Source organism: Mesorhizobium sp. B2-6-4, assembly GCF_006441495.1.
GTDB lineage: Bacteria > Pseudomonadota > Alphaproteobacteria > Rhizobiales > Rhizobiaceae > Mesorhizobium.
Genome location: NZ_VFUE01000019.1, coordinates 1 through 57,010 on the forward strand (window position 1 = coordinate 1; position 57,010 = coordinate 57,010).

Genomic DNA, 57,010 nt, shown 5'->3' on the forward strand with positions numbered 1-57,010 from the left:
CCCAGCCTCCATCCGCTGGCGATAAAACCGGACAACTCACGTGCTACCTAATCCGGACAACTCATGTGCTTACGACAAGCCCGATGCCGAGCCTTGGCTTTCCACGCTCTTGCCTCTATGTTTCGGTCGCAGATCGCGCAACTGGTTTTGAAATGCCTCCCGACATCCCAGCTAATGACTTGAATAAATAGGGAAACATCCGGCTGCGGCCAGATATGGATCCCGAAAACTCACAAGCCATTTTTACCAGGGACAGCGCGGCCGATCAGGGCTCGGGCACCTTCGAAACCAGAGGTTGGAAATTGGGCGATGCAATTGCGGACGTTCTGAGCTGGCTTGAGAGCCGAAACGACATCCAGAGCCTGAGGGCCGCGGTGTGCGACCTCAACGGCATCATGCGGGGAAAGCGCATCCCCGTCGAGCAGGCGCGCAAGGCACTGGAGGGCAAGCTGCGCATGCCCTATTCGCTGATCGGGCTGGACATCTGGGGCGAGGATATCGAAGGCAACGCGCTGGTGTTCTCGACCGGCGACGCAGACGGATTGTGCCAATGGACCGGCCGCGGCATCCTTCCGGTGAACTGGACGGCGCATCCGACCGCCCTCATCCCGCTCTGGCTCGCCGACGAAGGCGGCGCACCGTATCTCGGGGATCCCCGGCGGGCACTGGCCCGTATCCTCGACCGCTACAAGGCTTTGGGCCTGACGCCTGTGGCCGCCACCGAGCTCGAATTCTATCTTGTCGACCCGCAATCGCAGCGACCGGTCGGGCCTGTCTCGCCGGTCACCGGGCGGCGTCTGGATTCCGACGCGGCACTGTCAATCGACGAGATCGACGACTTCGAGGCCTTCATCCACGACATCTACGAAGCCTGCCGAGCACAAGGCATTCCCGTCGATACCGCCATTGCCGAGAACGGCGTCGGCCAGTTCGAGATCAATTTGAACCATGTCGCGGACGCGCTGCGGGCGGCCGACGACGCCGTCCTGTTCAAGCGCACGGTGAAGGGCATTGCCCGCAAGCACGGCTTTGCCGCCTGCTTCATGGCCAAGCCTTATGGCGACCGAGCCGGCAACGGCTTCCACGTCCATTTCAGCCTTGTCGACGCCAACGGGCGCAACGTCTTCGACGACGGCACCGACCAGGGCTCCGGCATTATGCGCCACGCTGTCGGCGGACTGCTGGCGGCGATGGCCGAGAGCACGCTGGTGTTCGCGCCGCATTTCAACTCCTACCGCAGGCTCCGGCCGAGATCCTACGCGCCGACCGCCGTCGCCTGGGGTTACGAGAACCGCATGGTCGCGATCCGCATTCCCGGCGGCCCGACCGGTGCGCGCCGGATCGAGCATCGCGTGTCGGGAGCGGACGCCAATCCCTATCTTGTGCTTGCCGCCATACTGGGCGCGGCACTGGTCGGCATCGAAAGGCAGATGTCACCGGGCGACCCAACCGGGAATGATGGGCAAGGCCTTGCCCCGGCCAAGTTGCCGCCGGACTGGGCATCCGCGATCGCGGCCTTTGAAAGCGGGACGCATGTGGCGGAGATCTTCCCGGCGATCCTGCGCCACTCTTTCATCGCCTGCAAACGCCAGGAACTGAATACGTTCGCGCTCAACGTCAGCGACTTCGAGATCGAGACCTATCTCGAAAGCGTCTGAGGCTGCGCTGACCGACAGCAGCGGCGTCGGTTCAGCACGACCTTCGAACGCAAGGGCTTGCGGTGCTGTCGCTGACCGGGCATAACATGATAGTTTCTATCATGTTATGCCCGGGATAAGCAGAATTGACCTTCGTCGCGCGCATGGAGAGCCGGATTCAGGGATTTGCCGTAATTGGCGACCTGAAATGGCACGTCTGGGACGGCGTGGTCGCCGACCTCTGGGACGTCTCATGCGGTGACAATGCCGAGGGTTATTACGTCTCTCCCGACCCCCGGCTGTTCGTCGCTCTCGATATCGACGGCGACGGTGCCTTCGTCGTCGAAGGCGCCCATGGCGAACCGCGCCGCCACAACCAGGCGTTTTCCATGGCCTATATACCGGCCGGGGTGCCGATCCGCGGCCGGGTCGAGGGACTCAAACGGATCAGGCATCTCGACCTTCATTTCGACGCGGCGATACTGACCCGCCGCTTCGGCCGCAGCCTCGATCGCGATGCCTTGCAGATCTCGCGCCTCCAGTTTCGCGATGATCGGATCGCTACGCTTGCCGGCCTTATCGCCGCTGAATGCGGCAGCGAGTGGAACCTGCATGATCTTTATGGCGAGGGTCTGCTCAACGCCTTGTTCGCATGCCTTTTCCGGATAGACCGGCCAAGTGCCGTCAGGCGCCGGTCGCCCCTGCCCCGCCGCAAACTGCGCCTCGTCACGGATTACATCGACGCCCACTGCCTGGACAGGATCCGCCTTGCTGATCTTGCCGCGCTGACCGGCCTGTCCGAAACCGCGATGAGCCATGCCTTCAAGGCAGCAACGGGCGTGCCGCCGCATCGCTGGCAGATGCAGGCGCGGATCGACAGGGCAAAGGCGATGATGGCGCATGAGGCTGCCTCGCTTGGCGACATCGCCCAGGCCACCGGCTTCTTCGACCAGGCGCACCTTACCCGCGTGTTCAAGTCCGTGGTCGGATTGACCCCGGGTGCGTGGATGAAGAGCGCCGGCCGCCGGTGACATTTCCGCAACACGGCACCGCGATATCAGTGGTTTGGACAAGAATGGACAAGCCGCCCAAATCAGTCCAATGACCCGCTGATAAGTTGAGGTAAATCATCAAGTATCTCAACGACGACAGGCGGGGACTTTCCTGATGAGCAGAATTTACCGGATCAAGGCGCTTCTGGCGGCCGGCGTCGCCGCTGCCGCGATGATCCCGCCAGTGCCGGCGTTCGCGCAGACGGCGCAATCCAGCACCCAGCTTGAACCGGTCGTTGTCGAGGGCGAGGCCGGAGACAGCGCGACCGGGCCGGTCGACGGCGTCGTCGCCAAGACGACCAGAACCGGTTCCAAGACGGCGATCGACATCAAGGAGGTCCCGCAATCCGTCTCGGTGGTCGGACGGCAGGAGATCGACGATCAGGGTGCACAGAAGGCTGACGAGGCGCTGCGCTACACCGCCGGCGTCTTTGCCCAACCCTTCGGTCCCGACAGCGACACCAACTGGATGTACATTCGTGGCTTCGATGCAACGGCCACCGGGACCTACATGGATGGCCTCCAGCTGTTCAGTTATGGTTTCGGCGGTTTCTATGTCGACAGCTTCGGCCTTGAGCGCATCGAAGTGCTGAAGGGGCCGGCCTCGGTCCTTTATGGCGGCAGCAATCCGGGCGGCCTGGTCAACTATGTCAGCAAGCGCCCGGACTTCGAACGCACGCGCTATGTCGAAACCGGCATCAACGATGCCGGCAATGTCTATCTCGGCTTCGACATCGGCGATGTCGCCAGCAACGGCACGGTCAGCTACCGGATGACGGGCAAGGTCGCCGGCGGCGATACCTACAGCGACCTGCAGAACGGTTGGCGCGGCTTCATCTCGCCGAGCATTAGCTGGAAGCCGGACGAAGCGACCACGCTAACCATACTGGCCAATTACAGCCACATCGACGAGAACCATAATGGCGGCAGCTTCCTGCCCTACGATGGCACCGTGGTCGATCACATTGTCGGCGGCGTGAACTATGGCCGCATCGATCCCGATGCGAACTTCACGGAGCCGAGCATCGATCTCTACAAGCGCGAACAGGGCTCCCTCGGCTACGAGTTCGAGCACACGTTCGACAATGACTGGACCGTTCGCTCCAGCGCCCGTTTCACCGCCGCCGATATCAACGAGGTCAGCGTCTATCCGAACGGCTGGTCAACGATCGGAGGGCCGACCGAGCTGGCGCGGATCAATTTCGATCATGACACCACGGCCAAGACGTTCCTCGCCGACAACCAGATCGAAGGCAAGGTGGCGACCGGAGCGATTGAACATACGATCCTCGCTGGCGTCGATTTCAAATATTACAACATCGACCAGGTACAGTCTTCCGGCCTCTACGATCCCAATTATGACAATCCGATCGACGCTTTCGATCCGGTGTACGGTTCGCCGCTGACGCCTCGCGTCAGCTATCTCAATCAGGACCTGACGCAGAAGCAGCTTGGCTTCTATGCACAGGATCAAATGCGCTTCGGCGATGGTTGGCTGGTGACACTGAACGGCCGCTACGACCGTGGCTGGCTCGAAGCCGACAACCGCCCGACCTATTACTCGGCGGGCTCCAGCACGCAGAGCAGCACGGTTGGCGACTTCTCCGGCCGCGCCGGCCTGGCCTATGAGTTTGCCAACGGCGTAACCCCCTATGCCAGCATCGCCACCTTCTTCAATCCGATCATCGGCACCGACGCGGTGGGCAATCTGTTCAAGCCGGAAGAGGGCACGCAGTACGAAGTCGGCGTGAAGTACGTGCCGACTTTCGTCGATGGCCTGTTCACCCTGTCGCTGTTCGACCTGACCCGCCAGAACGTGCCGTCGAATGTCACTCCCTTCACCCAGATGCAGACCGGCGAGGTGCGTTCACGCGGCGTCGAGCTCGAAGGCAAGGTGAACGTGACCGAGGATTTCCGGCTTACAGGTACATTCACAGCTTACGACATCGACATCACCAAGGACGCCAACCCGGCGCTCATCGGCAAGACGCCTTTCATCGTGCCGGAAGTGATGGCTTCCGCATCGGTCGATTACACCTTCCGTGGCGACTGGTATGACGGCATCTCGATTGGCGGCGGTTTGCGCTATATCGGCTCCTCATGGGCAGACAATGAGAATACGGCGAAGGTTCCGGCGGTGACGCTGGCCGACCTGAAGCTCGGCTACGAGAAGGAGAACTGGGGCGTCGACCTCAACATCACCAACCTTTTCGACAAGACGTATGTGTCGAGCTGCCAGACAACGCTCACCTGCTCCTACGGCGAAGGCCGCTCCTTCAAGCTGAAGGCGCACACGAGTTGGTAATCATGGACCGAACCCGCCGGCGATGATCCATCCGCCCAACAGACGGCAGGTGCTTGCGCTAACGGCCGCGGCCTTGCTGCCGCCGGTTGCCGGCAGGACTACGACGACAAATGTTGCCGCGATCGATTGGGGCATGCTGGAAACGCTTCTGGCGCTCGGCATCGAGCCGGCGGCGGCGGCCGAACTGATCCAGTTCCGCAGGATTGCGCTCGAGCTTGCAATTCCCCAATCCGTGACCGATCTCGGACTGCGCGGCACGCCCAACTACGAGCTGTTGCGCATCGTCGCGCCGGACCTGATCGTCATCTCCAATTTCTACGAGTACCAACGCCCGATTCTGGAGCGCATCGCGCCGGTGTTCGCGCAAACCGTCTACGAGGCCGGAGTGCCGCCCTACGCACTCGCCGAGGCAGCGACGCTGGCCCTGGGCGAAAAGCTCGGACGACCGGCCGAAGCGAAGCGTTACGTCGGCGACACCGCCGACGACATCGCGCGGCGTCGCGCCGCCATGCCAACCAGGTCCACACGGCCGGTCTTTGTCATCAGCCTCGGCGACTCCAGGCACTTCCGCGCCTTCGGCCGCGACTCCATGTTCGGTGACGTGCTCACACGGCTCGGCCTGGTCAATGCCTGGTCCGAAGAGACAAGTTACAGCGCGGCAGCACCCGTTGGCCTGGAGGCGCTGGCGCGGGTGCCCGAGGCCTCCATCCTGATCGTCTCGCCCTTGCCGGCGGATGTCGGGCGCTCGCTTCCCACCAATGCGTTGTGGAACGCGCTGCCGGCCGTGAGCAAAGGCCGCGTCGCGGTGCTCGAAGCGATCAACCATTTCGGCTGCCTGCCGTCGGCGCGCCGCTTCGCGCGGCTGGCGACGGCGGCGCTTGCGGGTCATGCTTCGTGACGGAGCGCGCCATGGCCCGGAGCGAGATGCCTCACCGCACCATCGGCGGCGCGCGGTCGCCCATCATCCTGTGGGGCCTGCTCGCGGGGCTGGCCACACTCTTGTTCGCATGGCGCGTCGGCATGCAGCAGCCGGCATCGGTGCCGGGCGATCTCCAGCATGTCATCCTGTTCTACAGCTCGCTGCCGCGCGCCGTCGTAGCGGTGCTGGCGGGCGCCGTGCTCGGCCTGTCCGGCCTGCTGTTGCAGCATGTGCTGCGCAATCCGCTGGCGGAACCATCGACGCTCGGCATTTCGGGCGGCGCGCAACTGGCGATGACGCTCGCCTCGCTTTACGCGCCGTTGCTGATGGAGCGATCGCAAGGGCTGGTGGCCTTTGCCGGCGGCACCGCCGCTGTGCTGCTGGTGCTGGCGTTGACCTGGCGGCGCGGGCTGGAGCCGGTGTCGGTCGTGCTCGCCGGAATGATGGTGGCGCTGACCGCGAGTTCCGTCAGCGCCGCGCTGATCCTCGCCAATGGCGACTACCTGTTCTCGCTGTTCATCTGGGGCGGCGGGTCGCTGGTGCAGCAGGATTGGCAACCGGCTATCGCCCTGACGATCAGGCTGGCGGCCGGCGCCGCCGCGGCGCTGATGCTGCTGCGGCCGCTGACCATCCTTGGCCTCGACGACGCCTCGGCGCGCGGCCTTGGCGTTGCCCGCCACACCAGCCGCTTTCTCATCATCGCTCTTGCGGTATGGATGGCAACGACGGTCGCGGCGCAGATCGGCGTCATTGGTTTCGTCGGCCTTGCCGCGCCGGCGCTCGCCATGCTTTCGGGCGCGCGCACCCTGCGGCAGAAGCTGATCGCCGCGCCGCTGATCGGCGCGGTACTGCTGTGGCTGACGGACGGGCTGGTCCAGCTGGCCGCCGGCTCCGGCGGCGAGCGTATTCCGACCGGCGCGGGAACCGCGCTTCTGGGCGGCCCACTGCTGCTGTGGCTGCTGCCGCGGTTGCGCATGTTCGAATGGCCGCATCTCGGTTCCAATGGCGCGGCACCGCGCAAGGCTCGCCGGCCATGGCTCATCATCTTCGTCCTGCTTGCGCTCACTTTTGCCGCCGCCGCCTTGGCTCTCGTCGTCGGGCGTGGACCGGCAGGGTGGTCGATCGCCGGCTGCGACCTGCTGGCCGATCTCGTCTCCTGGCGCGCGCCGCGTGTCGGCGTGGCCGCGGCCGCCGGCGCGATGCTCGCGGCGGCGGGCGTGGTCATCCAGCGCGTTACCGGCAACCCTCTGGCGAGCCCCGAAGTGCTTGGCGTCGGCACCGGCGCGGGCGCCGGCCTGACCGCCGTGCTGACGGTCAGCGCAACGGCCGGGCTTGGCTGGCAGCTCGCCGGCTCGGCCGCGGGCTCACTGGCGGCACTGGCCGCCATGCTGGCCATCGCCGCCAAGGCAAAGTTCGGCGCCGACCGATTGCTGCTTGCCGGCATTGCCATGAGCGCGCTGTGTAGCGCGCTGATCACCGCGACGATCGCGATGGGCAATGCACAGTCCTATATGCTGTTGCGCTGGCTGAGCGGCTCGACCGGCCAGGCGACTGCCCTGGACGCATCCGTTGCACTGGCCTGCCTGTTGCCACTGACGCTGCCGCTTTTTCTTGCCGCGCGCTGGCTGGACATCCTGCCGCTCGGGGCCGACAGTGCGCGCGGACTTGGCGTGCCCGTAGCCGGCGGGCGGCTGATGCTGGTCGTCGTCAGCGCGCTCCTGACCGCGCTGGCCGCTTTGATCGTCGGCCCGTTGAGCTTCGTCGGCCTGATCGCGCCACACCTTGCCCGGCTCCTCGGCTTTTGGCGCGCACGCATTCATCTTGCCGGGGCGATGCTTCTGGGCGCCTTGCTGATGACCATATCGGACTGGCTGTCGCGCATGGCGGCTTTCCCGTACGAACTGCCTGTCGGCCTGTTCGCCTCATTGCTTGGCGGGCCGTATCTCGTCTACCTGCTTGCCAGGGGCGTGCCGCGCCAGGGCTGACGCGGTCCGGGCATGTTAGGAAGACCGTTCGGCCTTCAGCACCGAGACCGCCGCCTCGCTGTTGTGGACGTAGTCATTGGCGTCCGGCTGCTTTTGCACCATGAGGATGAACAGAAGGTCGGTCAGCGTCAGCTGCGCATCGCGCGCGGTGATGGACGATGAGCGCGCACGCTCCTCGTCGGCGATGGTGTAGAGGCAGATATCGGCAACGCGGCCCAGCGGGTTGTCGTGCAGGCCGGTGACGGCGATCACCATGGCGCCGCGCTTGCGGGCGAGCTCGGCGATGCGCAGAGTTTCGATGCTGGCGCCCGAATGGGAGAGCGCGAACAGCACATCGTCAGGCCCGAGCGTCGAAGCATTGGCCATCTGGATATGGCTGTCGCTGTCATGCAGCACATTGCGGCCAAGCTTCATCAGCTTGTAGGAGAAATCACGCGCCACCAGCGAGGAGGCGCCGACGCCGGCCAGATGTATGCGGCGCGCACCATCCAGCAATTCCAGCGCCCTGGAGATGATCCGCTCGCTGTTGGCGGCGACGGTCCGCTCCATCGACAGAAGCTTGCTGCCGATCAGCTTCTTCAAGATGACCTGATAGCCGTCGCCGACTTCGATCGAACCGTGGATCATACCGGCCGGCACCTGCCATTCCCGCGCCTTGGCTTCGCTGACGGCGAGCTTGAGCTCCTGGTAGCTGGCATAGCCGAGCTTCTGGCTGAATTTGACGACGCTCGACTGGCTGCGCCCGATCTCAGCCGCAAGAGCAGCCGTCGACAGCCGCAGCATCTCCTCGGGATTTTCGACGATGTACTGGCCGATCTCACGATCGCCGGGCGCCATGCCGTCGAGCTTGGCATTGATCCTGTTCAGAACGGACATGATCCCCCTTGCGCTTTGGCGTCCAGCCGCACGGCCAAGGAATAATTTATTCCAATTTCGATTGACAGCCAAGAACGCGGAATTAATTCTCAAGCGGGCCGGATTGAGCTCGGGAACAGCTTTCGAGAGCGCCGCGCCCGGACGCGGCCCGGCGCACAAGGTTTCAGCCATGGACAGACTGCGCATCGTCGGCGGGCAAAGACTGCAAGGCGCGGTCACCATATCGGGCGCCAAGAACGCCGCTCTGCCGCAGATCGCGGCGGCGCTGCTAAGCCCCTACCCGCTCGAACTGACCAACCTGCCCGATGTGACCGACGTCGAGAACATGCTCGGCGTGGTGCGGCTGCACGGCGCCGAGGTGACGCGATCGGCCCATGCCGCGACGATCGACACCCGTGCCGCCGTTTCCAGGGAGACGTCCTACGACACCGTCAGAAAGATGCGCGCGACGGTGCTGGTGCTGGCGCCGCTGCTCGCCCGTTTCGGCCATGCGCGGGTTTCGCTGCCTGGCGGCTGCGCTATCGGCGCGCGGCCGGTCGACATGCATGTCGCCGCACTCGCGGCGCTGGGCGCCCGCATCGCCATCGAGAACGGGCTGATCGTCGCCTCGGCGCCGAACGGGCTCACCGGCACGCGCATCGTCCTGAGCTCGCCGTCGGTCGGGGCGACGGAAACCGCCATGATGGCGGCGACCACGGCCAAGGGCGAAACCGAAATCCTCAACGCGGCGCGCGAGCCCGAAGTGGCCGACCTCGCGGCTTGCCTCAACGCGATGGGCGCGCGTGTCGAAGGTGCCGGCACACATCGCATCCTGATCGCCGGCGACACGGACTGGCGCGCGGCCAGGCACGACATCATTCCGGACCGGATAGAGGCCGGCACCTATGCCATCGCCGCGGCGATCACCGGCGGGCAACTGGAACTGACGCATGCCCGGCTCGAGCACATGGCCTCGGTGGTGCAACTGCTGGAGGCGACCGGCGTCGGCGTCTGGCCGGGCGACCGCGGGCTCATCGTGTCGCGCGAGCGGCCGCTCAAGGCCGCCGACGTCACGACGGAACCCTATCCGGGCTTTCCGACCGATCTCCAGGCGCAGTTCATGGCGCTGATGTGCTGCGCGCAGGGCGCGTCGCTGCTGCGCGAAACCATTTTCGAGAACCGCTTCATGCATGTTCCCGAACTGATGCGGCTCGGCGCCAACATCAAGCTGCAAGGCACCACCGCGCTGGTGCGCGGCGGCGAGAAACTGCATGGCGCGCAAGTCATGGCCACCGATTTGCGCGCCTCGGTGTCGCTGGTGCTGGCGGCCTTGGTCGCCGAGGGCGAGACGACCATCAACCGGGTCTATCATCTCGACCGTGGCTATGAGCAACTGGACCGCAAGCTGCGTCTGTGCGGCGCCGACATCGAGCGGCTGAGCGCATGAACAACGGCCGCTCCGATTATTTTCTCGGCGTCGACGGCGGCGGAACCGGCTGTCGCGCCCGCGTCGAGGATGCCGAGGGAACCGTGCTGGGACAAGGCCTCTCCGGTCCGGCGTCGACGCGGCTCGGCATCGATACGGCCTGGGCGTCGGTTGCCAAGGCCTTTGGCGCGGCGATCGAGGAGGCAGGGTTCGGCGCGGCGGAAAGCGCCCGGATTCACGCCGGCATCGGCCTTGCCGGGATCGGCCGCAAGGGCGCGCTGGAGGCGCTGCGGGCGATCGCGCATCCCTTTGCCAGCATCGATTTCGTCAGCGATGGCGTCGCCGCCTGCCTCGGCGCGCATTCGGGCCAGGACGGCGCCATCGTCATCGCCGGCACCGGTTCGATCGGCCTCGGCTTCGTCGAGGGCCGCGACCTGCGCGCCGGAGGCTATGGCTTTCCGATCTCCGACGAAGGCAGCGGCGCCGATCTCGGGCTGAAGGCCGTGCAGCTGGCGTTGCGCGCCCATGACGGCCGGCATGAGCGCACGGCACTGCTGGCGGAAGTCATGCAGCGTTTCGAGAACGACCCGATGCAAGCCGTGGCCTGGATGGACCGCGCCAGCGCCACCGACTATGCGGCCCTGGCGCCGATGGTGATGCGCCACGCCGACCAGGGCGATCCGGCAGGACGGCGCATCGTGCAAAAGGCCGCCGAACAGATCGACACGCTGGTGCGGGTTCTGTTCGAAAAAGGCGCGCCGCGCGTGGCCCTGCTGGGCGGGCTCGCCAGTCCGCTCGAACCATGGCTCGCACCCGACGTTCGCCGGCGCCTGAAAGCCGCCGATGGCGACGCGGTTTCCGGGGCGATCATTCTTGCCCGCAGGTCACTCGGCAAGCATTAGCGCGGAAGGAATAATTTATTCCATCTTTCCGTTGACGGAACGAATATTGAATTCTAAGACGTTAACGAAACGGGGTAGCATAGCGAAATACGCGTGTGCCGGAACCAAAGAGGAACCACTTCCGAACAGGCTGAGCGGCCTGATTTTTGAAAGCACTGATTTGAAAGCACTGGACTGATTTGAAAGCACTGGGATGAGCGAGCAAGGTTTGATGTCCGAGCTGGACCGGCTGGTTTCCGAAGGCCGGAATCCGCGGACCATGGACATCGACCTGCTGCCGACGATCGATGTGCTGCGCAAGATCAACGACGAGGACCGGGTGGTTCCGGCAGCGGTCGAAAAGGTGCTGCCGGACATCGCGGCCGCGGTCGACCGCATCGTCCTCGCCTTCCAGAAAGGCGCTCGGCTTGTCTATATGGGCGCCGGCACCAGCGGCCGGCTGGGCGTGCTCGACGCCTCGGAATGTCCGCCCACTTTCGGCGTGCCGGAAGGCATGGTCGTTGGCCTGATCGCCGGCGGGCCCGACGCGCTGGTGCGCTCGACCGAAGGGGCCGAGGATGATCCCAAGATGGGCGCCAGGGCCTTGCAGGACGTCAAGCTCACCCCGGACGACGTGGTGGTCGGCATCGCGGTCAGCGGGCGCACGCCCTATGTGATCGGCGGGTTGAATTATGCCAAGCAGGTGGGGGCAACGACGGTCGCCCTGTCCTGCAATCCGGCATCGACCATAGCAGGCATTGCCGACATCGCCATCTCGCCAGTCGTCGGTCCCGAGGTGCTGACCGGCTCGACGCGGCTGAAATCCGGAACGGCGCAGAAGCTGGTGCTCAACATGCTGAGCACGGCCTCGATGATCCGCATCGGCAAGAGCTACCAGAACCTGATGGTGGACCTTAATCCGTCCAACAGGAAACTGGTCGCCAGGGCAACCAGGATCGTGATGCAGACCACAGGCTGCACGGCGGCGCAGGCGCGCCAGGCGCTCGGCCGGACCGGCAACGACGTGAAGCTGGCGATCCTGCTGACCATCACCGGGCTTGAGGTCGAGGAGGCGCGCGCAGCCCTCGCCAAGGCAAGGGGTTTCCTGCGAAAGGCAATCAGCGACGAGACGCATGAAGGCGCTTGAGACCAGACGGCGTGAAGCTGCTTTACACAAGTCGGCGCGAAGCCGCATAGACTGGGCCGATGCTCCAAAGCGCGTGTGCCTTGGAAGCGGTCCGCAGAAACTGCAAGGGCATCGGGTTCAAGCAAAGATGGGAGACGAGAATGGTTCACCTCACAAGAAAGCTGCTGTCGGGCATCACGCTGGCAGCCATGCTCGGCATCGCCACGGTCTCGACGCAGGCGGCGACGCTGCACATGGCCTGGTCGCAGGACGCAACGGGACTTGATCCGCACAAGCAGACGGCCTTTTCCTCGCTGCGGCTCCTGGAGCTGATCTATGAGCCGCTGGTGCGGGTCGATGCCAGCCTGCAGATCGTCCCGGCCATCGCCACCTCCTGGGAATTCTCCAAGGACGGCAAGGAGCTGACCTTCAAGCTCGATCCCAAGGCGAAATTCCAGGACGGCGCTGCCGTGACTCCGGCCGACGTCAAGGCGTCTTTCGAGCGCATCCTGGACGAGAAGACAGGCGCCGCCGCCCGCGCCAACTTCCTGTCGATCGCCAGCATCGACACGCCGGACGTTGGAACCGTCGTGTTCCATTTATCGCAGCCCGACGCGCCGATCCTGACGGCGATGAGCGACATCAACGCGGCCATCGTGCCGGCGGCCGAGGTCAAGGCCGGCTCGATCGGCACCAAAACGGTCGGCTCCGGCCCGTTCAAGCTCGATAAATGGGACCCCAACGCCAAGGAAGTCTTGAGCGCCAACAAGGAATGGGCCGGCGGCGCGACCGGCGTCGACGGTATCGAAATCAGCGTGCTGCCCGATGAAGCGGCGATCCTCGCCGCCATGCGCACCAAGCAGGTCGATTTCGCGCTGCTCAACGATCCGCTCGTCGCCACGCTGGTGCCGAACGAGGCTAGCCTGCAACTGAACCGCGCGCCGGTGCTGGCCTATAACGTGCTGCAGCTCAATCCGTCACGCAAGCCGATGACCGAACTCAAGGTGCGCCAGGCGATCTCCTGCGCCATCGACCGGCAGGAGGTTCTGGACACCGCCGCGCTCGGCGAAGGCAAGGTCACCGGACCGCTGACCATCCCAGCACTTGCGACCGATCCCAGCCAGCTCTTCTGCTACAAGCGTGATGTCGAGAAGGCCAAGAAGTTGATGGCGGAGGCAGGCTTTGCCGACGGCTTTTCGGCGACCGTGATCGGCGCCACCGGCGAGCCGCCGACGGCGGCGGCAGAAGCCCAGGTCATCCAATCGCAGCTCGCCGAGATCGGCGTCAAGCTCGACATCAAGATGATGGAGCTCAACGTCTATGTCGACGCCTGGCTGAAGGGCGATTTCGACATGGCGATCGCGCTCAATGGCGGCCGCGCCGACCCCTACACCATGTACAACCGCTACTGGACCAAATCAGGCAATCTGCAGAAGGTGGCCAACTACATCGACGATACGCTGGACAGCCTGATGCAGAAAGGCCGCGCCGAGACCGATCCGGCCAAGCGCAAGGCGATCTTCACCGAGTTCGAGAAGCACCTCGCCGAAGTCTCGCCCTGGATCTGGCTCTACACGTCCTACAGCTATACCGCCCAGCAGAAGAACGTCGCCGGGTTCGTGCCGACGCCGACGGGCACGCTGTTCAGCCTCAGCAAGGTTACCATCCAGCAGTAGCCGTGGGCGGCCCTGGAGACGGATGATTTCAGGTTGAATCGACCTGAAATTTGAATCCGCCTCTAGATCAAAGGGATAGAGCATGATGTCGTCCGAAAACCGTTTCACACTTTTCGGCATCATGCTCTAGACGAGAGGTCTTCTTCGCGTGAATTATCTGATGCGACGACTTGCGGCGTTTCCTCTCGTCCTGCTTGGCGTGTCGATCCTGGTCTTCGTGGCGATCCGGATGGTGCCGGGCGATTCGATCACCGCGATGCTGGGCACCGAAGCCGGCCTGCTGACGCCGGCACAGCGCGATGCGCTCGCCGCCTATTTCGGCATCGACCAGCCCTGGTTCGTCCAGTACTGGCGCTGGATCGGCGGCATCCTGCACGGCAATTTCGGCATCTCCGTCACCTATGGTAGGCCGGTATTGGACGTCATCCTCGAGCGCTTCCCGCTGACGCTGGAACTGGCCGTGCTGTCGATGATCATCGCACTCGCAGCCGGCATGCCGGCGGGCATCTACGCCGCCACGCATAGTGAGAAACTGTCCGACCTCGGTGTGCGCGTCGTCGCTATGATCGGCCAGTCGACGCCGAGCTTCGTGCTCGGCCTTTTGATCATCTACGCGCTGTCGGCCGGCTTCGGCGTGCTGCCGGCCATGGGCGAATTCACGCCGCTCTGGCAGGATCCCTTGCGTAATCTCAGCCAGCTGATCCTGCCTGCCATCACGCTCGGCTTCGCCTTCGCCGCCTCGGTCACCCGCATCTCGCGCTCGGCCATGCTCGACGTGTTGAGCGACGACTATGTGCGCACCGCCCGCAGCAAGGGCGCCTCGGCGCGCAGCGTCATCTGGCGACATGCGCTCCCCAACGCGCTGATCCCCGTGGTGACGCTGAGCGGCATCGAGTTCGGCTATCTCCTCGGCGGCGCGGTCATCGTCGAGCAGATCTATGCCCTGCCCGGCCTCGGCCGCATGGTGCTCGACGCCATCCTCCAGCGCGACTACGCGCTGGTGCAGGGCAGCGTGCTGTTCATCGCCTTCAACTTCATGATCGTCAATCTCCTGGTCGACCTCGCCTATGTCGCGCTCGATCCGCGCATCCGGCTGGGCGAGCAGTGATGCGCATGCTGCGCGCCATCTTCAGGCACAGCAGCGGCCGTATCGGCGGCGTGATCGTCGGCGTCTATCTCCTGGTCGCCATCCTCGGCCTGTTGGGACTGACCCCGCACAATCCGATCACGCAATACCGGGTCGACCGGCTGCATGCGCCCAGTGCCGCCTACTCGATGGGCACCGACCTGTTCGGCCGCGACGTGGCGAGCCGGCTGATGGCGGGCGTCGGCCAGTCCTTCACAGTGGCCTTCTTTTCGGTCGCCTTCGCCGCGCTTGCCGGCACCGTGCTTGGGCTCGCCGCCGCTTGGCTCGGGCGTCGCTGGGACGGCGTGCTGATGCGGATCATGGATGTGCTGCTGGCTTTTCCTGCCATTCTTCTGGCGCTGCTGATCGTCACCGTTGCCGGACCGGGCACATGGACCAGCGTGGTCGCCATCGGCATCGTCTATATGCCGATTTTCACACGCGTGGTGCGCGGCCCTGCTTTGTCGCTCAAGGCGCGCGAATTCGTCGACGCCGCGCGCACCTTCGGCAGCAGCTCGAGCTACATCATCACGCGGCACCTGCTGCTCAATCTGATCGCGCCCTTAACCGTCCAGGTGACGCTGGCGCTCGCCTGGGCATTGCTGACCGAGGCCGGCCTGAGCTTCCTCGGTCTCGGCACGCAGCCGCCGGCCGCCTCGCTCGGACTGATGCTGAGCGACAGCCGCAATCTGATGGAAACCGCCCCATGGCTGATGATCTTCCCGGGCCTGGCGATCATGATCAGTATTCTGGGCTTCAACCTCTTGGGCGACGCCTTGCGCGACATCCTCGATCCGAAGATGCGGAGAGCGCTCGCATGATCCCGCTTCTGTCGGTCCGCAACCTGGGCGTCGGCTTCGGCCGCGACCCGAGAGCCAATGAGGTGGTGCGCGGCGTCAGCTTCGATCTCGCCGACGGCGAAACGCTGGCCATTGTCGGCGAAAGCGGCTCGGGCAAGTCCGTCACCGCACTGTCGATCAACCGTCTCATCGATTTCGGCGGCGGCCGCATCACCGGCGGCGCCATGACGCTGAAACGGGCCGACGGCAGTCTCTTCGACCTGACGACCGCGACCGAGCCGCAACTGACCGGGATTCGCGGCGCAGAGATCGGCATGATCTTCCAGGAGCCCATGACCTCGCTCAATCCTGTGCTGACGATCGGCACCCAGATCGAGGAATCGTTCCGGCTGCATCGCGGCCTGACCGGCCGGCAGGCCACGGCGGCGGCCAAGGACGCGCTCGACCGGGTGCGCATCCCCGATGCGGCAAGGCGGCTAAAATACACGCCCAACCAGCTGTCGGGCGGCATGCTGCAAAGGGTAATGATCGCCATTGCGCTCGCCTGCAATCCGCGTCTGCTGATCGCCGACGAACCGACCACGGCGCTCGATGTGACGGTACAGGCGCAGATCATGGCGCTGCTTGCGGAGCTCAAGCAGGAAAGCGGCATGTCGATGATCTTCATCACCCACGACATCGGCCTTGTCGCCGGGATCGCCGACACTGTGATGGTGATGCAGAACGGGCAGGCCGTGGAACAGGGCGAACTGAACCAGGTCCTCGACAGGCCGCAGCACGCCTACACGCAGCATCTGTTGCAGGATGTGCCGCATTTCGCCCACGGCCGCGCGACACGCACGGACGGGCAGCGCGACAAGAACGCAAGGACGGACCCGGCCCTTGAGGTCAACGGCCTCGTGGTGCGGTTTCCGCTCAAGAGCAGTTTCTTCAGCCATGCCAGCGGCGCGGTGCACGCCGTGGACGGTGTCGACTTCGACCTGATGCCGGGAGAGACATTGGCCATTGTCGGCGAGAGCGGTTCGGGCAAATCGACCACCGCGAAAGCAGTCCTTGGGCTGGTGCGCTCGACGCGCGGCAGCTTCTCGGTCGGCGCCCCAACGGCCACGGCAAAGCACAGCGCCAAGCCCGTGCAGATGGTTTTCCAGAATCCCTACGCTTCGCTCAACCCGCGGCTGAGCATCGAGAGCATCCTGGCGGAGCCGGTGATCGCCAATGGCGGCCGGGCGGATGCCGAAACGCGAGCCAGGATGGCGAGCCTGCTGGAGCGCGTCGGCCTGCCGCAGAACAGTTTGCAGCGCTATCCGCACGAATTCTCCGGAGGCCAGCGGCAAAGGCTGTGCATTGCCCGCGCGCTGATGCTCAACCCGTCGGTCGTCGTTCTGGATGAAGCGGTTTCCGCCCTCGATGTTTCGGTTCAGGCCAAGGTGCTGGAGCTGCTGGTCGACCTGCAGCGCGAGTTCGGGCTGGCCTATCTGTTCATCTCACACGATATGGCTGTCGTCGAGCGGATCGCTCATCGCATCGCCGTCATCTATGCCGGCCAGATCGTCGAGATCGGAGACGCGGCCTCGGTGCTGTCGGCGCCGAAACATTCCTACACGAAGAAGCTCATATCAGCGGTTCCGGCCATCGACCGGCGGCATGAGCGTTTCGAGGTCGACACACGCCAGGTGCCTTCCCTGGTGCGCCCGCAAGGGTTTGAGCCGGCGCCGGCGAGATGGGAGCGGTTTGGCGGGGATCATGTGGCGAGGGTGGAGGCGTGATGGCCCTCGGATATCTCAGGTTGGCGGGACAGCACCCCCCTCTGCCCTGCCGGGCATCTCCCCCGCAAGGGGGGAGATCGGATGTCGCCTCGGCCTTCGCCAATCTCCAATGGTGGAAGGCTGGCGGGACATCAACTCTGCCAATCTCTCCCCTTGCGGGGGAGATGCCCGGCAGGGCAGAGGGGGGTGTGACGGAACTCGGCCTTTCAGGAGGCCCGCATTGACCAACCTCGCCCAGATCTTCGACCGCGCGTTCCAACCACTCGCAGCGGCAGTTGCCGCCAAGCGCATCCCCGGTGGCGTGCTCGGCATCGTTGACAGGAATGGCGACCGCATCACCAGGGCGATCGGCTCAGCCCAACTCGTGCCTAAGCAGCGACCGATGCGTGAGGAGAGCTGGTTCGACCTGGCATCCCTGACCAAGGTGATCTTCACCACGCCGCGCATTCTGACGCTGGCTCAGGACGGTGCCATCGATCTCGACGCACCACTCGTCTCGGTGCTGCCGGACCTTCGCCAATATGACGCGAGTGCCTGGGAGCGGAAGGTGACGTTTCGCCAGTGCCTCGGGCACCAGACGCCCTTCCCGGCCGTCGAACCGATCTACACTTACGGGCGCGACCCCGACTTGCTGCGCGCCTTCATCCTGCAACGGGAATGGCGGGCCCGCGATCCGGTCTATTCCGACATCAATTTCATCCTGCTCGGCTTTGCGCTCGAACGGCTGTCGGGAAAAAGCATCCGCGACATGGAGCCCGGCCCGGGCTTTGCGTGGTCTGCCGAGCCAGATCTCGCCGCGGCAACAGAAGACTGCACCTGGCGCCATCGCGTTCTGTCCGGCGAGGTTCACGACGACAATTGCGCGGCGTTGCAAGGCGCCGGCCATGCCGGCCTGTTCGGCACGGCCGCCTCGGTGCTCGATTTCGCCCAAGGGCTGCTGACCGGCGCATCCGAACGGTCGATCGCGCCGATGCGCACGCCCTTGTCCGCCACCCGCACCCATGGCTGGGAGCGTCCCTATGACGGCTGGTCCGGCGGCGCTTTGTGCGGCCCCGGAACGATAGGCCATACCGGCTTTACCGGCACGGGGCTGTGGATCGACTTCGACAGAGGCAAGGCCTGGACCTTGCTTACCAACCGGATCCATCCGACACGTCACTTCGACAGCGGAATCGTCGCGCTTCGCCAAGCGGTCGGCGATCTCATCAATGGAGTTCGATAATGGAATCCATCTGGGCCGTCGGCCTGATGACCGGCACCGTGCTGGACGGCAACATCGATGTCGCCCTGATCAAGACAGATGGCGAGCGCATCGACGATTTCGGCACCTACCGGCTGATGCCCTACCCCCCGTCGATCCGCTCGCTGCTGGAAGAGACGCTTAAGCAGGCGCGGGGCTGGAATTTTGCCGGACCGGAGCCGGCGATCTTCCGCGAGGCCGAGGAGGCGCTGACGCGCGCGCAATCGGCGGCGGTCAAGGAGCTCGTAGAAGATTATGGGATGACGATGGCGGATATCGGCGTCGTCGGCTTCCACGGCCAGACCGTACTGCATCGCGCGCCGCAAATCGGCCGGCTCGGCCAGACCCGGCAGCTTGGTGATGGCGAATTGATGCATGCGATCCTCGGCACCAAGGTTGCCTATGATTTCCGCTCTGCCGACATGCGCGCCGGAGGACAGGGCGCACCGTTGGCGGCCGCCTATCACACCGCGCTGATGCGCAGCGCCGGCGCCAGCGGCGAGGTGGCCGTGCTGAACCTCGGCGGCGTCGCCAACATCACCTGGTGGGACGGCGGCGACAATGTCGTTGCCTTCGACACCGGCCCCGCCAACGCGCCGCTCAACGATTTCATCAAGTCGAAGGGGCTCGGCGAAATGGACCGCGACGGCGCGCTTGGCCGGGCGGGAACGGTCGACGAAGCCCGGCTCGCCAAGCTGCTGCAACACCCCTATTTGACCAAACCCTATCCGAAATCGCTGGACCGTTTCGACTTCGGCGCCACCATGGCGGATGGCCTGAGCGCCGAGGACGGCGCCGCGCTTTTGACCGCCTTCACCGCCGCCGCGGTCGGCAAGGCACTCGATCTTCTGCCGAGCCGGCCGAAAAGACTGGTGGTCAGCGGCGGCGGCCGCCACAACCCGACGATGATGGCAATGATCGCCAGCCGCGCCGGTGTGGAGGTGGTGCAGGCCGAAAGCCTCGGCTGGAGCGGCGACGCGGTGGAGGCGGAGTGTTTTGCCTTTTTGGCGGTGCGCGTACTGCGCGGCCTGCCGATCAGTTTTCCCAGCACGACGGGCGCGCCGCAGCCGATGCGCGGCGGACGGCTGGCCGGTTGATCAGCCCGCCGACAGTTTTTTCTGCAGGAAGACGCGGCTGCGGCCGACGGGGAAATCGGCGAGTGTTCCGAAGGGCTGATAGCCCTGGCGCTGATAGACCCTGGCGGCGTTCGGGTTGAAGGTGTCGATCCAGGCGTTCTGGCAGCCACGCGCCATCGCCTCCTTCTCAGCCGCGTCCAGCATCGTGCCGGCCATGCGCCGGCCGCGCAGCCTTTCGTCGACCCACAGCCATTGCACGCAGAGCCAGCCCCAGGCGGTGTAGCCCGAAGTGCCCGCGACAATCGCGCCGGCTTCATCACGCACGAACACCGCAAGGGCCTTCCTTTCGGAAGCGCCGACATCGCCGTCGTTGAACGCCATCAAACGTTCGCCGAGAAAGGCGAGTTCTTCGGGCAACGGGGTTGCCGTCGTTTCAAGTGTCGTGATCATGGCTCATCCGAAATGCGCAACGGGAGACGAACAGAGTTACGAAGGCCGGAGCGCCTGCGCAACGCCTATGTCCGTCCCCGAACAGGGTGCCGGTCCGGGGTGCCACCATTGCGGAATTCGGAGGCGGAAATGCCGTAGCGCTTGAGCTTGTCGTAGAAAGTCTTGCGCGGCACGCCGAGTGCGTCGATGGCCCCGCGCACGTCGCCGGCATGATCGCGCAAGGCCTCGCGGATGAGTTGCGCCTCGTAGCGGCCGACCCGTTCGGGCAGCGCCGCCGAGGGCTCCGGCAAGCGCGCGGACGTTGCCCTGGCCTCCTCGTCGGGCCCGAGGCCGAGCGCGACGCGGTCGGCAAAATGCGCGAGCTCGCGCACATTGCCCGGCCAGTCATGCGACTGGAGATGGTCGCTCACCGCGGCATTCACAGCCGCGACAGGACGGCCGAAACGCTGCGAGGCGTTACCTAGGAAATGCCCGAACAGCATCGGGATGTCGCCGCGCCGCTCGCGCAGCGGCGGGATGCGCAGCGTCACCACGTTGAGGCGGAAATAGAGATCCTCGCGAAAATCGCCGCGCTGGTCCGGCCGGCCTAGATCGACCTTCGTTGCCGCGACGACCCGCAGATCGAGGCGGCGCGTTTCGTTGGAGCCGAGCGGGGTGAGGCTGCGCGTTTCCAGCACCCGCAGCAGCTTGACCTGTAGCGGCGGCGGCATGGATTCGATTTCGTCGAGGAACAGCGTGCCGCCGCTCGAATGCTCGATGCGACCGATCCGCCGCCGCTGCGCCCCGGTGAACGCACCCGGCTCGTGGCCGAACAGCTCGCTCTCGATGACGGTCTCCGGCAGGGCACCGCAATTCAGCGCCACGAAAGGCTTGGCGCGGCGCCGGCTCCATCGGTGCAGGAGATCCGCCACCACCTCCTTGCCGGTGCCGGTCTCCCCTTCCACCAGCACGTCGACATCCATGTCGGCGATCTGGCGCAAGGTCTCGCGAAGGCGGCGGATGGCGGGCGCCTCGCCGATCAGCGGCAGGCCGTCGGCGGCCTGCGCGGCGGCCTCGTGCAGCCGCCGGTTCTCCATCACCAGCCGCCGCTTTTCGCTTGCCCGCTTCAGCGCTTCGACAAGGCGCTCGCCGGCATAGGGTTTCGGGATGAAATCGTAGACGCCATCCTTGAGCGCGGCCACCGCGAGATCAATATCGCCATGTCCGGTGACCAGGATCACCGGTATGTCGATGTCGATCGCCCTGATCCGATCGAACAGCTGCAAGCCGTTCATGCCGGGCATGCGGATGTCGCTGACCACCACGCCCTGAAAATCCCGGTCGACGGCGGCAAGCGCTGCCTCCGCGGCCTTGAACGCGATCACGCCGAAGCCGGCAAGCTCGAGCAATTGCGTGGTGGCGTGAAGCAGATCCGCGTCGTCTTCGACGAGCGCGACCAGCCCTGATCCCTCAGTCATTCAATTCGCCTCAGATCTATGGTGAAGGATGCGCCTTTCGTGCTGCCCGGATCGAGGCGCAGCGTGCCGCCCAGTTCCTGGGCGATCTCCTGCGAGATCACCAGACCGAGGCCAAGCCCCTTTTCCTTTGTGGTCTGGAACGGCATGAACAGATTGCCGGCCGCTTCCGGCCCGAGGCCAGGTCCATTGTCGCGCACCGAAACCAGCACCCTGTCGTCGCGCTCGGCAAGCTCGATCTCGATGCGCGGATCGGGCCGGTCCTTCAGGGCATCCAGCGCATTCTGCAAGAGATTGACCAGGATCTGCTCCAGCCGGATTCGGCTGGCCATGACCGTCGGCGAGGCGGTGCCGCGCGGCTTGACGACGGTCACGCCGGAATCGCGGATGCGGCCGGACAGGAGCGACAGCGCGCCGTCGATCGCTTCGCGCACGGGCAATGGCGAGGCGGCGACGCCTGGTCGCCGCGCGAAGGTGCGCAGCGTGCTGGTGATGGCGCCGATGCGCTCGGTCATCGACACGATCGATGTCAGGTTGCCCGAGACGGATTCGACTTTGTCGCCATGCAGGAAGCGGCCGGCATTCTCGGCGTAGGTGCGTATCGCCGCCACCGGCTGGTTGATCTCATGCGCGACGCCGGCGGCGATCTGGCCGAGGATGGAAAGCCGGTTGGCCTGGGCGAGGTCGTCGCGCAGTCGGCGGACCTTGGCCTCGGCGTTTTCGCGCTCGGCGATCTCGCCGGCAAGGGCGGTGTTGGAGCGGGTCAGTTCCGCCGTTCGCGTGCTTACCCTGCTCTCCAGTTCAGCATTCATGCGCGCCAGCGCTTCCTGCCTCACGCGGCGCGCACGGCGGCGCCTGAGAAGCACGTAGGCAAGCAAACCCGTGAGCAGCAACGCCAGCAGCGTGGTCAGGCGCGCCGTGTTGGCGGCCGACGTCAAAGCGGCATCGGCAGGCGTGAGCAGCCACAGACGCCAGCCGGGAACGGCGCCGGGCAGGTCCTGCGCCACTTCGACGAACTGGCGCGATTTTCCGGCATTGTCGATTGTCGCCAGGCCGTCACCGGCACCGCGTCGTATCGGCAGCGGTTCGAAGCCGGTTTCGGCAAGTTGAAGCTGCGCGTGGGCTGTCGCGGCATCCGCGGCCGAGAGCGGCGCAAGCGCGTGGAAACGCCACTCGGGCCGGCTGGTCGCCAGCACGACACCGCGCTCGTCGGTGACGAAGACGACAAAGCCGCTGGAGCGCCAATTGGCTTCGACTCCGTCGAGTTCGACCTTCAGTACGGCAACGCCGAGCGGCGTCTTGCCGTCATCGACGCGGCTGGCGAGATAAAGTCCCGGCCTGCCGCTGATCGTGCCGAGGCCATACTGGCTGGCGGCGCCCTTGGTCATGGCGTCGGTGAAATAGTGGCGGAAATTGTAGTCGATGCCGACGAAGCTGCCCGGCTCGCCGGCGTTGCTGGCCGATATCGCGATGCCTGCCGTGTCGATGACATAGATGGCGGATGCCGAGGCGTCGGCGGCAATGGCGCGGAGCTTGTCGTCGAGCGCTGTCTCTTGGGTTTTGCCGGCCCGGCGCAACGCGTCGCGCACCGCATCGTCGCGTGCCAGCACCAAGGGAACGAGACGCTGCTTTTCGATTTCGCCGGTCAGGGTGCCCGCCGCCAGCGGCAAGGCTGCCAGTGCTCCGTCGCGCAGATTGCCGGCGGCCTGGTTGGCGGCAAGGCGCCCGGCAATCGCGACCGCTCCCGCCAGCATTGCCAGGGCGACCAGGAGAATGAGCCAGCGGCCGTCACGCAGCCTGGCCATCGCTTCGCGCAGCAGGTCGCGGCCGGCGAACTCCGGGTATGCGCTATCGGTGCCTGCCTGCGGCGTCTGCCCTCTCCACCGTTCGCTGTTCAGCAGCCACTGTAATGCGAAACTCCGCCCAGGCAAACAAGGGTGAGTGCGGAAATCCGCACAGGCCTCCATCGAAGCGGGGACAAAACCGCCGGAAACCCAGGGTTCCGGCCTTTTCTCGATCTGGCACGACGCTTGCAAAACTCCCGACAGCGGCGAGCGACCGGAGCGCCGCGATGGGAGAAGTCTTGCGGGGCGGCGCGTGCCGTTCCCTCCGGCCAGGGAGATAGCAGATGCACATGGCAGACCAATCACGCGCGCCCGCCGCGCAGCGCAAGCCGCTCTATGCCCAACTCTACGTGCAAGTGCTGGTGGCGATCACCGTCGGCATCCTGCTCGGCCATTTCTATCCGTCGCTCGGCGAGAGCATGAAGCCGCTTGGCGACGCCTTCATCAAGCTGGTCAAGATGATCATCGCCCCGGTTATCTTCCTGACGGTCGCCACCGGCATTGCCGGCATGAGCGACCTGCAGAAGGTCGGCCGCGTCGCCGGCAAGGCGATGCTCTACTTCCTCACCTTCTCGACGCTGGCGCTCATCATCGGCCTGATCGTGGCCAATGTCGTGCAGCCCGGGGCCGGCTTCAACATCGACCCGGCGACGCTCGACGCCGCGACCGTCAACAGCTACGCCGCCAAGGCGCACGACCAGTCGGTCACCGGCTTCCTGATGAACATCATCCCTGCCACCATCGTCGGCGCCTTCGCCGACGGCGACATATTGCAGGTGCTGTTCTTTTCAGTGCTGTTCGGCATTGCGCTGGCGCTGGTCGGCGACAAGGGCGCGCCGGTGCTCAATTTCCTGCAGGCGCTGATGGCGCCGATGTTCAAGCTGGTCAGCGTGCTGATGAAGGCAGCCCCTATCGGCGCCTTCGGCGCCATGGCCTTCACCATCGGCAAGTACGGCATCGGCTCGGTCATCAACCTCGCCATGCTGGTCGGCACCTTCTACATGACCGCTTTCCTGTTCGTGTTCATCGTGCTGGGCGCCGTCTGCCGCTACAACGGCTTCTCCATCCTGTCGCTGATCCGCTACATCAAGGAGGAGCTGCTTCTGGTGCTGGGCACCTCGTCTTCGGAAGCGGCACTGCCCTCGCTGATGGAGAAAATGGAGAAGGCCGGCGCGAAGCGCTCGGTGGTCGGGCTGGTCATCCCGACCGGCTATTCCTTCAACCTCGACGGCACCAACATCTACATGACGCTGGCCGCGCTGTTCATCGCGCAGGCGACGAACATCCACCTCTCCTTCGGCGACCAGATCCTGCTGCTCCTGGTGGCGATGCTTTCCTCCAAGGGGGCGGCCGGCATCACCGGCGCCGGCTTCATCACCCTTGCCGCCACGCTTTCGGTGGTGCCGGCTGTGCCTGTCGCCGGCATGGCGCTGATCCTCGGCGTCGATCGCTTCATGTCGGAATGCCGGGCGCTGACCAACTTCGTCGGCAATGCGGTGGCGACGCTGGTGGTGGCGCGCTGGGAAGGCGAGCTCGACGAGGCCAAGCTGGCCAGGGCGCTGGCGGGAACGGCCGACGACAGCCTGCCGGCGGACATCGTTCCAGCCGAGTAATCACAACGGCCGCACAGCGATAGCAAATGGCCGGAGGCATCGCCGCCTCCGGCCGTTTTTCGTGTGCTCACCGTGTGAGGCAGCAGGACGCGCACGCCGCGCAGCTTGAGCTCGGCCATCAGTGTCCGCCCTCGTGTCCGGGATATCTGCTTGGCCCTTCGACAGGCACGCGGGCTGTGCCGTCGTCGAACAGGACAAGGCTCGCCGCGCCGATCAGCCCGGCGTGGCGGCCGAGCTGGGCCTGAACCACCGGCACGTCGCGATAGGCGCGCATGGCGCGCTGGCGGATGGTCGCCTCTATTGCCGGAGCCATCAGATCGAGGCCATTGGCGATGCCGCCGCCGACGACCAGCACGTCGGGCGAATAGAGATGCAGGAGGTTAGTGAAGCCGACGCCGAGCCAGCGCGCTTCCTCCTCGAGCAGGGCCAGGGCGAGATCGTCCTGCAGCCGCGCCGCATCGACGACATGGCGGCCCGTCACCTCGCCGTTGGCCGAGAGGCGGCGCAGCGTCGAGCCGTCGAAGGCCGACGTCGCGGCATTGGCGCGGCGGCCGAGCGCGGTGCCCGAAGCGATGGCCTCGAAACAGCCGACGACACCGCACATGCAGCGCTCGCCTCCATCGGTGATGGTCATATGGCCGATCTCGGCGGCAAGGCCGCGGCGGCCGTGCAGGATGCGCCCGTCGACGACGACGCCGCCGCCAATGCCGGTCGAGACGGTGACGAAGACAAGCGAACGGGCACCGTGGCCGGCGCCGAAGCGCCACTCGCCAAGTGCCGCGGCATTGGCGTCGTTCTCCAGCCGCACCGGCAAGCCGAGCCGCCGCTCGAGGATGTCGGCCAGCGGCACGTCCAGCCAGCCGGCGAGCGTCGGCGGCCCGACGGCGATGCCGGCCAGCGGATCGAGCGGTCCCGGCGCACCGACGCCGACACCGAGGATGGCGAGGGCCGGCGCCTCGGCATGGATGGTCGCGGCGAGAGCCTCGATCTGGCCGATCACCACTTGGGGACCGGCCTGCGCCTGTGTCGGCACCGCCGCGAATGCCAGTATCTTGCCATCATGGTCGACCAGGGCGGCACGAAGCTCGGTGCCGCCAAGATCGATCGCGAGAGCGGCCTCGTTGCTCATGCCGCGACTTTCAGCCCGTGCAGCCAGCCGATGCGGCCGGCCAGATCCTTGTCACCGAAAGCGAGCGAACCAAGAACGACGGTCTCGGCGCCCGCGGCACGCAGCAGCGGCACCGTCTCGTGGCGGATGCCGCCGTCGGCGGCAAGAACCACGTCCGCCTCGCGGCCGGTCTTGCGCAGGATGGCGCGGGCCTCAACCAACCTGTCGCAGGCTTTCTCCGAAAGGCCTTGCCCCTTGACGCCGATCGCGGTTCCCAGAAGCGTGACGAACGCGACTTCGGACACAAAGGGCCCCACCGCTTCGATCGGCGTTTCCAGCCGCAGCACGACGCCGGCCCCGGCGCCGAGTTGCCGTGCCAGCCGAACCGCGCGCAGACCCGCCTCGCCGTTCTCGGCATGGACGCTGATCATGTCGGCCCCGGCCTCGATGAATTGGCGCGTCTGTTCCTCGACGATTGTCCCGTCGACCATCAGATGGACATGGATGGGCTTGGCCGTCAGCTTGGCGATGCGAGCGACCAGATCGGGGAAGAACAGGAAGGACGGCGCGAAGTGGCCGTCAGCGACATCGATGTGGTGAAGGTCGACATAGGGTTCGATGCGCTTCAAGTCGCTCTCGAAATTGGCGAGATTGGCAGACCAAGACGAGAATTCAGCGATCAGACGATCGCGCGGCAATGCGGCGATAGCGGCCGGGCCTGAAAGGAGTTTCGAGATCATGACTGGTCCTGGTTGTTGAAATTTTTATCGAGAAAGCCGCCGATCGCGGCACGGATTTCGGCGAAGTGGCGATCCTTGTCGGTGGCCTTTGGTGTCACCTCGGTGAAGATCGCGTTGAGGATTGTCTTCGCCAGTTCGCGCGCAATCGCCAAGGGATGGACGAGATCGACGCCGCTTCCGACGACGAGTGTGGGGATTGAGAGCGCAGAGGCTGCGGCCCGCGAAACGCCGGGCCCATCGCCGGCGATTGCCCGCATCATTTCGGCGAAGTCCGCTGCATTGTCGCGTTCGAAGAAACCGAGCAAGGACGCTAGATTGTCGGGTGCCTCGGCGCGGAACCGGGCCGCCGTGGCCGAAGCGGCAAAGACGGCGCGCGCCTCGTTCGGCGGGCGGTTTCGGATGAGCTCGGCCACTTCCGCATAGGGACGCATGTTTTCAGGTGCAGCGTCGAAGGCCCAGGCCGGACGGACCAGCACCAGGCCGGTGACGCGCTCGGGATGCCGGACGGCCAGGCGCAGCGCGATCGCCGCACCCATCGAGATGCCGCCGGCGACGAAGCGTTCGATGCCGGCCGCATCGGCGGCGGCCAGCACGTCGTCGGCGAACATGGCGATCGAAAGGGGGCGCTTGTGGCCGGCACCGGAGCCGCCTTGGGCCCGGCATTCGACGGTGAGCCGGCGTCGCGACGGGCCGTCGGGAAAATTCTGCGCCACCTGGGCGGCGTCACCGCCGAGACCGTGCTGGAAGACGACGGGAAGCCTGCCTTGCTCCGTGTCGAAGACACGAAGCGCCGCATCGTCGCGAAGCATGGTCGTCGGTGCGACGCTCATCGGAGCAGGCGGCGCAGAAAGGCGGCAACGGCGGGAGCTTCGTCGGCCGACAGTCCGTGCGTGACAAGCGGGCCATCGAATTTCACAGTGTTCAGCCGCGCGACGAAATCCGGAAAATCGACAATGCCCTCCCCTGTTGTGGCAAAGCGGCCGTCGGCATGCCGGTCCTTGGCATGCGCCATGGCTATATGGGCAGCGGCCTCGTCGATCGCCGCCGCGACGATGGCGCGCGCCTCCTCCGGCGTCGCATGCTCGAACAGGTTCGCCGGATCGAGCACGATCTTCAGATGCTTCGAGCCCATGTCGGCGATCAAGCGGGTGGCATCCTTCGCCGAGGTGACGATGTTGGCCTGTTCGGGCTCGATGCCGAGATCGACGCCTGCGCCTTCGGCCAGCGCCAGCGCCTTTTCCATCTCAGTGGCCATGTCGGACCAGGCGGCCGGTGTGGCGTTGTCGGGATGATAGGCCCATTGGTCGGCTGCATTGCGCGAGCCGGTGCAGAGCGTGACCAGCGGAATGTCGAGGGCGGCGGCTGTATCGATGACGACGACAAGGCGGCAAAGACCATCGTCGCGCACCGCCTTGTCTGGATGCGCCATGTTGTAGGTGCCTGACAGGGCGGCGAGCGATACGCCTGTTGATCGGGCGGCGGCGCGAATGGCCGGAATGGCTGCGTCAGGCACCGCATCGGGCATCGACGGCAGGCCGGCGCAAGCGAGATTGAATTGCGTCGTCTCATAGCCCGCCTGCCGCACTGCTTCCAGCACAACAGCCGGCTCGGTGCCCGCAAAGGTCTTGGCGAAGATGCCGAGACGCATCAGACCGCACCCGAGACCGAAGCGAGCTCGATCCGCTCGCCGGTCTCGACGGAGCGGGCAATGGCGACCATGGCGCGGATCGAGGCAATGCCGTCCTCGACATTGGCACCGCGCATCGGCGCGCCGTTCAGCACCGTGTCGGCGAGACCTTCCAGCTGGCGGCGGAAGAAATGGCCGTCGGCGCCGAGCGGTTTTCGCGAGGTCGCGTCCTTCTCATGGAAGATATCGACCTCGCTGGCGCGGAAGTACCAGGGATTGAACGTCTTGGCGATGACGGAGCCGTTCTCGCCATAGAGCTGGAAACCCTCGTGCCAGTCCATGCGTACGGCGACGGTGAGATCGAGATGGCCGAGCGCGCCGCTGGCGAACTCGGTCTCGACGAACCAGCAATAGGCGCCGAAGCGTTCGTTGAGACGGGCGCGTACGGCCGTGATCTCGCCGCAGAGGAAGCGGGCCGTATCGACCAGATGCGAGCCGTGCGCCAGCATGAAATACTGCCGGAGATCCGCCTTCGGATTGCCGGACGGTTTCTTCGCCAGCTTGCTGGTGACAGGCAGCGGCTGCACCGCATCCGTATTGGTGTAGCGGTGAGTGGAATCGCAATACCAGGCCTTCAGCGCCAGCACCTCGCCCATTTCGTCGCGCACGAAGTCGCGCGCCGCCTCCAGCGCCGGATCGAAGCGTTTCATGTGGCCGACCTGCAGGATCCTGCCGGAGCGTTTCACCGCCGCCGCCAGCGCCTCGCCTTCCTCGACCGAAGTTCCGATCGGCTTTTCGCACAGCACATGCTTGCCGGCGTCGAGCGCCTTGATCGACATCGGCACGTGATAGGCGTCCGAGGTGGCGACGATGACCGCTTCCAGCTCCGGATCGGCGAGCATCTCGTCATAGTCGGCATACATCTTCCGCGGCTCGTAGGTGGCGCCCATGCGGGCGAGCAGGTCGGGTGCGGCGTCGCAAATGGCGTAGAGGTCGGCATTGCTGGCCTTTGCACAGGATTCCAGATGCGCGAACTGCGCGATGGGGCCGCAGCCGAGCACGCCGACCCTGAGGCGCCTGTCCTGTTTCCCGATCATCGTCTCAGGCCCCGTAGCCGCGCATCGTCTGGCGGTTGGTCTTGACCGCGCCGGCAGGATCGGCCGCGGCCGTGTCGGATTCTTCTTCAAGCACCAGCCAGCCGTTGAAGCGCGGCGCCGCACCGACGATCTCGATCACTTCAGGCGTGTCGCAGACGCCTTTACCCAGCATCGCCCAATCGCCCTTGGCGTCGACGTCCTTCAGATGGATGTAGCGGATGCGGTCGCGGTAGGTGGTAAGCGTATCGGCCATGTCCTTGTGGCCGCGCAATATGTGGCCGGTATCGGGCACCCAGCCGACCAGGTCGGGTTCGAGCAAGGCAAAGATCGCGTCGTAGTCGGCGCGGTCGAACAGCAGCGTGTTGTGGTGCGAACTCGGATGCACTGCGACCTGGACGCCGGCCTTGCGCCCGAGCTCGCCGGCCCTGTTGTAGACCTCTGCGGCGATAGCGAATTTGTCGTCGCGCGAGCCGTTGGAGACGACGGTCGCCGAGCCCATCGAGACAAGCGCACCTGGGAACGCGGCAGCGAAATCGATCCAGCGCCTCGCGGTTTCGAGATCGGCGCCGATCTCGTCCTTCAGCGTGAAGCCGCTTTTCGAACCGAAGGCGAAGGAGACCAGCGTCAGGCCGGATGCTCCAAGCGCCGCGGCGAACTCCGTCGGTTTGCCTGCATAGCGGCCGATCATGGTGTCGGTGATCTCGATGCCGGCATAGCCGCCGTCGGCGATCGCCTTCAGGAGATCGTCGGGGCCGCCGGTCCAGGCCTTGCCGAGCATCTCCCAGGTGAAGGTCTGGCAGCCGATCTTGAGCTTCGTCTTCGTCATGTCGTTCATTCCTTGACGCCGCCCTGGGTTTCCTTGGCGCCCCTGGGTTTCGCATGGTCTATAAAAATTTTACGCGCGTCAATATTCAATATGTTGTATAGCGGCTGCGAGGGATGATCCATTGGCGGGCAACGGATCGGGCAGAGCGTGGCCGCATCGGAGGAACGACAAGAAAATGCGCGGACAATCGAAGACGAAGCTTGGGATCGGCGTCGTCGGATGCGGCAACATCTCGATGACCTACCTGCGCAATGCCGCGCTTTTCGGCGGCATCGAGCTGCGCGCCTGCGCCGACATCTCGGCCGACATGGCTACCTTGCGCGCCAAGGAATATGGCATCCGTGCGCTCGGCGTCGATGCGATGCTGGCCGATCCCGAGATCGATCTCGTCCTCAACCTGACCATCCCGGCTGCGCATTTCGACGTTTCGCTTTCGGCGCTTTCGGCGGGCAAGCATGTGTTCACCGAAAAGCCGCTGGCGACCTCGGCCAGCGACGGGCGCCGCCTGGTGTCGGAGGCGGCCAAGCGAGGGCTGCTGCTCGGCTCGGCCCCCGATACTTTCCTCGGCGCCGCCGGCCGGCGGGCGCGCCGCCTGATGGATGAAGGCGCCATCGGCCGCGCCGTGACCGGCACAGCCTTCATGATGGGCCGCGGCATGGAGCACTGGCACCCCAACCCACAATTCTACTACCAGCCGGGCGGCGGCCCGGTGTTCGACATGGGCCCCTACTATCTGACCATGCTGGTCAATTTGCTCGGTCCCGTCCAACGCGTCATGGCAATGGCGACGCGGGGCCAGCAGGAGCGGCTGATATCAGCCGAGGGACCGTTCAAGAACACGACCTTCAAGGTCGGCACGCCGACCAACGTGCTGTCGCTGCTCGAATTCCGGTCAGGCGCGACAGTCACCTTCGGCGCCTCATGGGACGTCTTCAAGCACTCCAACCATCCGATCGAACTGCACGGCACGGAGGGCTCGCTGCGCCTGCCCGACCCCGACACGTTCGGCGGCACCGTGTCCTTGTCCGAGCGCGGCGCCGAGTGGAAGGATTTCCCCAGCGAGGGCGAACTCTACGGCGCCCGCAACTGGCCCTATGCCGCGCCCGACCGCGCCAATTATCGCATGCTCGGCGTCGCCGACCTCGTGCGTTCGCTCGCGACAGGTGCCACGCCCCGCGCGTCCGGCACTCTGGCGCTGCATGTGCTGGAGATCATGGAGGCGATCCTGCACTCCGGCGAAACGAAAAGCCCGGTCGCCATTGCTGGCGACGTCGTCCAGCCGGCCCTGCTCTCGGAGGACGAGGCGCGCGGCCTGCTCGCCTAGATGCAATCATGACGGAGATTGCGATGACGCTCGATCCTGATGCTCTGCGTGCCCTGGAAATCGGCCGCGCGGCCGGCGGTGCGCCGTTCGAGAACGGCAGCGTGGCGGCGGCGCGGGCCGCCTACAACGCTTCGTTCCCGGCGCAGCAGGGCGAACATGAGCCGGTCGCGGCGACGTCGCAGCGGCAGATCGACGGACCGAACGGCCCGGTTCCGATCCGCATCCATCGCGGCATCGGCGCACCGCGAACCGGCGCGCGCGCCGTGCTCTATCTGCATGGCGGCGGCTGGGTCATCGGCAATCTCGATTCGCATGACGAGATCTGCCGCTGGCTGGCCAATCTGGCCAATGCCCTCGTCGTCTGCCCCGATTATCGACTGGCACCAGAGCACAAATTCCCCGCCGGGCTCGAAGACTGCGCGGCAGCGCTCCGCTTCATCGCGCAAGACGCCGGGGATCTCGGCATCGATCCTGCCCGTATCGCCGTTGCCGGCGACAGTGCCGGCGGAAACCTTGCCGCCGTGCTGGCACTGCTCGCCCGCGACGGGCAAGCACCGCCGCTTGCCGCACAGATCCTGATCTATCCCAACACCGATGCCCGCCAGACGGCGGACAGCTACCGCCGTTTCGGCAACGGCTTTGGACTGACCGCCGCCACCATGGCCTGGTTCCGCGACCACTATGTGCGCACCCCGGACGACATCAAGGATTGGCGCGTTTCGCCGCTGCTGGCATCGAGCCTTGCAGGCGCGGCGCCGGCGTTTGTCCTGACCGCCGGTCACGATATCCTGGCCGACGAAGGGACCGCCTATGGCGAACGCCTGCTCGCTGAAGGGGTGCCGCTGGTCCTGCGGCACTGGCCGGGCCAGATCCACGGCTTCGTCTCGATGGGCCGCTACATTCTCGCCGCGCGGCAAGCGATGAGCGAGGCCGCGGCCTGGCTCCAATTGCAGACGCGCGCTCAGGCCGACTGACGCATCACCAGGGTCGCGCCGAGCTTGACGTTTCGCACGAGGTCATGCGCGGGCGGGCGGGCCTCGTCGAGCAAGGCCAGCAATATCTCGACGCTGCGGCCGGCCATTGCGGCGAAGTCCTGCGCCATGGTGGTGAGCGGCGGACAGGTGTAGCGGCTCAACGGGTGGTCGTCATGGGCGGCGACACGGAAATCGCAATCGGGCTTGCGGCCGATCTTCAGCCCGCGCGTGAAAGCGGCCGACATGATGCCGAAGGCGAGCCGGTCATTGGCGCACAGGATCGTGCGACCAGGCAGGCCTCCCTTGTCGAGCGTCCTTTCCATCCATTCATGGCCGATCCGCTCGAAATCCCAGGTGTAGTCGCGCGCCGCGTTGATGACGACAGGCTCAAGGCCGGCGGCCCGCATCGTCTCGATATAGCTTTGCAGTCGCTCGCCCGAATTGTGGTTGACGTGCGGGATGTCGACATACACCGGCGGCTCGCCGGACCGGCAGAGATAATCGACCATGATCGACGTGCTCTGGTGGTTGTCGTTGCCGACGAAGGGCGTGTCACCCTCGATATAGGTGTCGAAATAGACGATCGGGATGTCTTTGCCCATCCGTTCGAAGACGCCCGGCTCGGAAACCGATCCCAGCGGGGCCACGATGGCGCCGGCCACCTTCAGCGAGGTGAGCGTCTTGACCGATTCCGACTCAAGTCTGGGCGAACCGTGCGAGGAGATGACGATCGGCCAAAAACCTTCGTCGCGGCAGCGCAGTTCAATGCGGCTGACCATCTCGGCATAGAACGGATCGGTAATCGCCGGCACGACGATGCCGACATTGCGGGTGCGCTTGCGGTTGAGATTACGGGCGAAGAGGTTCGGCTGATAATCCGAGGAGCGAAGCGCGGCCTCGATGCGGGTGCGCGTCGCCGGCTTGACGCTCGCCGGATCATCGAAATATTTCGACAGGGTCGGCCGTGACACGCCGCACGCCCGGGCGAAGTCATCCATCGTGCGGTGCGTCTTTTCCGCCATCGATATTCAGGGTCCCTTGCCCTCGCCCGCCGCCCCGGCCGACACGAGTCACGTGGCCGTTGCCCGGAAGCAGCAATGCTCGACCGAACTTGTCCAGTCAAGTTTTAACGGTTCCCAATAGATCGCAGAGTCATTACGCGCGTCAAATTATTTATTGACGCTTTCAAAGCAACACTGAAGCTTCGGAAGGAAGCCAATGGGATAGGCCCGGTCTTGCATCGACGATGATAAGTTCGCATTGGGCGCATCCATGGGCGGGAGGCGTACGCGACGCCTCCCGCCCCGAACATCATTCGCCCCGCATCGTCGCCTGGAAGGCCGGCAGGTGCTTCTTCTGCGCTTCCAGCATGCGTTCGCGGTAGACGCCGTAGATGACATCGGTGTCGTGCAGGGTCACGCCCGCGATCGTCGGCGAAGCGAAGACCGGCAGTTCGATGCCGCGCTTGGCGAGCTGCTCGGCGGTACGCGCGATCAGCTCATGCGCCAGGATCATGGCGAGTACCGTCGAAGAGCCGGAGACCGGACGGCTCCAGCCCTCGACCGGAACGATCGCATCCTCGATCGGAGAGCAGGTGTCGATGACGAGATCGGCCGCGTCGGCCAGTCGCTTGCCGGAGGAGTGCGTCGCGGGCTTGTCGAGATTGTTCTTGCTGGTGACCGCAACGACGAAGATGCCGCGCTTCCTGGCATAGAGCGCCGTGTCGATGCCGGAAGAGTTGCGGCCGCTGTGGCCGAAGATGATGATGGAGTCGCCCTTGTTGAGCGGCTGATGATCCAGAAATTTTTCGGCGTATTTCTCGGTGCGCTCCAGCCACAGCAGCTCACGCACGCCGCCGGCGCCGAGCACATTGTGCCACATCACGCGCGGGTCCGTCAGCGGGTTGAAACCGACATAGCTGCCGTAACGCGGAAACACTTCTTGCACCGGCAGCACCGAATGGCCTGAACCGTAGAGATGGATCAGACCGCCGCCTTCAAGCGAGTCGGCAAAGCGGCTGGCTGCCTGGCCAAAGGCCGCTTCATTGGTTTTCGCTGCCTGGTCGATGAGGGCGGCGAGACGGTGAATGTAGAGGTCGGACACGTGGGTACTCCTGTTAAGTGTGTGCTTGGGGTGATGATGGATCAGCTTCGCGGATTTGACGGGACGCGCCCGGCGCGCAGCGTCGAGCGTATCTCGTAGCGGTCGCCGCGCATGATGGAGACAGTGAACTCGAACGGACCGCGCTCGTCGGTGGCGATACGCTCGACCACGAAGGCCGGACTGCCGACCGGCAGATCGAGCAGCTCGGCGTCCGCCGCTCCGACCGCGCCGACGCGATAATTCTCGCGCGCCGCCACCGGCACGATGCCGTAGTGGCGCTCCAGCGCCTCGTACAGCGATCCCTGCAGCAGGCCGGCGTCGAGGAAGCCCGGCACGCGCGCGGCTGCGAGCTGCGCCGTCTGGATGCCGATCGGCTCGTTGTTGCCGAGCCGCAGCCGCCGGATGCGCACCACCGGGTCACCCTCCTCAATCTCCAGCGCGCCGGCCGCTGCCGCATTGGCGGTGGTGAGGCTGCAATCGAGCAGGCGCGAGCCGGCAACGACGCCGATATTGCCCATCTCCTGAGTGAAGCTCGTCAGTTCGCGGGTGCCGGCGACGAGCGTGGTGGAGCGCACGAAGGTGCCGCGTCCGTGTTCGCGGCGCAGCAATCCGCTTTCCTCCAGATTGCGCAAAGCGTGGCGCAGCGTGATGCGGCTGACCCCGAACAGCGCGCCCAGCCGGTCTTCGGCCGGGATCTGGTCGCCCGTCGCCCATTCGCCGCTCTTGACGATGGCGCGGATGGCCTCCTCGACCTGATACCAGAGCGGCTCGGGCCTTCTGCGATCCGGCTGCTGAAAACTGGCTTCACTCATCGGATCTGTCTCCACCCGCTTCCGGCCTGCCCGGCCACTGCCGCACCGACCAGGCCTGCGCCAGGGCCGAACGCGCCAGCCTTGAGAGAAATGCCGCGCAGATGCGGCGGCAGTTGGCGCCGCAGCGCGGCAAGCAGCGGCGGTCCGATGACGTCAAGCGCATCGGCAAGGCCGCCGGAAACCAGGATCACCTGGGGGTCGAGCAGCGCGACCGCGCCGGCAAGCGCGGTGCCCAGCCGGCGCGCCGGTAGCTCGAGCAAGGTCTGTGCCGCGAGTTCGCCCGCCTGGGCAGCCGCGATCAGCTGGCGGCCGCTGGCAAGGCCGACCTGACCGGCAAGCGCGTCAAGCGCACGGCCCGATGCAACGCGCTCCAGCCAGCCGCTGCGCTCCTCGCCATGGTCCTTGATGTCGGCGCAGGCCCAGCCGAACGAGCAGGCGCCGCCATGCGTGCCGGCGACGATGCGGTGGTTGGCGAGCACCGCCGAGCCTATGCCCGTGCCGATTGCCAGCAGGATCGCATCCGACATGCCCTTCGCGCTGCCTTCAACGGCTTCCGCCAGCAGGGCGATCTGCGCGTCATTGCCAACGGCGACGCGCAATTGCGGGAACAGCGCCGCGATGTCGACACCGTCGAGCCAAGGGAGATTCGGGATCCAGCGGCAGACCGACCCCTCGACGAGACCTGGCACCGCCAGGCCCAACGCCTTGACCGCGCCAGCCTCGGCGCAAAGCGCCGCGATACGGGCGACGAAGGCATCAAGGCTTGCCGGCGCCGGTTCGCGGCTCGGCCTCTCCAGCGCGCTGACATTGCCGGACTGGACGGCGGCACGCAGATTTGTGCCGCCGAGATCGATGGCCAGAACCCGCGTCATCGGCGCCCTCCGGCAGCCGGTGGCGCGAACAGACCGCTGCCGGCGTTCCAGGAATGCGAGGCCGCCGCGAAGGCCTGCGCATGGCGCGTGCCGCGCAGGCAGCCGCGCAGACGGTAGAGCGCGCTGTAGTAATCGACATAGGGGAAGCTGCTCAGGCCCCGCGCCAGCTCGTATTCATGCACCGCCTCGCTCCACGCCTCGAAGCCGTCGCTGACGTCGACCAGGTGCTCGGGGCGGAAACCGTCATCGTCCTCCCAGTTCTCGCCGAACAGCAGCAAGCCCGGCGTAAAGGCGGCATGGTCGCGCGCAACAGTCGGAAGGGCGGCGAAGAAGATGCCGGTCTGCGTCAGCTTGGCTGCGGCGCGATGGTCCTTGTGCCAGCTGCCGTGCCAATGGGTTATGACCACTTCCGGCTTCAGCTCGCGAATGACATCGCACAGTTTCAGCGCCGTCTCGTCATCGGAAGGCAGGAAGGCGTCATGCAGGCCAAGATTGCGCATGGCGACGCCGAGGCGAGCGGCGGCCCTGCCCGCTTCCTCTTCCTTCTGAGCGCAATAGTGCTCGGGGATCAGGCACGGATGGCCCTGCTCGCCCATGCTCAGGTGCAGGAACGTCACCGTGGCGCCCCTCATTACGGCGGCCGCCGCCAGCGGTCCGGCGATCACCTCGGCATCGAAGGCATGCGCGCCGACGACCAGGATGGATTTGGCCGCATAGATCCTGTCCTCGATCATTTCATGCCTCCCCCGGCGCCTACGCCCTCTCGAATCTGGCGGGCGAGCAGACAATACATGATCAGGATCGGCGCCATGGAGATCGCCAGCGAGGCGAACACCAGGCCCCAATCGGTGCGGTACTGGCCGACGAAGACGCTGATGGCCAGCGGCACGGTCTTGTAGCGGTCGTCGAAGATGAAGATCAGCGGGAAGAAGAAGTCGTTCCACACGGCGATCGCCGTGAAGATGGCGACGATCGACACCGCCGGCTTCACCATCGGCAGGATGATCTGGAACAGGATGCGGACCTCGCCGGCGCCGTCCATGCGTGCCGCCTCGTCGAGTTCGGAGGGCAGGACGCGCATGAAATTGGCGAAGATGAAGACGGCGAAGGGAATGCGGATCGCCGAATAGACGAGGATCAGTCCGGTCAGGGAATCCAGCAGGCCGAGATTGCGCATCAGCGTGAACAGCTCGACCGAGGCGAGCCTTATCGGCAGCATGATGCCGGACAGGAACAGGCCGAGCATGATGGCGTTCCAGCCCAGCCGATAGCGGCTGAGCGGATAGGCGGCCATGGCCGAGACGACGATGGTGAGGATGACCGCGCCGGCGGTGACGATCAGGCTGTTGATGAAATTGTGGCCGAGGTCGGCGCGCGTCCAGGCGTTGACGAAATTGTCGAAGGCCCAGCTTGCCGGCAGGCCGAGCCGGTTGTCGTAGATTTCGGCCGTCGACTTGAAGCAGGAGACGACGAGGATGTAGAGCGGCAGCAGCACGGCCGCCGTCCACAGGGCAAGCACCGTCCAGCCGGGCAGCCGCGAAAGCCGGCGCGAGATCACGGGATTGCCTGCCATGGTCAGCGCGCTCATAGCTGCACCGTGCGGCGGTCGAAGAAACGCAGCATCAACAGCGTGCCGACGCTGAGGATGAGGAACAGCATGGTGCCCAACGCCAGCGCTAGGCCGATGTCGGTGATGCCGACGGCGCCCTCCGCGCCGAAGGCCAGCCTGTAGAAATAGGTCACCAGCGTGTCGGTCGAATAGCTCGGACTGCCCTGCACGCCTTGCATCACATAGACGATGTCGAACTGGTTGAAGGTGTTGATGAAGGACAAAGTCGTCAGCGTGCCCAGCGCCGGCATCAGCAAGGGCAGCGCGACGGAGAACAGCATGCGCGCATTGCCGGCGCCGTCGAGTTTCGCCGCCTCGAAGATCTGGCCCGAAATCTGCCGCAGGCCCGCCGTGTAGATCAGCACCGGCAGGCCCATCCAGTTCCAGGCGTCGACGGCGACCAGCATGGCCAGCGCGGTGTGGCTGTTGCCAAGCACGGTCAGGCTGCCCTGATGCAGGCCAAGCCCGTTCAGCGCCCATTCGACCACGCCGCCCGGCGCCAACAGCAGGCGCCACAGCGCACCGACGATGACCGGGCTCAGCACCGCGGGGAAGAAAAAAACCGACTGGAAGAAGGCAGCACCCCTGTCGCGCAGGAACAGCAGCCAGGCAAACAGCAGCCCGATGCCGTTCTGGAAGACCATGATGCCGAAGAACCAGGCGGTGTTGTGCCAGAGGGCGCCGTAGAGCCTGGCACTACTGGGGAAGACGAACAGGCGCGAAAAATTCGACAGGCCGGCGAACTCGGTGATGCGCAGCCCCTTCCAGATGAAGAAGCTGCCCCACAGCGACATCGCCAGGGGATAGAGGACGAACAGGGCGTAGACGGCCAGCGCCGGCAGGATGAAAAGCACGGCCATGCGCTGCTGCGTTCGCTTCAGGCTGCTTTTGCGGCGACGATCGATCATGCGTGGCTTGCCCGGTGGGAGGTCGGCCGCATTGCGGCCGGCCCGGCTCCTTACTGCTTCGGCTTGAACCAGGTGGCGACGGCGGCCTGCATGTCGGCCGCCAGCTTCTCCGGTGCGATGTTGCCTTCGACCATGTCGATGATCTCCGCTTGCAGGACGGAAGAGGCCGTCGGCGACTGCCAGCGGAAGCCGACCAGCGTCAGGTAGGGCGTCGAGTTCTTCGACATCTCCATCATCTCGGCCAATACCGGGTCCTTCACCGTGACATCGGTGCGGGCCGGCGGCCAGCCGAGTTCGTCTGCGAACATCTGCGCGAATTCGGCCGAGGCCATGAAGTCCAGCACCTTGATCGCGGCTTCCTTGTTCGCGCTTTCGGAGACGAGGCCGTAGGAGCCGTCCGAGAAGGCCGAGGTGTAGAGCTTTGCCCCCGCATCGTCGGCCGGGAACGGGAAGATCGAGAATTTCAGCTTCGGGTTCTGCGATTTGAAGCTGCCATTCTCGAACGAACCGCCAAGAAACATCGCGGCCTTGCCACCAATGAACTGCTGGGTGGCGGTGGTGTAGTCGATCCCGGCGAAGCCGTCGGGGAAATAAGGCTTCAGCTCGGCGAAGCGCTTCAGCGCCGCGACATAGCGCGGATCCTCGAAGGTCGCCTTGCCGGTCATCATCTCGTCGTAAAAGCCGGGGCCGTAGACGGTCGGGCCGATGACGCCGACGCCGATCTCCAGCTCCCACGCCGAGCCGTTGGCGCCGCCGGTGGCGATCGGCGTGATGCCGGCCGCCTTCAGCTTGTCGCAGGCGGCGACGAAATCCTTGTAGGTCTTGGGGACCTCGATGCCCTGCGCGGCAAAGATATCCTTGTTGTAGAAGACGCCCATCATCGGCACCGAATAGGGCACGCCGTAGAGCTTGCCGTCGGAGCGCCCACGCGCGCCGCCAAGGGCTGCGTCCGGCATGCTCTTCAGTTCCGGCACGCTCTCGTCGAGCGCATCGAGATAGCCCGCCTCGACGAAAGGCTGCAATTCGCCATAGGCCTTGAGCTGGGCGATGTCGGGCCCGCGCCCGCCACGCAACGCCGTGCTCAGGCGGTTCTGGTAGTCGGCATCCGGCGTGAACTGGATGTTGACCTTGATGCCTGGGTTCTTGGCCTCGAAGGCATCGAAGATGCGGCGCATCGCGGCTTCGTCCTCGGTGCGCCAGCTCCACAGCGTCACCGTGCTGTCGGCCCGCGCCGGCAGGCTGGTGAACAGGCCAGCGCAGGCGGCAAGGCCGCCGATCAGGCCAAGGGCTGCGCGTCGGTGAATTGAAAGCATGCTCATTGCCAGTCTCCCATTTTTATCTGTCCTTGGCGTCCCGCGGCCCTATCGACGCCGCGGAGAGTCATTCCTCAGGAAAGTCATTATAACGACATAGCAGCCTCCGCAAGAGGTCTGACACTCCCTCCGGGAACGGCTGGGCTAAGCCAATCAACCATGATTCCTTCACAGCTAACTGTATTTCCACCGTAAATTTCGTACGTGAACGGACAGCAGAGAAATCAGGGACAGCGCCATGCGCAGCTTTTTCGCAATCGGGCCCTTGCGCCAATGCTTCATGTTGTCATAACGTCATCGTGATCGCTAGCCTGAGGGAGGATGAGGATGTCTCTTGCCTGGACTTCGAAACTGGCTCTGGCCGCGAGCCTGGCCATCCTGCCCGCCAGCGGCTGGGCGCAGTCGGTCAACATCTCCTATCTCACCCATTGGTCGCCGGAGACGGTCGCATTGCTGGAAGCGGCGGCCAAGGACTATGCGAAGACAAATCCAGATGTCAGCGTCACCGTGCGCGCCGTTCCCTTCGGCGATCTCCTGACCACGCTGCGCTCCCAGGGCGGCGGCGCGGACGGTCCCACGATCGGCGGCATCTACGATCTCTGGTTGCCTGAGCTCGCCCGCGACAAGCTCGTCGCGCCCGCCCCCGACCCTGTCGCCGAAGAGGTCAAGGGAGCATGGCCCGCTGGCGTGGTGAGCGCCGCGTCGGTCGGCGGCAAGCTCTACGGCATTCCCAACGAGATCGACGTCTACGCGCTGAACTACAACAAGGCACTGTTCAAGCAGGCCGGCATTACTGCTGCGCCGAAGACCTGGGACGCGTTCAAGGAGGCGGCGAAGAAGCTGACCAACAAGGATGCCGGCCAGCAGGGTTTCGGCATGATCAATTCCTGGGCGGCGGGCGTCGTCCACCCCTTCGCCTCGCTGCTGGTCTCCAATGGCGGCGACCTGGTCAAGGACGGCAAGCCGGCGCTGGACACTCCGCAGGCCGCGCAGACCTTCCAGCTCTATGAGGATCTCATCAAATCGGGCGCCAGCGTGCCGGCCATGGCGACGGCAGACGCCAACACCACCGGCCCCTTCCTCGACAATTTCGTCTCCGGCAAGACCGGCATGATCATCATGGCCAATTGGTGGGAAAGCGCGCTGAAGGCAGGCATGGGCGACAGGTTCGCGGATATCGCCACCGCACCAATCCCCGTCGGCCCGAGCGGCGACAAGCCGCATTCGATCTCCTATTCCTGGATGACCGTGGTCAACGGCAATGCCGGCGAGGCCGAGCAGAAGGCCGCATGGGAATTCCTGGCCTGGCTCAACAATCCGAAATCCGGCAAGAACGGCGCCTCGGCGATGTCCGACATATTGATGTCGATGGGCATCCTGCCCTCGCGCTCCTCCGATATCGAGGCCCACAAGGACAAGCTCGGCTCGGAATTCCTGTCGGGCTATGTCAGCGTGCTGGCCGACGCCAAGCCCTTCCCGGTCGTGCCGGGCGGACAGGAGTTCTCGGAATCCCTGCAGCAGACGCTGGAGGCGTTGCAGTACGGCCAGGTCTCGGCCAAGGATGCGCAGGCGACGGCGCAAGCGGACGCCGCCTCGATCCTGGAGCGCGCCGCCAAGTAGACCGAACCATGATCAACAGGTACCGTGCCTCGGCGGGCATCATGCTGGCGCCCGCCGTGACGCTGATCGGCATCTTCATCCTGTTGCCGATGCTGCTCACCGTCTGGCTATCCTTCCAGGACTGGTCGACGCAGACGCCTTTTTCCAATGCGGCCTTCATCGGCTTCGACAATTTTCGCGAGATTTTCGGCGCCTCATCGGTCGGACGCGACTTCAAGGGCGCGTTGATCAACACCTCCATCTACACCGCGCTTTCCGTCATCCTCATCCTGCCGCTCTCGGTCGCCTTCGGGCTGATGGTCCACCAGCACGATGTTGGCGGCGGCACGGCGCTGCGGACCGTGCTGTTTTCCACCTATATGGTACCGATGATCGCGGTGGCGCTGGTGTGGTCGAAACTCTATTCGCCTGGTGAAGGGCCGCTGAATCAGATGCTCGGCCTGATCGGCGTCGGCCCGCAGCCCTTTTTGTCGTCCCCGCGCTCGGCGCTGATCTCGATCGTCCTGCTCAACGTGTGGCAGCAGGTCGGCTATTTCACGGTGCTGGCGATTGCGGGGCTGACCCAGATTTCCGGCAGCCTCTACGAGGCGGCAAAACTCGACGGCGCCAACCGGTTCGAGCAGTTCCGCTTCATCACCTTGCCGTTGCTGCGGCGCACACTCCTGTTCAGCGCGGTGATCGCCATCATCAACGCCGTGCAGGTGTTCGAGCCGGTGGCGCTGATCACGCAGGGCGGGCCGGTCGGCTCGACCAATGTCTTGACCTATCACATACGCCGCGTCGGCATCGAGCGCGCGCAGGGCGGACTGGGTTCGGCCATGGCCGTCATGCTGATGCTGTCGCTGATCGTCGTGGTCTGCGCTCTGTTCGCCTTTGCCAACCGGAAGGATCAGGAATGAGCGCGGGATCGTCGAGCCGGTTGCCGCGCAGACGCCCCGCCGGCCGCAAGGCGCTGCTGGCCACGCTCATGCTGCTCGTGGCCGTGGCGTCGGCCTTTCCGCTGGTTTGGATGGTTCTGTCCAGTCTCAAGACTCCGGCCGAGAGCATGCAGGTGCCGCCGGTGTGGATCCCGCACACGCCGAGCCTCGACGCCTACGGGAAAGTTTCGGGCGTGGTCAATGTCGGCCGTTCTATGTGGAATTCCCTGGTCATCGCCTCGATCACCACAGCCGGTATCCTCATCACCAGCATGATGGCCGGCTACGCCTTCGCCAAATACCACTTCCCCGGCCGCTCGCTTTTGTTCTCGGTGCTGATCGCGACCATGTTCCTGCCGCCGATCGTGACGCTGATCCCGCTCTATCGCCTCGTCGGCTCGATCGGCCTCAATGCCAGCCTCGCCGGCATCATCGTGCCCAACCTCGCCAATGCCTTCGGTATCTTCCTGATGCGCCAGTTCATTGCAAGCGTGCCTGACGATCTGATCGACGCTGCGCGCATGGACGGCGCCTCCGAACTGCTGATCCTGTTCAAGATCGTGGCGCCCAGCGTGGCGCCGGCGATCGCGGCATTGGCGCTGTTTGCCTTCGTCTATCACTGGAACAGCTATCTGTGGCCGCTGACCGTGCTGCAAGGCAACGCCGACGCCTATCCGATCGTCATCAGCCTCAGCCGGCTGTTGAGTTACAACAGAGGCGCCGTCAACACCGGGTTGGTGATGGCCGGCGCGACGCTTGCCGTGCTGCCGCCGCTCATCCTCTTCGTCCTGCTGCAGCGCTTTTTCGTCGATTCCATCGTCGGCTCGGCGATCAAGGGGTAGCCGCGCTCAAAGGTTTCTGCCCCGGAGGAGGCGACGCGACAAAATCGCGGATCAGCGCGACCACCGCCTCCGGCTGTTCGATGCAGGGAATATGGCCGGCATTAGGAATGATTTCAAAGCGGGCGCCGGGGATCAGCGCTGCCAGCGAGCGGACGAGATCGGGCGGTGTCGAGCCGTCCTGGTCGCCGACCATGCAAAGTGTCGGCACCGCGATACGCCGCGCGGCCTCGGTGAGGTCGGCGTCGCGGACCGCCATGCATGTCCCGATGTAACCCGGCAGCGCCTGCCTGGTCAGCATATTGCGGCAACCGGCAAGGTCGGCCGCACGCGCGGCATGGAAGCCGGGCGTGAACCATGCTTCCATCACACCGTCGGCTATCGCCTCGATCCCGTCGCGCTCGACGGTGGCGATACGCTTATTCCAGCTCTCGTCCGTGCCGATCTTGTGCGCCGTGTCGGACAGGATCAGAGCCTCAACGCAGCTGGGATGACGGGTATAGAGCCGCTGCGCGATCAAGCCACCGACCGACAGGCCGAACAGCACGACCCTGCCGAGATCGAAATGATCGATGAGGCCCAGGAGATCGTCGACATGATCATCGATCGACCGGATGCCGCTGCCGATATCGGAAAGTCCGTGGCCGCGCTTGTCGTAGACCAGCAGAGGCATGTCACCGCTTAATTGCGAGATGACATCGTCCCAGATGCGCAAATCGGTACCCAGCGAATTGATGAAGATCACCGGCCGCGCGGTGCCGGTCGCCTCGACATAGCGGTGGTGCAGCGCAAGGCCGCCAATGGTGACGAACGGCACGATTTCGACCCTCCCGGCTCCCACAGTGCATGAGGCATCTGGTTGGGTAAAATGATATTTTGAGGCATCGTTGTAGGACATCGGCCGTTCTGGCACACCGGTCTTGCGCGAACCACAATGACGGACGACCAATGACAGACCGCCGCAACGTCCTTTTCATCATGTGCGACCAGCTGCGCTTCGACTATTTGAGCTGCGCCGGACACCAGACCCTGCACACGCCGAATATCGACCGGCTGGCCAGCCGCGGCGTGCGCTTCACCAACGCCTATGTGCAATCGACCGTGTGCGGGCCCTCGCGCATGAGTGCCTATACAGGCCGCTATGTCCGCTCGCACGGATCGACGCTTAACGGCGTGCCGCTCAGGGTCGGCGAGCCTACGCTCGGCGAGCATCTGCGCGAGATCGGCGTGCGCTGCGCGCTGATCGGCAAGACGCATATGAGGGCCGACGAGGAAGGCATGGAGCGCCTCGGCATCGACAAGACGTCCATCATCGGCGTGCGCGTCGCCGAATGCGGCTTCGAACCGTTCGAGCGCGACGACGGGTTGCATCCGTCATCCGCCTACGATCCCGATCCGGCCTATGACCAATATCTGCGCGAGCACGGCTTCGACGCCGCCAATCCGTGGGAGCACTGGGCCAATTCCGGTGAAGGCGAGGATGGCGAAAATTTCAACGGCTGGCTGCTCGTCCATGCCGACAAGCCGGCGCGCATTCCCGAGGAGCATTCGGAAACACCCTACATGACGCGCCGCGCCATGCGCTTCATCGAGGAGGCCGAGGCAAGGGGCGAAGCCTGGTGCGCGCATCTCTCCTACATCAAGCCGCACTGGCCCTACATCGTGCCGGCGCCCTATCACGACATGTACGGCAAGGCCGACATAAAGCCGGTCGTGCGCAGCGAAGCAGAACGCGTCTCGCCCCACCCGATCTTCGAAGCCTTCCAGCAGGAGCGCTATTCCAGGAACTTCTCCCGCGACGAGGTCCGCGAAAGGGTCATTCCCTGCTATATGGGCCTGATCAGGCAGATCGACGATCAATTGGGCAGATTGTTCGAGTTCATGGAGGAGCGCGGTCTGTTCGACAACACGCTGATCGTGTTCACCTCCGACCACGGCGATTATCTCGGCGACCATTGGCTGGGCGAAAAATACCTGTTCCACGATGTCGCGGCCAAGGTGCCGATGATCGTCTACGATCCGCGCCGGCAGGCCGACGCGACGCGCGGCACTACGTCGGAGGCGCTGGTGGAGATGATCGACCTCGCGCCCACCTTCCTCGACTTCTTCGGCGGCAAGGCGAAGCCGCACGTTCTCGAGGGCCGGTCGCTGGCGCCGCTGCTGGCCGGCCAGGACGTGAACTGGCGGCGCCACGCGGTGAGCGAGTACGACTATGGCGGCGATGCCGCGCGGCTGAAGCTCGGTATGCCGGTCGCCGACTGCAAGCTCTACATGATCACCGACGGCCGCTTCAAACTGGTCCATGGCGAGGGCCTGGCGCCGATGTTCTTCGATCTGAACGGCGATCCGGACGAACTGCGCGATCTCGGCACCGAAGCATCGGCGGCGGCCGACATCGAACGACTACGGCAGGCGCTGTTCCGCTGGCTGGCGCTGCCCAACAACCGCATCACCGCCGCCGAGGAATGGCTGACGGGAAACGACGACAAGCTGCGGCACTTCGATCCGTTGATCGAGCCCGGCGTGCTGATCGGCTACTGGGACGAGGCCGAGCTCGCCGAACAGCGCGAAAGACGCAGGCGCTGGCTGTCACGCGGGTCGGGAGAATGAAGCCCGCAGCCCTTGTTGTGGACGACATGAATTTCAGAGCGCAAGGCCAAGGCAGGTTGCGAGCAGTCCGGCATCGAGCGATCGGTGCCGGACTGCCTGATGTGGCGGCCTATTGGAGCTTCGCCTGCAGGGCGTTGACGTCGTCCGTGGTCATTTCACCGTCGGTCGTTACCTTGCCGTCGACGATCTTCCATAAGCGGAACGGACCGGTGATGTCGCCATATTTGTCGAAGGCGACCGGGCCGATTACACCTTCGTAGCGGATCGGCTTGCCGTCCTTGATCAATCCGAGCGCCTTGGCGAATTCTTCCTTGCCAGCAAAGATGGGCGCGCCGGCCGGATCGACCGCCTTGTACATGGCGTCCTTGATCTTGGCCGGATCCTCTGAGCCGGCGATGGCGATTGCCAGGCCGACGATGGCGCCGGCATCATAGGAACGGTCGGCCGCGGGATTGGACGGTTCGATGCCCGAAAACGCCTTGTAGTTCTTGGTGAAGTAGTCGGTGGAGGCGGTCGGGCTGGTGCCGGACGAGGTGCCATAGGCCTCCTTGAGATAGTCGGCGCCGACGGACTCGATGAAGTCCGGGCTGTTCATGCCGTCATTGAGCAGGAATTTCTGCACGCCCCCTTGCGAAATCCAGGTGCGGGCGACGGTGGCGCCGTCGACCGGCGTGCTGACGAGATAAAGCCCGTCGGGCTCGCCGGCCATGGCCGCCGTCACTTCCGAGGCATAGCTCGACTGCTTCTCATTATAGGGCGTGTCGGAGACGACGGTGCCGCCGAGCGCTTTGTAGGCGCGGGAGAATTCGGCCACCATGTTGACGCCGAAATCATTGTTGACATGGATGATCGACAGCTTCTTGAAGCCCTTGTCGATGGCGTATTTCGCGGCGGCCACGCCTTGCAGCGCATCGGAGGTGATGGTGCGGAAGAAGATGCCGTTGGTCTTGCCATCGCGCCCGAGTGCGGTCAGCGTCGGCGAGGACGAAGCCGGCGAGACCTGCACGATCTTGGCCGGGGCGGTGACCGAGGTCAGGATCGGGATCGACACCGAGGAGATGATGCCGCCGATGATCACCGGCACCTTCTTGACCTGAACCAACTGGGTCGCCGCATCGACGGCGATATTGCCCTGGCTCTGACTATCACGCGTGTCGGTCACCAGATCGCAGCCGCGAACGCCGCCGGCGTCGTTGATGTCGCGGAAGGCCATCTCGACCGATTTTGCGCCGGCCTGGCCGTATTCACCGGCCGGTCCGGTCAATTCCATGACCAGGCCGACCGTGATCTTGCAGTCGGCGGCATGTGCCGTGCCGGCGATCGTCACGAGAGCGAGCGCGGTGGTGAGTTGGAGTATCGTCTTTCTCATTGTTGTTCCCCTTGAGCTACACGAATTGAGTTACACGAACCAAATTTCACGTCTGGAGCCTGTTCAGCTTTCCGGCATCTGCAGCCAGGTTTCATGCAGATGTCGCCATTCGACGCCGTTGGGCGCCGATGGATTGGTGGTGAAGAGCGCACTCGACTGACGGCGGCTATGCTTGCCGCCTCGCAACTGCGCCTCGACATAGAGCACGACGATCGCGTCGCCGGTTTGCCAGCCCGGCCGGATGTCCTCGATCGAGATGGCGAAGGCTTCGTCGCAGGAAGCGCGGCTTGCGCGGACATGGTCGACCACCGCATCGCGATCGAGGACCGTGCCGTCAGGCGTGACCATGGCCAGGCCTTCGCCCATGACGCGTTCGAAGCGGCTGAAATCGGCCTTGCCGGCGCGCGATGCGACGAACCAGTCGACGAAGAAGCGATGCAACTCGACGATTTCGGTGCTGGCCCGCGAAAACAGCCTTTCGGTGGTGGCGCTCATGGCCGGGCCGCGTTGAGATTGTAGTGCATGATCGAGCCGTGGCGGCCGTGACGATCGCGCTCCAGCGTGTAGACGTCGCCGAGGGGACCGCGGCTCTGGGCGATCACGGCGCCGATCTCTGCCCGATCCTCAGTCCCGAGCGCGACATCCATGATCTTCGCATTGGCCAGCGCATGCGCCTGGTTGCGGGCGCCGACGATGACGGCCGCCACTTGCGGCTGCTCGAGCACCCAGGCGCTGGCGACAGTGGCGATGTCGACGCCGTGGCGGTCGCCGATCCGCTTCAGCACCCTGAGCAGGGCCTGGAAGAGCTCCCAGCCGCCGAAATCGTCTATGATCAGCTTGTATTTGACCAGCGAGCGGTTTTCGAGCGGCATGTCCGGTTCGGCGACGCCGAGCCATCTGTCGCCGAGAAAGCCGCCGGCCACCGAACCGTAGCAGAGAAAACTGACGCCGTTGCGTGCCGCGAGCGCGGCGAGGCTCGCCGCCGGACGCTGGTCGAGGACGGAGTATTGCAGTTGCTGGCTGACGACTGGCACGCCGGCCGACAGGATCTCGCCAAGGCGCTGCGTATCGAAATTGGTGGTGCCGACATTGCGCACCTTGCCTTCCAGCCGTAGCTCGTCGAGCCAACCCATCGCGTCGACATAGCGAGGCACTGAATAGTCCCACCAGTGGAACTGCACGAGGTCGAGCCGTTCGGTCTTCAGCCGGCGCAGAGACTGGTCGACGATGCCTCTGATGTAGTCGCGGCTGATGCCGGCGAGCCGCTCGAGGTCCGGCACCAGCTTGGTGTGCACTCTCATCCTGGCGGCGGCATCGAGACCACGTTCGTTGGCCAGACGCAGCCGCGCCGCTCCGATCAGTTCCTCGACGCCGGTGTAGATATCGGCGCAGTCATAGGTCCAGATGCCGGCGTCGAACGTGGCGATCAGGTCAGATACTGCCTGCTGACGGTCGACCGCGCCGTGGCCGCCGGCCAACTGCCAGCCACCGCGAATGACGCGCGAGATTGTGTAGCCGGGGCTGAGTTCGAAAGTCTTGGCGGTCATCTCTGCTCACTCTCCTTCGGCAGCGGCACCGCCGTGGTCTCGGCGTGGCTGAACCGCCGTTTGCCGGTCCTGACGATCCTGAGCCTGCTGGCGCAATTGGGATCGGGACAGGCGATCTCGGCATCCGAGGTCATCCAGTCATTGGCATGGGTGGGGCGCTGCTTCGCCGCCAGCAGCGGCAGCACGGCCGCTATGGAATAGATCGAAAATCCCTGGCCCACCGGCATCGACAGCATCTCGCCTTTCAGCTCGAAATAGTCGCCGGGCCTGGCGCCGCAATACACCGGCTTGCCCTCGGGGACGACAGCCTCGACGCGGAGGTCGAAAAGTTCGAAGCTGTCGTCGCGTTCAGCCATTTCAGCTCTCCAGCCGCGCGAAGGTGACGTCGCAGGCGCCATTGCGGCGAATGATGCCGCAGGCAGAAGCGAACTGATCGCGTTGCTCGGGCAGCACCTGCGCAACGACGCTTCCCGCCAGCCAGCCGATCGGAAACAGCAGGCGCGCGCCTTGCCCGTAGAACAGGCCGATGTCGAAGATCGCATGCGGGTTGCCGCCCCACATGCGCGGCGGCACATAGGAAAGCACGATGTCGCCGGGCTGCGGCGTCAGCGTCGCGTTCTCCGCCGGCAAGGCCTGGGCAAAGGCCTCGCCGTCCAGATGCGCCGCGGGGATCGGACAGGAGATTTCCGGGCCGGTCCACATGGCATGAATGCCCGCGACGACGCGCGGCTCGGCCAGGTAAGACCACAGGAACGTTGCGTTCTCTGGCGCTTTTTCCGGCAGCAACTGCGCCGTCACCGACAGCTCGGAATGCGGCTCGGTGATCCTGATGATGCGTCTGGTCATATCAGGCATTCACTCCGCCTTTGCCGTCAACTTCAGCTTGTCGCGCAGGAAAGCGAAAGGGCGGCTGATGTCGGCCACCAGCGCCTCGCGTGCGGCCTGGGCATCCTGCGCCGCAAGCGCGGCGACGATGCTGCGATGATAATGGGCGGTGTCGACCTCGCCGGCCTCGGAAAAGGCATAGATTGCAACTCGGATGCATGGTCCCGACTGCAGCCAGAGGCTCTCGATCATCGGGATCAGCACGGCGGAACCGCAGGCGCGATAGATTTCGAAATGAAAGCTCTGATTGAGCGTCACCTCGCGGTCGACATCCTTCTTGTGCTTCAGCGCCCGCATCTCGTCCCATTCACCGAGAATGGTTTCGATGGTGGCGATCTGACGCGGATCCATGCGCGCGGCGGCAAGCGCGATTGCCTCGCCTTCGATCAGGGCACGGGCGCGCAGGAGGTCGTCGATGCGTTCCAGCGTGATCGGCGGCACCCGCACCGAGCGGTTTGGAAGCGCTTCCAGCGCCTTTTCCGTGATCAGCCGCCCAAGCGCCTCGCGCACCGGCATGGTAGACGTGACCAGCGCATCGGCAAGGCCGCGTATGGTCAGAACCTGGCTCGGCTCGAAGAGACCGCCAATCAGCGCCCGGCGCAATTCGGAATAGACGCGGTCCTGCACCGTCTCGCGGCCGACCGGCGCGAGTTGCGCGGCGATGACCTCGTTGGTGCGCTCGACAGCAGCCCTTTGCATGGCGTTCCCGATCTTGGCCTTTTCGACGGCCTGGCCTGTTTTCGGCTTGCGGAGAAAATTAAAGCTGATTAGCGTGATCAAAGCAAGTGTGATCACAAATCAAAAAATCAGAAAGCGGCAAAGATCGCTTCGGCCAGAGGGCTTGATGAACGACACGGCGAAACGGCATGGGACGGAGACCCAGGCGCCGGTTCTGGCAGCAAAGAACGTCGTGCGGCGTTTCGGCGGCCTTGTCGCCGTCAACGATGTTTCGTTCGAGGTCCGCCCGGGCGAGATCCTCGGCCTGATCGGCCCCAACGGCGCCGGCAAGACGACGATGTTCGACCTGCTCGCCGGCAGCATCCTGCCTACAAGCGGCGAGATACGTCTCAACGGGGCGCTCGTTTCCGGCGAAGCAGCGCACCTGCGCATTGGCCGCGGTCTTGGGCGCACCTTTCAGATTCCACGGCCCTTGCCCAATCTCACGCTGATCGAAAACGTCATGCTCGCCGCGCAACGTCAGGCAGGGGAGCGGCTGCTCGCCAATTTCCTGATCCCGTGGCGGGTCGCCGCCGAAGAGAAGGCAGCCGCCGAGAAGGCTGCCGAACTGCTTGAACTCGTCTCGCTCACCCGGCTGGCGCACGAACCGGCGCGGGTGCTTTCGGGCGGCCAGCGCAAACTGCTCGAACTTGCCCGTGTGATGATGGCCGACCCGGCGATCATCCTGCTCGACGAGCCCGCGGCCGGCGTCAACGCCACGCTGCTCGAAGTCATCATCGACCGCATCCGCGACATCAACAGAAGCGGCATCACCTTTCTTCTGATCGAGCACAACATCGACATGGTGACGCGGCTTTGCCATCGCGTCCTGGTGATGGCGGGCGGCGAGCTTCTGTGCGAAGGCACGGCCGACGAGGTGGCGTGCGATCCGCGCGTGATAGAGGCTTATCTCGGGGGCGCGGCGTGACCGGCACCGTGCTTGACGTCCGCAACCTCGAAGCCGGCTACGAACCCGGCGTGCCGATCGTGCGCGGTGCCTCGATCACGGTGAGGAAGGGCGAAATCGTCGTCGTTCTCGGCCCCAACGGCGCCGGCAAGTCGAGCCTGATCAAGGCAATTGCCGGTCTCGTCCCGGTCACCGGCGGCACCGTTCTCCTCGACGGCAAGGATATCACCACCGCACCGGCCCACACCATGGTGCGGCTAGGGCTCGCCTTCGTGCCACAGACGGAGAACGTGTTTCCACTGATGTCGGTCGACGACAATCTCAGGGTTGCCTGCGGCATCATCGAGCGCCGCGGGGTTCCCGCCCGCATCGACGAGATGTACGCGACCTTCCCCGACCTGGCGCGCCAGCGCCGCATCGCCGCCGGCAATCTGTCGGGCGGGCAACGCCAGATGCTGGCCGTGGCGCGGGCGCTGATCGTCCACCCCAAGGTGCTGGTGCTGGACGAGCCGTCGGCCGGCCTGTCGCCGAAATTCGTCTCGATGGTGTTCGAGATGCTGGCCGGCATCCGCAAGTCCGGCGTCACCATCCTTCTCGTCGAACAGAACGCCAAGGCGGCGCTCGCCATCGGCGACCGCGCCTATGTGCTGGTCGAAGGCAAGGACCGGCACGAGGGCATCGCCGCTGAATTGTGGAGCGATCCGGTGGTCGCCGAGCTCTATCTTGGCCAGCGCCCGGACAGTGCCGGCAAGGCCGCGCCTTCAGGCAAGGGAAGTGCGGCATGAACCTGCAATTCATCGTCGACGGATTGCTGACCGGCTCGATGATAGGCCTCGGCGCCATCGGCGTGACGCTGACCTATTCGATCCTGCGCTTCTCGAACTTCGCCCATGGCGACTTCATGGCCTGGGGCACCTATGCGACGCTGGCCGTCGTAGGCGCCATCGGCGCCACGATCGGCAAGGTGGCGCCGATCGCCCCGCTTTCCTTCGGCTGGCCGCTCATCGTCGCATTGGTCATTGGCATGGCATTCACCGCCCTGCTGGCGCTGCTGCTCGACAAGGTGCTGTTCGCGCGGCTGCGCTCTCAGGGCCAGGCCATCATCGTGGTGATGGCAAGCTTCGGCGCCTCGATGGCGCTGCGAAGCCTGCTCGAGTTCACCTTCACCTCACGCCCGACCTATTTCAGCCGCGCCATCCAGATCGCCATGCCGGTCGGCTTCGGCATCCGCATCACGCCCGACCAGATCGCGCTTTTGCTGCTGACGGCGATTCTGGTGTTGGGCGTACACCTGTTGATGACGCGCACGCAGACCGGCCGGTCCATGCAGGCCCTGAGCCAGAATGCGGCCCTTGCCCGCGTCGTCGGCATCGATGTCGCCAAGGTGGTGCGTGTCACCTGGGTCCTCGGCGCAGCGCTTGCCTGCGTCGCCGGCGTGATGATCGGCATCCTGGTGCAGATCCGCCCATTCATGGGCTTCGACATGCTGCTGCCGATGTTCGCGGCCGCCATTCTGGGCGGCATCGGCAGCATCCCGGGCGCCGTGCTCGGCGGGTTGATCATCGGGCTCGCCGAAGCGGGCGCCGTGCAACTGATCGGCGCCGAATGGCGCGCCGCGGTCTCCTTCATCATCTTGATGGCGGTGCTGTTCGTGCGGCCGATCGGCCTTTTTGGTGTGAAGGAACGCTGATGGACCTGCTCGGCTATGGCGCTTTCTTCCTGACCACGGCGCTGATCTTTTCGTTGGTCACGCTGGGGCTCAATCTGCAATGGGGGCTGACTGGGCTCTTCAATGTCGGGCTCGCCGGCTTCGTCGCCATCGGCGCCTATACATCGGCGCTGCTGACGACGCCGGACGATGCCGCGCGTCTGGGCGGTTTTGGGCTACCGATCCTGGCCGGCTGGGTCGGCGCCATGGTCGTCGGCGGCATCGCCGCGGCCCTGACGGGCATCGCCACGTTGCGGCTCAGATCCGACTACCTTGCCATCACCACCTTCGGCGTCGCCGTGGTCGTGCAACTGGTCGCGCTTAATGCGCAGAAACTGACCGGCGGTCCGTTCGGCATCGGCTTCATCCCGCGCCCTTTCGGCAGCCTCGCCGAGACGCCGCTGCTGTTCAACCTGTCGAACCTTGCCGTCGTCTCGGCGGTCACGCTGGTCGCCTATCTGGCGCTGGAGCACCTGTCTCGCAGCCCGTGGGGCCGGGTGCTGAAGGCGCTGCGGGAGGACGAGCGGGCGGCGATCTCGCTCGGCAAGAGCGCGCGCTTCTACCGTGTCCAGGCCTTTGCGGTCGGCGGCGCCATCATGGCGCTTGCGGGCGCCTTGCAGGCGCATTTCACCGGCTTCATCGCGCCGGACAATTACCTGCCGATCCTGACCTTCCAGGTCTGGGTGATGCTGATCGTCGGCGGCTCGGGCAGCAATGCCGGTGCCGTCATCGGCAGCATCCTGGTCTGGGGGATATGGGCCGGGTCGGGCACGCTGACCAGCGCGCTGTTCCCGCCGGAGCAACAGGCCCGCGCCGCATCCCTGCAGATCGTGGCAATCGGCGTCATGCTGTGCATCATCCTCCTGGTCCGCCCCAACGGACTGTTCGGGGAACGGCCGGGGCGGGCACGGCTCGGCAAGCGGGCGAAGGTGGCCGCCAGCGAGAGCGGCTCGTGACCGCAATGGCCCGGCAGGAAGCGCTTTCGCTTTGGCACGCGGTCAGCCGTGAGACCCGCCTCCGCCCGGCGCTGGAAGGCGAGCTCGATGTCGACCTTGCCATCGTCGGCGGCGGCTTCACCGGCCTTTCGACGGCCTTGCATGCCGCGGCCAGAGGTCTTTCGGTCGCCGTTCTCGAGGCCGAAACCATCGCCTGGGGCGCTACCGGCAGGAATGCCGGCTTCATCGTACCGAACTTCGCCAAAATGGATCCGGATGCGATAAAGGCCCATCTGGGCCCCGCGCGCGGCGAGAGGCTGATCGACTTCGCCGCTGGCAGCGCCGACCTGGTCTTCGGCCTGATCAGGCGGCACGACATCAAGTGCGACGCGGTGCAGAACGGTTGGATCCAGCCGGCACATTCCCCTGTCGCGCTCGAAAAGGTCAAATCACGCGCAGGGCAATGGGCGGAGCGCGGCCGGCCTGCCGTCGTGTTGGACCGGCAAGAAACGGAGGCGCTGACCGGCGCGCGCGGCTATGCCGGCGGCTGGATGGATCGTTCCGGAGGCGTGCTCAATCCGGTCGCCTATGCGCGCGGCCTGGCCGACGTGGCGGAAAAAGCCGGCGCGCGCCTGTTCGAGCACACGCGCGTCGCAGCGATCGACCCCATCGCGGACGGCTGGTCACTTAAGACGCAAACGGGTTCGGTGCGCACCGGAAAGGTGCTGATCGCCACCAATGCCTATGGCGGACGGCTCAATCCGGAGCTTCGGAAAAGTTATTTCCCGCTGAAAATCTTCCAAATCGCGACGGCGCCGCTGCCGCGCGAGGTGCGCAGCCGCCTGTTGCCCGGCGGGCAAGGCGTCGGCGACACGAGACGCAATCTCTTCACCTACCGCTTCGATGCCGAAAACCGGCTGATCAGCGGCGGCATGCATGTCTTGGGCCCGGGTGCGGATCGACGCCTGCCGCAGACGATCCGGCGGCGGCTGGCCCGGCATCTCGAGCTCCCGGACCTGCCGCCGCTCGCTTATGGCTGGTCGGGAATGGCTGCGGTCGAACCCGATTTCCTGCCCCACCTCATCGATCTCGGAGCGGGGCTGATCGCCGGTCGCGCCTGCAACGGCCGCGGCATCGCCATGACCACGGCCATGGGCAAGGTGCTTGCGGACTGGGCCGGTGGAGCCGACGCCCGCGATCTGCCACTGCCCTTTGGGCCGCCGTCGCCGATGCCGTTCCACAGCCTCTTGCGCTTCGCGCCGAACGCGCTGCTGCCGTGGAGTATGCTTCGCGACCGGCTGGACAAGACCGGATAGGCCGATCGCCGGGCCGCGACGGCATCGCGTCGTCATTCGGCCGCGCGAAGGTTCCCCGCCAGCACCGCCGCCGCCGTGGCGATGTCCTGTTCTATGGAGGTCCTGACGTCGGCGCCGTTGCGCTGCGCCAATGCCGCGACGATCTTGCGATGCGCCTCGTTCGACTGGGGTTTGTAGCGCTCAGCCTGCATCAGGAGCTTGAGATAGGGCCCAACCCGCCCCCAGAGGTCACGGATCATGTTGAGCAGGATCGGCGCGCCGGCATGCCGGTAGATGGCGAAGTGGAAGGCCTCGTTGAGCGAGAGATAGGCCCCGGCGTCGCCCGCCTCGATCGCGCGCTGCATGCCCGCCAGCGTGGCCTGTATGTCGACCAGCCCGTCTTCGGTGATGCGCGAGGCGGCCATCTCGCCCGCCAGCCCCTCCACCGCGACGCGGATGCGCGTCAGTTCCTCGAAGGCGGGGGCAGACAGCAAGGGCACGATGATCGAGCGGTTGTTCTGCAATTCCAGAAGCCGCTCGGCGACGAGCCGTTGCAGCGCCTCGCGGATCGGCGTCGTCGAAATGCCGAACGTCTCGGCAAGCTTGCGGATGACCAATGTCTGGCCCGGGCTGAAGCCGCCCGAAATCAGCTCCTGCTTGAGCGCGCCATAGGCGCGGTCGTTCAGGGTCTGATGTTCGAGCTTCAGCATGTCGATCGCCGCCCCCTTTCCTATCCCCTCACCAGCGCGACAGGATGCGATCGAGCGTTTCGGCAAGTTGCTCGGCATTGTCCCTGGCGAACGGCAGCGGCGGCCTGATCTTCAGCACGTTGCCGCGCGGACCGCACGACGAGATCAGCACGCCGTCCTCGCGCATGGCTTCGACGACCGCCGACGTCCTGGTGGAGGCCAGCGCCTCGTCCCCCTCCGCAGTCAACTCGACGCCGAAATAAAGACCGTTATGCCTGACATCGGCGACCATGGCGTGGCGACCCTGCAAGGCGCGCAGCAGCTCGCCCGTATAGGCCCCAACCGTGCGCGCATTCTCGACCAGCCCCTCGCCTTCGATCACGTCGAGCACCGCGATGCCGACGGCGGCGGCGACAGGATTGCCGCCG

General features: G+C 65.2%; 53 protein-coding genes (1 of these 53 cut by a window edge). 26 read left to right on the forward strand and 27 right to left on the reverse strand.

The features are described from left to right. Positions 1–302: 302 nt before the first annotated feature. From FJ426_RS23540 to fhuB, 5 genes are all read left to right on the forward strand, one after another. Positions 303–1,658, forward strand: coding sequence for a glutamine synthetase family protein (locus FJ426_RS23540; RefSeq protein ID WP_140514618.1), 1,356 nt, complete (start codon positions 303–305; stop codon positions 1,656–1,658). A 125-nt stretch (positions 1,659–1,783) separates the two neighbouring features. After that, positions 1,784–2,668, forward strand: a complete 885-nt coding sequence (locus FJ426_RS23545; RefSeq protein WP_181172810.1) for an AraC family transcriptional regulator — start codon at positions 1,784–1,786, stop codon at positions 2,666–2,668. Positions 2,669–2,804: 136 nt separating this feature from the next. Then, a complete protein-coding gene (locus FJ426_RS23550) occupies positions 2,805–4,994 on the forward strand; it encodes a TonB-dependent siderophore receptor (protein ID WP_140562074.1) in 2,190 nt (729 codons plus the stop codon). 49 nt (positions 4,995–5,043) lie between these two features. After that, positions 5,044–5,892: an iron-siderophore ABC transporter substrate-binding protein gene (locus tag FJ426_RS23555; RefSeq protein WP_246675586.1), complete on the forward strand. Its 849-nt coding sequence runs from the start codon at positions 5,044–5,046 to the stop codon at positions 5,890–5,892. Between the two features lie 11 nt (positions 5,893–5,903). Next, entirely contained in the window at positions 5,904–7,898 is a 1,995-nt protein-coding gene (gene fhuB / locus FJ426_RS23560; protein WP_246675587.1) for a Fe(3+)-hydroxamate ABC transporter permease FhuB, read from the forward strand. Positions 7,899–7,913: 15 nt separating this feature from the next. Here fhuB and FJ426_RS23565 read toward each other — a convergent pair whose 3' ends face one another. Further along, on the reverse strand, positions 7,914–8,774 hold the full coding sequence (locus FJ426_RS23565; protein ID WP_140562071.1) for a MurR/RpiR family transcriptional regulator: 861 nt from the start codon (positions 8,772–8,774) through the stop codon (positions 7,914–7,916). Between the two features lie 169 nt (positions 8,775–8,943). Here FJ426_RS23565 and murA point away from each other — a divergent pair, with 169 nt between their 5' ends. From murA to FJ426_RS23615, 9 genes are all read left to right on the forward strand, one after another. After that, positions 8,944–10,200, forward strand: a complete 1,257-nt coding sequence (gene murA, locus FJ426_RS23570; protein WP_140497743.1) for a UDP-N-acetylglucosamine 1-carboxyvinyltransferase — start codon at positions 8,944–8,946, stop codon at positions 10,198–10,200. Beyond that, a complete protein-coding gene (locus tag FJ426_RS23575) occupies positions 10,197–11,081 on the forward strand; it encodes an N-acetylglucosamine kinase (RefSeq protein WP_140562070.1) in 885 nt (294 codons plus the stop codon). The genes murA and FJ426_RS23575 overlap by 4 nt, the downstream gene beginning before the upstream one ends. Positions 11,082–11,274: 193 nt before the next feature. Beyond that, the gene (murQ, locus tag FJ426_RS23580) at positions 11,275–12,207 is read left to right on the forward strand and encodes an N-acetylmuramic acid 6-phosphate etherase (RefSeq protein ID WP_140825532.1); all 933 of its coding nucleotides are present in this window, start codon (positions 11,275–11,277) and stop codon (positions 12,205–12,207) included. A gap of 140 nt (positions 12,208–12,347) precedes the next feature. Further along, positions 12,348–13,862 (forward strand): ABC transporter substrate-binding protein, encoded by a 1,515-nt coding sequence (locus FJ426_RS23585; protein ID WP_140825533.1) that lies wholly within the window; start codon positions 12,348–12,350, stop codon positions 13,860–13,862. 148 nt (positions 13,863–14,010) lie between these two features. Continuing rightward, entirely contained in the window at positions 14,011–14,970 is a 960-nt protein-coding gene (locus FJ426_RS23590; RefSeq protein WP_140497735.1) for an ABC transporter permease, read from the forward strand. After that, the gene (locus FJ426_RS23595) at positions 14,970–15,809 is read left to right on the forward strand and encodes an ABC transporter permease (protein ID WP_140629079.1); all 840 of its coding nucleotides are present in this window, start codon (positions 14,970–14,972) and stop codon (positions 15,807–15,809) included. Before FJ426_RS23590 ends, FJ426_RS23595 begins: the two co-directional genes overlap by 1 nt. After that, positions 15,806–17,554: an ABC transporter ATP-binding protein gene (locus FJ426_RS23600; RefSeq protein WP_140825534.1), complete on the forward strand. Its 1,749-nt coding sequence runs from the start codon at positions 15,806–15,808 to the stop codon at positions 17,552–17,554. Before FJ426_RS23595 ends, FJ426_RS23600 begins: the two co-directional genes overlap by 4 nt. A 220-nt stretch (positions 17,555–17,774) precedes the next feature. Continuing rightward, positions 17,775–18,776: a serine hydrolase gene (locus FJ426_RS23610; RefSeq protein WP_140623658.1), complete on the forward strand. Its 1,002-nt coding sequence runs from the start codon at positions 17,775–17,777 to the stop codon at positions 18,774–18,776. Further along, the gene (locus FJ426_RS23615; protein ID WP_140649018.1) at positions 18,776–19,891 is read left to right on the forward strand and encodes an anhydro-N-acetylmuramic acid kinase; all 1,116 of its coding nucleotides are present in this window, start codon (positions 18,776–18,778) and stop codon (positions 19,889–19,891) included. The genes FJ426_RS23610 and FJ426_RS23615 overlap by 1 nt, the downstream gene beginning before the upstream one ends. Here the strand turns inward: FJ426_RS23615 and FJ426_RS23620 are convergent, their stop codons facing one another. The 3 genes from FJ426_RS23620 to FJ426_RS23630 all read right to left on the reverse strand — a co-directional run bounded on the left by FJ426_RS23620 (position 19,892) and on the right by FJ426_RS23630 (position 23,579). Further along, positions 19,892–20,320 (reverse strand): GNAT family N-acetyltransferase, encoded by a 429-nt coding sequence (locus FJ426_RS23620; protein WP_140825535.1) that lies wholly within the window; start codon positions 20,318–20,320, stop codon positions 19,892–19,894. It lies immediately after the preceding gene. 65 nt (positions 20,321–20,385) lie between these two features. Continuing rightward, on the reverse strand, positions 20,386–21,777 hold the full coding sequence (locus FJ426_RS23625) for a sigma-54 dependent transcriptional regulator (protein ID WP_140685218.1): 1,392 nt from the start codon (positions 21,775–21,777) through the stop codon (positions 20,386–20,388). Then, complete coding sequence (locus FJ426_RS23630; RefSeq protein ID WP_140825536.1) at positions 21,774–23,579, reverse strand: sensor histidine kinase; 1,806 nt, start codon at positions 23,577–23,579, stop codon at positions 21,774–21,776. Before FJ426_RS23630 ends, FJ426_RS23625 begins: the two co-directional genes overlap by 4 nt. Before the next feature lie 323 nt (positions 23,580–23,902). Between FJ426_RS23630 and FJ426_RS23635 the strand changes: the two genes are divergently transcribed. Continuing rightward, positions 23,903–25,231, forward strand: coding sequence for a dicarboxylate/amino acid:cation symporter (locus tag FJ426_RS23635; protein ID WP_140520913.1), 1,329 nt, complete (start codon positions 23,903–23,905; stop codon positions 25,229–25,231). 118 nt (positions 25,232–25,349) lie between these two features. Here FJ426_RS23635 and FJ426_RS23640 read toward each other — a convergent pair whose 3' ends face one another. The 6 genes from FJ426_RS23640 to FJ426_RS23665 are packed head-to-tail and all read right to left on the reverse strand — an operon-like array spanning position 25,350 to position 30,629. Continuing rightward, positions 25,350–26,360 (reverse strand): ROK family protein, encoded by a 1,011-nt coding sequence (locus tag FJ426_RS23640; protein ID WP_140825537.1) that lies wholly within the window; start codon positions 26,358–26,360, stop codon positions 25,350–25,352. After that, complete coding sequence (locus FJ426_RS23645; RefSeq protein ID WP_140825538.1) at positions 26,357–27,079, reverse strand: ribulose-phosphate 3-epimerase; 723 nt, start codon at positions 27,077–27,079, stop codon at positions 26,357–26,359. The genes FJ426_RS23640 and FJ426_RS23645 overlap by 4 nt, the downstream gene beginning before the upstream one ends. Continuing rightward, positions 27,076–27,909 carry an alpha/beta hydrolase gene (locus tag FJ426_RS23650; protein WP_140825539.1) on the reverse strand — a complete coding sequence of 278 codons (834 nt, stop codon included), beginning with the start codon at positions 27,907–27,909 and terminating at the stop codon, positions 27,076–27,078. Before FJ426_RS23650 ends, FJ426_RS23645 begins: the two co-directional genes overlap by 4 nt. Next, positions 27,906–28,727 (reverse strand): sugar phosphate isomerase/epimerase, encoded by an 822-nt coding sequence (locus tag FJ426_RS23655; protein WP_140825540.1) that lies wholly within the window; start codon positions 28,725–28,727, stop codon positions 27,906–27,908. Before FJ426_RS23655 ends, FJ426_RS23650 begins: the two co-directional genes overlap by 4 nt. Next, a complete protein-coding gene (locus FJ426_RS23660) occupies positions 28,727–29,803 on the reverse strand; it encodes a Gfo/Idh/MocA family oxidoreductase (protein ID WP_140825541.1) in 1,077 nt (358 codons plus the stop codon). Before FJ426_RS23660 ends, FJ426_RS23655 begins: the two co-directional genes overlap by 1 nt. A gap of 4 nt (positions 29,804–29,807) precedes the next feature. After that, complete coding sequence (locus FJ426_RS23665; protein WP_140555540.1) at positions 29,808–30,629, reverse strand: sugar phosphate isomerase/epimerase; 822 nt, start codon at positions 30,627–30,629, stop codon at positions 29,808–29,810. A 175-nt stretch (positions 30,630–30,804) separates the two neighbouring features. Here FJ426_RS23665 and FJ426_RS23670 point away from each other — a divergent pair, with 175 nt between their 5' ends. Beyond that, positions 30,805–31,953 carry a Gfo/Idh/MocA family oxidoreductase gene (locus FJ426_RS23670; RefSeq protein ID WP_140825542.1) on the forward strand — a complete coding sequence of 383 codons (1,149 nt, stop codon included), beginning with the start codon at positions 30,805–30,807 and terminating at the stop codon, positions 31,951–31,953. A gap of 23 nt (positions 31,954–31,976) precedes the next feature. Further along, the gene (locus tag FJ426_RS23675; RefSeq protein WP_140520972.1) at positions 31,977–32,927 is read left to right on the forward strand and encodes an alpha/beta hydrolase; all 951 of its coding nucleotides are present in this window, start codon (positions 31,977–31,979) and stop codon (positions 32,925–32,927) included. Here the strand turns inward: FJ426_RS23675 and FJ426_RS23680 are convergent. From FJ426_RS23680 to FJ426_RS23715, 8 genes are all read right to left on the reverse strand, one after another. Further along, positions 32,915–33,949, reverse strand: coding sequence for a LacI family DNA-binding transcriptional regulator (locus tag FJ426_RS23680; RefSeq protein WP_140520920.1), 1,035 nt, complete (start codon positions 33,947–33,949; stop codon positions 32,915–32,917). The genes FJ426_RS23675 and FJ426_RS23680 overlap by 13 nt on opposite strands. A gap of 289 nt (positions 33,950–34,238) precedes the next feature. Next, entirely contained in the window at positions 34,239–35,030 is a 792-nt protein-coding gene (locus FJ426_RS23685) for an SIS domain-containing protein (protein ID WP_140520921.1), read from the reverse strand. A gap of 41 nt (positions 35,031–35,071) precedes the next feature. Then, a complete protein-coding gene (locus FJ426_RS23690; RefSeq protein ID WP_140555545.1) occupies positions 35,072–35,842 on the reverse strand; it encodes a GntR family transcriptional regulator in 771 nt (256 codons plus the stop codon). Then, on the reverse strand, positions 35,839–36,714 hold the full coding sequence (locus FJ426_RS23695) for an ROK family protein (RefSeq protein WP_140497694.1): 876 nt from the start codon (positions 36,712–36,714) through the stop codon (positions 35,839–35,841). The genes FJ426_RS23690 and FJ426_RS23695 overlap by 4 nt, the downstream gene beginning before the upstream one ends. Further along, positions 36,711–37,448: a PIG-L family deacetylase gene (locus FJ426_RS23700; RefSeq protein WP_140514580.1), complete on the reverse strand. Its 738-nt coding sequence runs from the start codon at positions 37,446–37,448 to the stop codon at positions 36,711–36,713. Before FJ426_RS23700 ends, FJ426_RS23695 begins: the two co-directional genes overlap by 4 nt. Then, positions 37,445–38,302, reverse strand: coding sequence for a carbohydrate ABC transporter permease (locus FJ426_RS23705; protein ID WP_140520924.1), 858 nt, complete (start codon positions 38,300–38,302; stop codon positions 37,445–37,447). Before FJ426_RS23705 ends, FJ426_RS23700 begins: the two co-directional genes overlap by 4 nt. Beyond that, complete coding sequence (locus FJ426_RS23710) at positions 38,299–39,231, reverse strand: sugar ABC transporter permease (RefSeq protein ID WP_140562044.1); 933 nt, start codon at positions 39,229–39,231, stop codon at positions 38,299–38,301. The genes FJ426_RS23705 and FJ426_RS23710 overlap by 4 nt, the downstream gene beginning before the upstream one ends. A 50-nt stretch (positions 39,232–39,281) precedes the next feature. Further along, positions 39,282–40,550: an extracellular solute-binding protein gene (locus FJ426_RS23715; RefSeq protein ID WP_140514572.1), complete on the reverse strand. Its 1,269-nt coding sequence runs from the start codon at positions 40,548–40,550 to the stop codon at positions 39,282–39,284. A 321-nt stretch (positions 40,551–40,871) separates the two neighbouring features. On the opposite strand from FJ426_RS23715, the gene FJ426_RS23720 reads away from it, so the two are divergent. From FJ426_RS23720 to FJ426_RS23730, 3 genes are read left to right on the forward strand one after another with little or no spacing between them, the layout of a single operon-like run. Continuing rightward, positions 40,872–42,164: a sugar ABC transporter substrate-binding protein gene (locus tag FJ426_RS23720; protein ID WP_140562043.1), complete on the forward strand. Its 1,293-nt coding sequence runs from the start codon at positions 40,872–40,874 to the stop codon at positions 42,162–42,164. Positions 42,165–42,172: 8 nt separating this feature from the next. Then, complete coding sequence (locus FJ426_RS23725) at positions 42,173–43,063, forward strand: sugar ABC transporter permease (RefSeq protein ID WP_140497682.1); 891 nt, start codon at positions 42,173–42,175, stop codon at positions 43,061–43,063. Next, positions 43,060–43,923, forward strand: coding sequence for a carbohydrate ABC transporter permease (locus FJ426_RS23730; protein ID WP_140497680.1), 864 nt, complete (start codon positions 43,060–43,062; stop codon positions 43,921–43,923). The genes FJ426_RS23725 and FJ426_RS23730 overlap by 4 nt, the downstream gene beginning before the upstream one ends. On the opposite strand, the gene pcaD is transcribed toward FJ426_RS23730, so the two are convergent. Further along, the gene (gene pcaD / locus FJ426_RS23735; protein ID WP_140520927.1) at positions 43,913–44,737 is read right to left on the reverse strand and encodes a 3-oxoadipate enol-lactonase; all 825 of its coding nucleotides are present in this window, start codon (positions 44,735–44,737) and stop codon (positions 43,913–43,915) included. The genes FJ426_RS23730 and pcaD overlap by 11 nt on opposite strands. Positions 44,738–44,868: 131 nt before the next feature. Here pcaD and FJ426_RS23740 point away from each other — a divergent pair, with 131 nt between their 5' ends. Further along, a complete protein-coding gene (locus FJ426_RS23740; RefSeq protein WP_140562041.1) occupies positions 44,869–46,530 on the forward strand; it encodes an alkaline phosphatase family protein in 1,662 nt (553 codons plus the stop codon). Between the two features lie 109 nt (positions 46,531–46,639). Here the strand turns inward: FJ426_RS23740 and FJ426_RS23745 are convergent, their stop codons facing one another. The 6 genes from FJ426_RS23745 to FJ426_RS23770 all read right to left on the reverse strand — a co-directional run bounded on the left by FJ426_RS23745 (position 46,640) and on the right by FJ426_RS23770 (position 51,030). Continuing rightward, complete coding sequence (locus FJ426_RS23745; protein ID WP_140562039.1) at positions 46,640–47,899, reverse strand: ABC transporter substrate-binding protein; 1,260 nt, start codon at positions 47,897–47,899, stop codon at positions 46,640–46,642. Between the two features lie 63 nt (positions 47,900–47,962). Further along, a complete protein-coding gene (locus tag FJ426_RS23750) occupies positions 47,963–48,394 on the reverse strand; it encodes a DUF4440 domain-containing protein (RefSeq protein WP_140555557.1) in 432 nt (143 codons plus the stop codon). Then, complete coding sequence (locus tag FJ426_RS23755) at positions 48,391–49,446, reverse strand: aldo/keto reductase (RefSeq protein WP_140562037.1); 1,056 nt, start codon at positions 49,444–49,446, stop codon at positions 48,391–48,393. The genes FJ426_RS23750 and FJ426_RS23755 overlap by 4 nt, the downstream gene beginning before the upstream one ends. Next, positions 49,443–49,802, reverse strand: coding sequence for a TIGR04076 family protein (locus FJ426_RS23760; protein ID WP_140497668.1), 360 nt, complete (start codon positions 49,800–49,802; stop codon positions 49,443–49,445). Before FJ426_RS23760 ends, FJ426_RS23755 begins: the two co-directional genes overlap by 4 nt. A 1-nt stretch (position 49,803) precedes the next feature. Beyond that, entirely contained in the window at positions 49,804–50,301 is a 498-nt protein-coding gene (locus tag FJ426_RS23765; RefSeq protein ID WP_246670979.1) for a DUF3830 family protein, read from the reverse strand. After that, positions 50,302–51,030 carry a GntR family transcriptional regulator gene (locus FJ426_RS23770; RefSeq protein WP_140497664.1) on the reverse strand — a complete coding sequence of 243 codons (729 nt, stop codon included), beginning with the start codon at positions 51,028–51,030 and terminating at the stop codon, positions 50,302–50,304. Between the two features lie 145 nt (positions 51,031–51,175). Here FJ426_RS23770 and FJ426_RS23775 point away from each other — a divergent pair, with 145 nt between their 5' ends. The 5 genes from FJ426_RS23775 to FJ426_RS23795 are packed head-to-tail and all read left to right on the forward strand — an operon-like array spanning position 51,176 to position 55,914. Then, entirely contained in the window at positions 51,176–51,976 is an 801-nt protein-coding gene (locus FJ426_RS23775) for an ABC transporter ATP-binding protein (protein WP_140562035.1), read from the forward strand. Continuing rightward, the gene (locus tag FJ426_RS23780) at positions 51,973–52,740 is read left to right on the forward strand and encodes an ABC transporter ATP-binding protein (RefSeq protein ID WP_140562033.1); all 768 of its coding nucleotides are present in this window, start codon (positions 51,973–51,975) and stop codon (positions 52,738–52,740) included. The genes FJ426_RS23775 and FJ426_RS23780 overlap by 4 nt, the downstream gene beginning before the upstream one ends. Then, positions 52,737–53,645 carry a branched-chain amino acid ABC transporter permease gene (locus tag FJ426_RS23785; protein ID WP_140562031.1) on the forward strand — a complete coding sequence of 303 codons (909 nt, stop codon included), beginning with the start codon at positions 52,737–52,739 and terminating at the stop codon, positions 53,643–53,645. Before FJ426_RS23780 ends, FJ426_RS23785 begins: the two co-directional genes overlap by 4 nt. After that, complete coding sequence (locus FJ426_RS23790) at positions 53,642–54,619, forward strand: branched-chain amino acid ABC transporter permease (protein WP_181172811.1); 978 nt, start codon at positions 53,642–53,644, stop codon at positions 54,617–54,619. The genes FJ426_RS23785 and FJ426_RS23790 overlap by 4 nt, the downstream gene beginning before the upstream one ends. Further along, positions 54,616–55,914: an FAD-dependent oxidoreductase gene (locus FJ426_RS23795; RefSeq protein WP_140562027.1), complete on the forward strand. Its 1,299-nt coding sequence runs from the start codon at positions 54,616–54,618 to the stop codon at positions 55,912–55,914. Before FJ426_RS23790 ends, FJ426_RS23795 begins: the two co-directional genes overlap by 4 nt. A 32-nt stretch (positions 55,915–55,946) precedes the next feature. Here FJ426_RS23795 and FJ426_RS23800 read toward each other — a convergent pair whose 3' ends face one another. Together FJ426_RS23800 and FJ426_RS23805 are read right to left on the reverse strand one after the other, a co-directional pair. Continuing rightward, the gene (locus FJ426_RS23800; RefSeq protein WP_140562025.1) at positions 55,947–56,603 is read right to left on the reverse strand and encodes a GntR family transcriptional regulator; all 657 of its coding nucleotides are present in this window, start codon (positions 56,601–56,603) and stop codon (positions 55,947–55,949) included. A gap of 28 nt (positions 56,604–56,631) precedes the next feature. Then, on the reverse strand, positions 56,632–57,010 hold the final stretch of the coding sequence (locus FJ426_RS23805; protein WP_140562024.1) for an aspartate aminotransferase family protein. Its footprint extends 932 nt past the window's final position; only the last 379 of its 1,311 coding nucleotides appear in the window; the start codon falls outside the window, past its right edge; the stop codon is at positions 56,632–56,634.

Bases quoted from the DNA above. Each gene is read 5' to 3' on its own strand.
- FJ426_RS23550 (WP_140562074.1), top strand. From the start codon at position 2,805: ATGAGCAGAATTTACCGGATCAAGGCGCTTCTGGCGGCCGGCGTCGCC.
- fhuB (WP_246675587.1), top strand. From the start codon at position 5,904: ATGGCCCGGAGCGAGATGCCTCACCGCACCATCGGCGGCGCGCGGTCG.
- FJ426_RS23565 (WP_140562071.1), bottom strand. From the start codon at position 8,774: ATGTCCGTTCTGAACAGGATCAATGCCAAGCTCGACGGCATGGCGCCC.
- murA (WP_140497743.1), top strand. From the start codon at position 8,944: ATGGACAGACTGCGCATCGTCGGCGGGCAAAGACTGCAAGGCGCGGTC.
- FJ426_RS23575 (WP_140562070.1), top strand. From the start codon at position 10,197: ATGAACAACGGCCGCTCCGATTATTTTCTCGGCGTCGACGGCGGCGGA.
- murQ (WP_140825532.1), top strand. From the start codon at position 11,275: ATGAGCGAGCAAGGTTTGATGTCCGAGCTGGACCGGCTGGTTTCCGAA.
- FJ426_RS23585 (WP_140825533.1), top strand. From the start codon at position 12,348: ATGGTTCACCTCACAAGAAAGCTGCTGTCGGGCATCACGCTGGCAGCC.
- FJ426_RS23595 (WP_140629079.1), top strand. From the start codon at position 14,970: ATGCGCATGCTGCGCGCCATCTTCAGGCACAGCAGCGGCCGTATCGGC.
- FJ426_RS23600 (WP_140825534.1), top strand. From the start codon at position 15,806: ATGATCCCGCTTCTGTCGGTCCGCAACCTGGGCGTCGGCTTCGGCCGC.
- FJ426_RS23615 (WP_140649018.1), top strand. From the start codon at position 18,776: ATGGAATCCATCTGGGCCGTCGGCCTGATGACCGGCACCGTGCTGGAC.
- FJ426_RS23620 (WP_140825535.1), bottom strand. From the start codon at position 20,320: ATGATCACGACACTTGAAACGACGGCAACCCCGTTGCCCGAAGAACTC.
- FJ426_RS23625 (WP_140685218.1), bottom strand. From the start codon at position 21,777: ATGACTGAGGGATCAGGGCTGGTCGCGCTCGTCGAAGACGACGCGGAT.
- FJ426_RS23630 (WP_140825536.1), bottom strand. From the start codon at position 23,579: ATGGCCAGGCTGCGTGACGGCCGCTGGCTCATTCTCCTGGTCGCCCTG.
- FJ426_RS23635 (WP_140520913.1), top strand. From the start codon at position 23,903: ATGCACATGGCAGACCAATCACGCGCGCCCGCCGCGCAGCGCAAGCCG.
- FJ426_RS23640 (WP_140825537.1), bottom strand. From the start codon at position 26,360: ATGAGCAACGAGGCCGCTCTCGCGATCGATCTTGGCGGCACCGAGCTT.
- FJ426_RS23645 (WP_140825538.1), bottom strand. From the start codon at position 27,079: ATGATCTCGAAACTCCTTTCAGGCCCGGCCGCTATCGCCGCATTGCCG.
- FJ426_RS23650 (WP_140825539.1), bottom strand. From the start codon at position 27,909: ATGAGCGTCGCACCGACGACCATGCTTCGCGACGATGCGGCGCTTCGT.
- FJ426_RS23655 (WP_140825540.1), bottom strand. From the start codon at position 28,727: ATGCGTCTCGGCATCTTCGCCAAGACCTTTGCGGGCACCGAGCCGGCT.
- FJ426_RS23660 (WP_140825541.1), bottom strand. From the start codon at position 29,803: ATGATCGGGAAACAGGACAGGCGCCTCAGGGTCGGCGTGCTCGGCTGC.
- FJ426_RS23665 (WP_140555540.1), bottom strand. From the start codon at position 30,629: ATGACGAAGACGAAGCTCAAGATCGGCTGCCAGACCTTCACCTGGGAG.
- FJ426_RS23670 (WP_140825542.1), top strand. From the start codon at position 30,805: ATGCGCGGACAATCGAAGACGAAGCTTGGGATCGGCGTCGTCGGATGC.
- FJ426_RS23675 (WP_140520972.1), top strand. From the start codon at position 31,977: ATGACGCTCGATCCTGATGCTCTGCGTGCCCTGGAAATCGGCCGCGCG.
- FJ426_RS23680 (WP_140520920.1), bottom strand. From the start codon at position 33,949: ATGGCGGAAAAGACGCACCGCACGATGGATGACTTCGCCCGGGCGTGC.
- FJ426_RS23690 (WP_140555545.1), bottom strand. From the start codon at position 35,842: ATGAGTGAAGCCAGTTTTCAGCAGCCGGATCGCAGAAGGCCCGAGCCG.
- FJ426_RS23695 (WP_140497694.1), bottom strand. From the start codon at position 36,714: ATGACGCGGGTTCTGGCCATCGATCTCGGCGGCACAAATCTGCGTGCC.
- FJ426_RS23700 (WP_140514580.1), bottom strand. From the start codon at position 37,448: ATGATCGAGGACAGGATCTATGCGGCCAAATCCATCCTGGTCGTCGGC.
- FJ426_RS23705 (WP_140520924.1), bottom strand. From the start codon at position 38,302: ATGAGCGCGCTGACCATGGCAGGCAATCCCGTGATCTCGCGCCGGCTT.
- FJ426_RS23710 (WP_140562044.1), bottom strand. From the start codon at position 39,231: ATGATCGATCGTCGCCGCAAAAGCAGCCTGAAGCGAACGCAGCAGCGC.
- FJ426_RS23715 (WP_140514572.1), bottom strand. From the start codon at position 40,550: ATGAGCATGCTTTCAATTCACCGACGCGCAGCCCTTGGCCTGATCGGC.
- FJ426_RS23720 (WP_140562043.1), top strand. From the start codon at position 40,872: ATGTCTCTTGCCTGGACTTCGAAACTGGCTCTGGCCGCGAGCCTGGCC.
- FJ426_RS23725 (WP_140497682.1), top strand. From the start codon at position 42,173: ATGATCAACAGGTACCGTGCCTCGGCGGGCATCATGCTGGCGCCCGCC.
- FJ426_RS23730 (WP_140497680.1), top strand. From the start codon at position 43,060: ATGAGCGCGGGATCGTCGAGCCGGTTGCCGCGCAGACGCCCCGCCGGC.
- FJ426_RS23740 (WP_140562041.1), top strand. From the start codon at position 44,869: ATGACAGACCGCCGCAACGTCCTTTTCATCATGTGCGACCAGCTGCGC.
- FJ426_RS23745 (WP_140562039.1), bottom strand. From the start codon at position 47,899: ATGAGAAAGACGATACTCCAACTCACCACCGCGCTCGCTCTCGTGACG.
- FJ426_RS23750 (WP_140555557.1), bottom strand. From the start codon at position 48,394: ATGAGCGCCACCACCGAAAGGCTGTTTTCGCGGGCCAGCACCGAAATC.
- FJ426_RS23755 (WP_140562037.1), bottom strand. From the start codon at position 49,446: ATGACCGCCAAGACTTTCGAACTCAGCCCCGGCTACACAATCTCGCGC.
- FJ426_RS23760 (WP_140497668.1), bottom strand. From the start codon at position 49,802: ATGGCTGAACGCGACGACAGCTTCGAACTTTTCGACCTCCGCGTCGAG.
- FJ426_RS23765 (WP_246670979.1), bottom strand. From the start codon at position 50,301: ATGCCTGATATGACCAGACGCATCATCAGGATCACCGAGCCGCATTCC.
- FJ426_RS23770 (WP_140497664.1), bottom strand. From the start codon at position 51,030: ATGCAAAGGGCTGCTGTCGAGCGCACCAACGAGGTCATCGCCGCGCAA.
- FJ426_RS23775 (WP_140562035.1), top strand. From the start codon at position 51,176: ATGAACGACACGGCGAAACGGCATGGGACGGAGACCCAGGCGCCGGTT.
- FJ426_RS23785 (WP_140562031.1), top strand. From the start codon at position 52,737: ATGAACCTGCAATTCATCGTCGACGGATTGCTGACCGGCTCGATGATA.
- FJ426_RS23800 (WP_140562025.1), bottom strand. From the start codon at position 56,603: ATGCTGAAGCTCGAACATCAGACCCTGAACGACCGCGCCTATGGCGCG.